Source organism: Serratia sp. Sp408 (assembly GCF_057180665.1).
This window is the reverse complement of sequence record NZ_JBXUFT010000005.1, coordinates 114,817-172,487: the sequence shown is the minus strand read 5'-3', so window position 1 is coordinate 172,487 and position 57,671 is coordinate 114,817. Positions and strand designations below refer to the sequence as shown.

The window sequence follows — 57,671 nt, the reverse complement described above, 5'->3', positions numbered from 1 at the left end:
GTCTGGCGATGTGGGTACGGCAGATGTTGACCGCTCGGCAGATGAACCCGCTGATCAACTTCTGCCTGACGGCGTTTGTCGCCACGTCGGCATCCGGCTTGCTGCTGCGTCTGCCGTGGTTTAATCAGACGGCCAGCGTGGCGATGGCCGCCAGCGTATTGCTGCTGGTGCCGGGCTTTCCGCTGATCAATGCGGTGGCGGATATGTTCAAGGGGCATGTCAATACCGGCCTGGCGCGCTGGGCAATGGCCAGCCTGTTAACCCTCGCCACCTGCATTGGCGTAATAATGGCGATGTCGCTGTGGGGTTTGCGGGGGTGGTCATGATGCTGTTATGGGCGCTGGGGCGCGATATGCTGCTGGCGGCGGTGCCGGCGCTGGGGTTTGCCATGGTGTTCAACGTGCCGCTGCGCGCGCTGCGCTATTGCGCCTTGCTTGGTGCGTTGGGGCACGGCTCGCGCATGCTGCTGATGGCGGGGGGCATCAATATCGAATGGGCGTCGTTTCTGGCGGCGGTGCTGATTGGCATTATCGGTATATATTGGTCGCGCTGGTTGCTGGCGCATCCGAAAGTATTCACCGTGGCGGCGGTTATCCCGATGTTCCCTGGCATCCCAGCCTATACCGCCATGATTACGCTGGTGGAGATCTCACACCTTGGCTATAGCGAGGCGCTGATGGCGGTGATGGTGACGCATTTTCTCAAAGCCTGTTTTATCGTCGGCGCGTTGTCGATCGGCCTGTCGTTACCGGGATTATGGTTGTATCGCAAACGCCCGGGGGTATAGCTTAGTGCCGGTAATTATTAGCTATTCTGATAAGAGCTATCTTATATATTCACATTGCTTGTTTGCCCTATCGACGGCCGATGGGGCTTTACGTATAGTGTGAGCAATTTTGCTGCCTATACAGGGTTTAACAATGATTATCAGCCTGATCGCTGCCTTGGCGGCGGATCGCGTAATTGGTATGGAAAACGCCATGCCATGGCATCTGCCAGCCGATTTGGCGTGGTTTAAACGTAACACGTTAAATAAGCCGGTCATTATGGGCCGCAAGACGTTTGAGTCGATTGGCCGCCCATTGCCGGGGCGCCATAATATCGTGTTGAGCAGCCGAGCGGGCGTTGAAACCGGCGTGACCTGGGCAACCTCGCTGGATGAAGCACTGGCTGCCGCGGGCGACGTGGAAGAAGTGATGGTGATGGGCGGCGGGCGTATCTATAGCCAGTTCCTGGCGCGTGCCAACCGCATGTATCTGACACACATCGACGCCGAAGTCGGTGGCGATACGCATTTCCCGGATTACGAACCAGACGAATGGGAAACCTCGTTTAGCGAATTCCATGACGCAGACGAGCAGAACTCGCACAGCTATTGTTTTGAAATTCTCGAACGTCGTTAATCGACGAGTCACGCAGCGTAAGCCGTAAAACACCCGCAGGGAACAAAGTGATTGCGTCCCTGCGGAGGCCTTCCTCAGCCCCACAGGTTGAACGCTATACGCTACCGAGCGACTTAGCGCGCGGCACATCAACGCGCCAGACGGTTGACTGAGCATTATCAGGCGCGCCAGGGAATTTTGAGCGCTTTGTTTTAGCGAGCTATTTTGCTTTTGCCGGCAAATTGTGTCCCTGCCTGACCTCTGTAACATTTTCGTCACACTTCCTGATTAGTATGAAGCCCAACCTTGAGCGCCTCGGCAACTCTGGTGACCTTTGATCGTGGCGCCGTCTACCAGGAAGCTAAAATCATGACCAATAAAATTGAGCAATTAAATGCCGATCGCCTGATCGATCCCACCCGTCGTAAATTGCTGCTGGGCAGCGCCGGCGCCGTTGGCCTGGCCGGTTTCCTCGGCGGCGGTATTTTGAGCGTATCGGCCGAAGCGTTGGCCGAGGATCTGCCGGCCAACAAGCTGCTGGGCTTTAAAGGGATTGCTGCTTCTAGCGCCGATGAGGTGGCGATCGCACCGGGATACCAGGCTGAAGTGCTGATCTCCTGGGGGGAGCCGTTGGTTGACGGCGCAGCGGCGTTTGATGCCAATGGCGGTAATAGCGCGGCCGATCAGGAAAAACAATTCGGCGATAACAACGATGGCATGAGCTTCTTCCCGATCGACGATCGTCACGGGGTGATGGCGATCAATAACGAATACGTTAACGAGCAGTACCTGTTCGCCCATGGCGGCAGCAAGGCCACCAGTCTGGAAGAGGTGCGCAAGTCTCAGGCCGGGCACGGCGTCTCGATTGTGGCGGTGAAACGCATTGGCGACACGCAGCGCTGGGAAGTCGAGCGCCCTTCGCGCTACAACCGCCGCATTACCGCCAATAGCGAAATGCAATTCAGTGGCCCGGCAGCCGGCCACCCGTTGCTGCAAACCGCAGCCGATCCGTCCGGCCGTAAGGTGCTGGGCACCTTTGGCAACTGCGCCAACGGCAAAACGCCGTGGGGCACCTATCTGACCTGCGAAGAGAACTTCGATACCTATTTCGGCACCAAACAGGCCGATTATAAAACCACGCCGGAACAGCAGCGCTACACGCTCAACGTCAGCGAGCCAGAACGTAACTGGCCGGATTTTGACGACCGTTTCGACGTGGCGAAGAACCCGAACGAATTTAACCGCCACGGTTGGATTGTGGAAATCGACCCGATGAATCCGACCTCGACGCCGATAAAACACACCGCGCTGGGGCGTTTTAAACATGAAAATGCCGCGGTAACCGTGGCCAGGGATGGGCGTCTGGTGGTGTATATGGGCGACGATGAACGCGGCGAGCATATCTATAAATACGTTTCCAAAGGTAAGGTTGACGTCGCCAACCCGGCGAATAACCGCGGCCTGCTGGATGACGGCACGCTGTACGTGGCGCAGTTTGACGGTGACGCCAACGGCACGCCGCTCAAAGGCAAAGGGCGCTGGATAGCGCTGGAGTTTGGCAAAAACGGCCTGACGCCGGAAAACGGCTTCCGTGATGCGGCAGAAGTGCTGATCTTTGCCCGCAAGGCTGCCGCGCAGGTTGGCGCCACTCAAATGGATCGCCCGGAATGGATCGCCGTCAACCCGCATGACGGGCGCGCCTACTGCACCTTGACCAACAACAGCAAGCGCGGTGAAGAAGGCATGCCGTTGAATGCCGCCAACCCGCGTCCAAAGAACGTTTACGGCCAGATTATCCGCTGGGACGAAGGCGGTGACGCGACGGCAGCAACGTTCTCATGGGACATTTATGTGCTGTGTGGCAACCCGATCGCCTATCCGGAAGGGGTCAACCGTGGCACGCCAAACATCACGGCTGAAAATACGTTTAACAGCCCGGATGGCCTGGGGTTCGATAAGGCAGGGCGTCTGTGGATCCTGACCGATGGCAAGTACAGTAATAAAGGCGATTTTCAGGGGCAGGGTAACAACCAGATGCTGGTGGGCGATCCGCAAAGCGGCGAGATCCGCCGCTTTATGGTCGGACCGAAGTCATGCGAACTGACCGGTATTACCTTCACGCCAGATTACAAAACGATGTTTGTTAACGTCCAGCACCCTGGAGAGGAAGGGGATTCTCACTTCCCGAATAACAGTCCGCGTCCACGCTCTTCGGTATTGATGATCACCCGCAAAGATGGCGGGGTGATTGGCGCCTGATCCGCCTGACCAGGCTTAATCAACAAGGGCGCCAATGGCGCCCTTGTTGATTTTACGCTGAGTCGGTTATGACGCCGCCAGCGTATCACTGCCGTCCAACATCTCCCGCCGGTTGGATGGCTGGGTAAAGTAGCGTTTATCCTCCCAGCGCAACATCGTCAGCTCTCCACCCCAGCAGCAGCCGGTATCGAGCGCGATAATCCCGTCAGGGGTGCCCTTGCCCTCCAGCGACGCCCAATGGCCGAAGATGATGGTGTACTGCGGATCCACCAGACGCGGTAGGGCAAACCAGGGTTTTAGCGGCGCGGGCGCGGTGCCCGGCGCGTCTTTGCTGATCATGTCCAGTTGACCATTCGGGAAGCAGTAGCGCATGCGCGTCAGGGCATTGGTGCTAAAACGCAAACGTGCCAGACCGCTGAGCTCGGGACTCCAGTTGTTCGGCATGTCGCCGTACATCGCATCGAGGAACAGCGGGTAGCTGTCGCTGCTGAGCACCGCTTCCACTTCGCGCGCGCAGATTTTGGCGGTTTCGATGTCCCACTGCGGCGTGATGCCGGCATGCGCCATGATCAGCTGTTGTTGCTCATCCACCTGCAATACCGGTTGGCGACGCAGCCAGTTGATCAGTTCGTCGGCGTCAGGTGCTTCCAGCAACGGAGTAATGCGATCCTTGGGCTTATTGCGGCTAATGCCGGCGTACACCGCCAGCAAATGCAGATCGTGATTGCCCAACACCATGCGCACTGCCGGGCCGAGCGAGCGCACAAAACGCAACACTTCCAGCGATCCCGGCCCTCGGGCCACCAGATCGCCGGTCAACCACAGCGTATCCTGCTGCGGATCAAAAGAAACCTGAGCTAATAGCGACTTGAGTTCATCGAAACAACCATGAACGTCGCCGATAAGATATGTCGACATAGTTAGTGGATCAGCGTTGGGATAGCGAGTCGGAAGACGGGAATAGCGGTGCGGAACGACTGACCCAGATGATCAACCATCTCGTAGTGGCCTTCCATGGTGCCCAGCGGCGTTTCGAGGATCGCGCCGCTGGTATATTGGAATTCACTGCCGGGCTGAATGATTGGCTGTTCGCCAACCACGCCTTCGCCCTGAACTTCAGTTTGCCGACCGTTGCTGTTGGTAATCAACCAGTAACGGCCCAGCAATTGCACGTTGAAACGCCCCAGATTGCGGATAGTGATGGTATAGGCGAAGACATAGCGATCGTCTTCCGGCTGCGACTGTGATTCCACATATACGCTTTGTACCTGAACACACACACGGGGTGAATCAATCATGGTCTCGACTCCTTATTGCTGCGGCGCCGGTTTGGCTGATAGCCAGTTTGCCAGCTGACAGTATTGCGCCACAGAAATATTTTCTGCTCTGAGCGTAGGATCGACGCCGAGCTCGCTCAGTTGTTCCGGCGTGAACAAATCGCCAAGGCTATTACGCACGGTTTTACGACGCTGATTGAAAGCCTGGGTGGTTATGCGGCTCAGCATGCGAACATCGCTGACGGTATGCGGCATGACCACATGCGGAACCAGACGTACCACGGCAGAGTCCACTTTTGGCGGTGGCGCGAAAGCGGTAGGCGGAACTTCCAGCACCGGAATAACGTTGCAATAATATTGCGCCATTACCGATAAACGGCCGTAGGCCTTGCTGTTCGGACCGGCAACCAGGCGATTAACCACTTCTTTCTGCAACATAAAATGCATGTCGCGAATAGCCTGAGTATAGCTGAAAAGGTGGAACATCAGCGGTGTCGAAATATTATACGGCAGGTTACCAAACACGCGCAGCGGTTGGCCAGCCTGTTCGGCCATTTCGGAGAAATTGACCGTCATGGCATCTTGCTGGTGAATGGTCAGTTTGTCTTTCAGCTGTGGGTGACTGGCAAGGCGAGCCGCCAGATCGCGGTCCAGCTCAATCACCGTCATGCGATCCATGCGAGCGCCGACCGGTTCGGTCAATGCGCCAAGCCCTGGGCCGATTTCAACCACGGCTTCGCCCGGCTGCGGGTGAATGGCGGAAACGATGCTATCGATGACAAACTGATCGGTTAAAAAGTTCTGTCCAAAGCGTTTGCGGGCAAAATGCCCTTGGTGGACTCTATTATTCATTACAATTACTTATCATTTTAATGGCGAGATTTAACGCCGTTTTGAAACTGCCCACGTCGGCGGTGCCGGTGCCGGCCAGTTCCAGCGCGGTACCGTGATCCACCGAGGTACGGATAAAAGGTAAGCCGAGCGTGATATTCACCGCGCGGCCGAACCCTTGGTATTTTAGCACTGGCAGACCCTGATCGTGATACATCGCCAGCACCGCGTCTGCATGTTGCAGATACTTTGGCTGGAACAGCGTATCGGCCGGCAGCGGGCCGGTCAGCGCGATGCCACGAGCACGCAGCGCGGTCAGCGCCGGAATGATCACGTCCAGCTCTTCACGGCCCATATGGCCGCCTTCGCCAGCATGCGGGTTAAGCCCGCAAACATAAATCTGCGGCTGCGCGATGCCAAACTTGGTTTTCAAATCATGGTCAAGAATGGTGATCACTTCGTGCAGGCTTTGCTCGGTAATGGCGCCCGGCACTGCCAGCAACGGCAGGTGCGTGGTGGCCAGTGCGACGCGCAACTCTTCGGTAGCCAGCATCATGACCACCCGATCGCGCTGGCTGCGCTCGGCGAAAAACTCGGTGTGACCGCTGAACGGCACGCCGGCCTCGTTGATAATGCTCTTGTTGACCGGACCGGTGATCAGCGCGGCGAATTCACCGTTCAGGCAGCCGTCGCAGGCGCGCGCCAGAGTATCCACCACGTAGCTGCTGTTGCTGACGTCCAACTGACCGGCATTCGCCGGTGCCGCCAGCGCGATCGGCAACACCGTCAGGCTGCCGGCTTGCTGGGGCTGGGCCGCGCTGCCCGGTTGATACTCGCGCAGCTGCAGCGGCAGGTTCAACTGCTGGGCACGTGCAAGCAACAGGGCCGGATCGGCGCATACCACCAACTCAATAGGCCATGCCTGCTGTGCCAGCGCTATCACCAGATCCGGCCCCACCCCGGCGGGTTCACCGGGGGTAATTACCAGACGATTATTGTTGCGCATTGCTGCCATCAAGAATTTTTACGTAGGCCGCAGCGCGCTGTTCTTGCATCCAGGTTTGCGCTTCTTCGGCAAACTTGCGGTTGAACAGCATGCGGTATGCGCGTTCTTTTTGCGCCGCATCGGTTTTATCCACCTGGCGGGTATCAAGCAACTGGATCAGGTGCCAGCCAAATGCCGAATGCACCGGTTGGCTGACTTCGCCTTTTTGCAGTTTCAACAACGCATCGCGGAAGGCCGGGTCATAGATGTCCGGTGACGCCCAACCCAGGTCGCCGCCCTGCAGGGCAGAACCCGGATCCTGAGACAGCTGTTTGGCTTCGTCGGCGAATTTGGCTTTGCCGCTTTTGACCGCTGCCGCCACTTCTTCCAGTTTCGCCCGCGCCTGATCGTCAGTCATCACCACCGACGGCTTCAGCAGGATGTGACGTGCGTGAACTTCGGTAACCGAAATGGACTGGCTGGCGCCACGCAGATCGTTGACCTTCAGGATATGGAAGCCGACGCCTGAACGGATAGGACCGACGACATCGCCTTTTTTAGCGCTGACCAGACGTTCGGCAAACAGGGTAGGGATCTCTTGCAGTTTACCCCAGCCCATATTACCGCCTTTCAGCGCCTGTGAGTCGGCAGAATAGGTGATAGCCAGCTTGCCGAAGTCGGCACCGCTGTTGATTTCGCCGATCAGACGTTTGGCCAGCGTTTCCGCTTCATCAACCTGTTGCTGCGACGGGTTTTCCGGCAGCGGGATCAGGATGTGGCTGATGTTCATTTCGGTGTCGCTGCCGTTTTGCGCGCCGACCTGTTTCGCCAGCGCATCGACTTCCTGCGGCAGGATGGTGACGCGACGACGTACTTCGTTGTTGCGTACTTCGGTGATCAGCATCTCTTTGCGGATCTGCGAACGGTAAGTGTTGTAGTTCAACCCTTCGTAAGCCAGACGGCTGCGCAGCTGATCGATGGACATGCGGTTTTGCGCGGCAATGTTGCCGATGGCTTTATCCAGATCGGCATCGGTGACGTTGATGCCCATTTTCTTGGCCATCTGCAGCTGGATGTTATCCATGATCAAACGCTCGAGGATCTGGTGACGCAGCGTTTTATCGTCCGGCAATTGCTGGCCGGCCTGCTGCGCATTGAGCTTCACCGACTGCAGTAAACCATTGACGTCGCTCTCGAGTACCACGCCGTTATCCACGACGGCGGCGACTTTATCCACTTCTTGGGGTGCTGCGAACGCGGCATTGGCACAAACCACCAATCCGAGAATAAGCGTTCTCCAGTTCTTCATACATTTCCCATTATGTAATCCGCAAATGCGGGTGAAAGTTCTAGTTTTTCAAAGTATTACAGAACATCAAAACGCACGTTGGTATGGCAGAATGCCTGAACGCAGCATTTCACCGGTGCCGAGACTATGATCGCTGCTCAGGCCACGCAGTTCGATGTTGAATGAAACTTTGTTGTCATATTTGCTGGACTGATTACCCGTATCCCATTCGGTAATCTTGCGTTCGTAACCGAGGTTAACCGCCCAGCAGCAGGTGTTGTAACGCAGGCCAACCAGTTGATCTGCGGACTGTTGCGCGCGAGTATCGTAGTAGTAAGCCCCGACGATCGCCCAACGATCGGCAATTGGCCAACTGGCGGTAACGCCAACCTGCGAAATGCCGTCCTGATAGCCCGGGCTGGTGACCTGCGGCAACGTCGCCTGGATATATTCCGGGCTGGCGTAGCGGTAGTTCAACTGCACCATACGGTTTTCGTCCTGACGGTACTCCAGTACTGCATCACCGAGCGCCACGCTGTCGAGGCGGGTGTCGTATTGCACCCCGCCGCGCAGACCCCAACGATCGTCGATCTTCCAATAGGTGTCGCCGGCCCATACCAGGCTGCCGGTGTCATCATTGTTGTCGTAACCGGAGTTCTGATCGCCGGTGCGCGAACGACTGAAGTAATAGATTTGACCCACAGAAACGTTGAAACGTTCAACCAGCGCATCATCATAAACGCGCGACGTTACCCCGGCGGCCAGACGGTTCTGCGAAGCAATACGATCCAGACCGCTGTAGGTACGGTCGCGGAACAGGCCGGAATAATCGGTCTGCAGCAGCGTGGAGTCGTAGGAATAGATGTTGCTCTGATCGCGATACGGCACATACAGGTATTGCAGGCGCGGTTCCAGCGTCTGGGTAAAGTCCTTCGCCCAGTCCATATTGCGGTCGAAGACCATCTTGCCGTCAACCTTGAACTGCGGCAGTACCCGGTTGACCGAGTCGTCCAGCTCCGGCGCGTCACGACCGGTTCGGCTCTTGTAGTTGCCGGCGAAACCGTCCGGAATATCCTGCTGGTAGTGCGTCGCCATCAGCTTCACTTCGCTGTTGAGCGAGCCCCAACCGTTGGTCAACGGCAGGTTCAGCGTCGGCTCAAGGTGCAGACGTGTGGCATCCGGGCTGTAAGGGTTAATGTTGACGAACTTGGCCGCCTGACCATAAACGCGGAAGTCGAACGGACCAAGGTCGTTCTTGTAATAGTTGATGTCAATCTGCGGCAATACCTTGTAGGTATCCGCACTGGTGCGGCTGGTATTGTCGTAGATCTGGAACTGCTTGGACGAGATGGTGGCGTCGAAGTTTTCATCGGCATAGCCGGCGCTGAATTTTTGCGTCGCGTAGCCATCGGTAGTGGAACCGTACAGCGAGTCCAGATCGTTAAAGTATTGCGAGTCGCTGACTTTGGTGTAGTCAACGTTGAAGCGCCACACCTGATCCATGACGCCGCTGTGGTTCCAGTAGAACAGCCAGCGGGTATCGTTGCTGTCCTGCGGGTTGTCCTTGTTGTATTCGCTGTCGTTTGGCAGCCAGTCAAATTCGATGGTGCCGGCGCCCGGTTGCGTCAGGTAACGGAATTCGTTCTGGAGTTGCAAACCGCGTTTGGTCATGTAGTGCGGCGTAATGGTGGCGTCGAAGTTGGGCGCAATGTTCCAGTAATACGGCAGCATGAATTCAAAGCCGTTATTGCTGCCATATTTCGCATTGGGGATCAGGAAGCCTGAACGCCGCTTGTCGCCCACCGGCAATTGCAGATACGGGCTGTAGAACACCGGAACACCGCCGATTTTAAAGCGCGCATTCCATATTTCCGCTACCTGCTCTTCGCGGTCGTGGATCACTTCGGAACCGACTACGCTCCAGCTGTTGTCGCCCGGCAGGCAAGAGGTAAAGGTGCCGTTTTCCAGAATGGTGTAGCGATTCTGGCCGCGCATTTTCATCTTGTCCGCGTCACCACGCCCCTGACGGCCGACCATCTGGTAATCACCCTGGTAGACATCGGTGTCCTTGGTGTTCAGGTTCGACCAGGCCTTCGGCCCTTTCAGCTTGATTTGGTTATCGTCGTAGTGCACATCGCCAGTGGCGGTGACGGTGCGGATTGGATCGCTTTGACCCGGCTCCTGCTTCTGGTTCAGCTCGACCTGTTTCGCCGTCAGCGTACTGTTGCCCTGTTCGATTTTTACATCACCGCTGAACAACGCGCTACCCGGATAGTCGGCGCGGGAATCATCGGAATTGATGGTTACCGGCAGGCTGTTGGGATCGCCGCTGACCAGCGGTTTGTCATAGGTAGGAACGCCGAGCATGCACTGCTCGGCCAGATCAGCCAGCGCATGCTGACTGTAGAGTGCCGTCCAAATCATCGTGGCCAGCAGTGTTGGGAAACTTTTTTTCATACGCGGTTTTGGTGTTCCGTCATCAGAGGCGTCATGTCCGGCAAACGGTCAGAGACTATATCACTCATCTGCGTTGCGCTAGTTAAATCCTGCCGTTTAACTGCGTCGTTGTTAGGCGCAGCGATAAATGACAGGTATGATAATCGAAATCTTGGGAAAAATCGCCTAACCCTTAGCTATTGCGGCGGGGCATTGCGCTGAAAGTAATATAATTGAGGAGTATATGCAGTATTGGGGAAAACTGCTCGGAGTCATTGTCGCCATTTGGTCTGGCGCGGGCTTCTGGGGCGTAGTTTTGGGGCTGATTGTCGGCCATATGATCGATACTGCGCGCAACAATAAGCGCAGCCGAGGCTTTTTCGCTGACCAGCAAACGCGGCAAACGTTGTTTTTCCGCACCACATTTCAGGTAATGGGGCACCTCACCAAATCAAAAGGGCGCGTTACCGAGGCTGACATACAAATCGCCAGCCTGTTTATGGATCGCATGCAGCTACACGGCGCAGCGCGTACCGCTGCCCAGCAGGCGTTTCGCGAAGGCAAGCAGGGTAATTTCCCGCTGCGTGAAACCCTGCAGCAGTTTCGCAGCATCTGTTTTGGTCGTTTCGATCTGATTAGGATGTTTCTGGAAATTCAGATCCAGGCGGCGTTTGCCGATGGTTCGCTGCACCCGAACGAACGTCAGGTGCTGTACGTGATTGCCGAAGAACTGGGTATTTCACGAGCCCAGTTCGATCAGTTCCTGCGCATGATGGAAGGCGGCCAGCAGTTCGGCGGCGGCTATCAGCAGCAGGGCGGTTATTCGCACGGCGGGCATCAGCAGGCGCAACGTGGGCCGACGCTGGAAGACGCCTGCAAGGTGCTGGGGGTCGACAGCAGTGATGACGCCACCACCATCAAGCGCGCCTACCGCAAGCTGATGAGCGAACACCACCCGGATAAACTGGTAGCAAAAGGCCTGCCGCCAGAAATGATGGAAATGGCCAAGCAGAAAGCGCAGGAGATTCAGGCGGCGTATGACCTGATCAAGCGTGAGAAAGGCTTCAAATAACGATACCCGTCATATTTGACGCCGCCTCTTTGTTGGCTGCCCGCGTTTACCCCGGTCACGTACTTGATGTACGCTCCCGGGGTGCGCTTGGTTGCCGCCGCGATGCAACGCCAACTATTTAGGGTATCTCGAGGTCATATTTGACGCCGCCTCTTTGTTGGCTGCCCGCGTTTACCCCGGTCAGGTACTTGATGTACGCTCCCGGGGTGCGCTTGGTTGCCGCCGCGACGCAACGCCAACTATTTAGGGTATCTCGAGGTCATATTTGACGCCGCCTCTTTGTTGGCTGCCCGCGTTTACCCCGGTCAGGTACTTGATGTACGCTCCCGGGGTGCGCTTGGTTGCCGCCGCGAGGCAACGCCAACTATTTAGGGTATCTCGAGGTCATATTTGACGCCGCCTCTTTGTTGGCTGCCCACGTTTACCCCGGTCAGGTACTTGATGTACGCTCCCGGGGTGCGCTTGGTTGCCGCCGCGACGCAACGCCAACGAGTTAGGGTATAGCCGGGCGAGATACGGTTAGAAATCCGCCTCAACGCGGAAATGCATCGGCGTTTGGTATGCCGGGTGGGTGATGCGCAGTTCCTGTGCGTGCAGTTGCAGCCGCGCTGCCATGGCTTTGGCCTGTGGGTGTGCGTAGAAGCCGTCGCCAAGGATCGGGTGGCCCAACGCCAGCATATGCACGCGCAACTGATGCGAACGCCCGGTTATCGGCGTCAGCTTGACCCGCGTGCTGCCATCGGCGTCGCGCGATAACACCTGGTATTCCGTCTGCGCCGATTTACCGGTTTCAAAGCACACTTTCTGCAACGGTCGATTTGGCCAGTCGCAAATCAGCGGCAAATCCACCATCCCCTCGTCATGTTCCAGATGGCCCCAGACCCGGGCAATGTAGGATTTTTTGGGTTCACGTTCGCGAAACTGACGCTTTAGTTCACGCTCGGCGGCCTTGTTCAAGGCCACCACAATCACCCCGCTGGTGGCCATATCCAGCCGATGCACCGATTCGGCCGCTGGAAAGTCAACCTGAATGCGTGTCATCAGGCTGTCCTTGTTCTCCGGTGCGCGGCCGGGTACCGACAGCAAACCACTGGGTTTATTCACCACAATGATATGTTCATCCTGATACAGAATGTGCATCGCACCGGTAGGGGGATTGTAGGGTTGCATGACAGCTCCGCTAGAGGGCCTGACGGGGAGCCTCAGCCCCCCGTTGCGGCGAGTTACTGGTGAGTGACCACCACCAGGCGAATAGCGTCCAGACGCCATCCTGCTTCGTTCAGGTTTGCCAGTACCTGCCTGCGGTTGAACTCCAGCGCTTCGACTTCGTCGTCGCGGATGTTCGGGTTGACCGCTTTCAAGGCTTCCAGACGCGCCAGCTCGGTGCTTAGCCGATCGTCGGCTTCCTGTTTCGCCTGTTCAATCAGCGTGCGCGCTTCGGCTTCCACCAGCCCTTCAGCCTGTTGCAGCATGGCGTGCACGTCCTGCTGTACCGCGTTCACCAACTTGCTCGAGGTGTGGCGGTTAACCGCGTTCAATTGGCGGTTGAAGCTTTCAAACTCCACCTGCGCCGCCAGATTAGTGCCTTTGCGATCCATCAACATACGAATCGGCGTCGGTGGCAGGAAGCGGGTCAGCTGTAGGTGTTTCGGCGCCTGCGCCTCAACCACGTACACCAGTTCAACCAGCAGCGTGCCGACCGGCAGCGCTTTGTTCTTCAGCAGTGAAACCGCGCAGCTGCCGGTGTCGCCGGACAAAATCAGGTCGAGCCCGTTACGGATGATCGGGTGTTCCCAACTGACGAACTGGGCGTCCTCACGCGACAGTGCGCGATCGCGATCGAACGTCACGGTGCAGCCATCCTGCGGCAAGCCAGGGAAGTCCGGCACCAGCATGTGATCGGACGGGGTCAGCACGATCAGGTTATCGCTACGATCTTCCTGATTGATACCGACGATGTCGAACAGGTTAAGCGCGAAGCCCACCAGATTAACGTCGTTGTCCTGCTCGGCAATCGCATCGGCCAGCGCCTGCGCCTTGTCGCCGCCGTTGGAATGCATCTCCAGCAGGCGGTCGCGACCCTGCTCCAGCTGAATTTTCAACTGGTCATGCTGCTGACGGCAGGCGTGGATAAACTCATCCAGCCCCTCCTGTTCGGTCGGCGCTGCCAGATAACCGATCAGGCGTTCGTAGCTACTGTCATAAATGGTACGACCGGTTGGGCAGGTGTGTTCAAAGGCGTCCAGACCTTCGTGGAACCAGCGACCCAGCACCGCCTGCGCGGTGTTTTCCAGGTATGGCACCATGATCTGAATGTCGTGCAACTGACCGATGCGATCGAGACGGCCGATGCGCTGTTCCAGCAGATCGGGGTTGAACGGCAGGTCGAACATCACCAGGTGGCTGGCAAACTGGAAGTTGCGGCCTTCGGAGCCGATTTCGGAGCACAGCAGCACCTGCGCACCGTCCTCTTCCGAGGCGAAGTAGGCAGCGGCGCGGTCACGTTCGATAATTGACAGTCCTTCATGGAATACCGCAGCGCGGATCGCTTCACGTTCGCGCAAGACCTGTTCCAGTTGCAGCGCGGTGGCAGCCTTGGCGCAGATCACCAGCACTTTTTCGTGGCGATTGGCCAGCAGATAGTTCAGCAGCCATTCGACGCGTGGGTCAAAGTTCCACCAGGTGGCGTTCTCGCCTTCAAACTCCTGATAGATCTGCTCCGGGTACAGCATATCGCGTGCCCGTGCCTCAACGCTCTTTTTGGCGCCCATAATGCCAGACACCTTGATGGCGGTCTGATATTGGGTCGGCAGCGGCAGCTTGATCTGATGCAGGTGACGATGCGGGAAGCCTTTCACGCCGTTACGGGTATTACGGAACAGCACCCGGCTGGTACCGTGGCGATCCATCAGCATGGTGACCAGTTCCTGACGCGCCGACTCGGCTTGCTCACCATTGCCGTTGGCCGCTTTCAGCAGCGGTTCGATGTCTTGTTCGTCGATAAGCTCTCCCAGCAGGTTAAGCTTGTCGTCGGCCAGCCGTTCGCCGCTCAGCAGCAGAGTGACCGCATCGGCGACCGGGCGGTATTTCTGCTGTTCGGTGACAAATTCCTGATAGTCGTGGAAGCGGCTCGGATCGAGCAGGCGCAAACGGGCAAAGTGACTCTGCTGACCCAACTGCTCCGGCGTCGCGGTCAGCAGCAGCACGCCGGGAATATGCTCGGCCAGTTGTTCGATAACCTGATACTCACGGCTTGGTGCTTCTTCGCTCCAGGCCAGGTGGTGTGCTTCATCGACCACCAGCAAGTCCCACTGTGCGTCTGCCAGCTCTTCCAGGCGCTGCTTGTTGCGGCGCACAAAGTCCAGCGAGCAGATCACCAGCTGTTCGGTTTCGAACGGGTTGCTGCTGTCGAGCTTGGCTTCGGCATAGCGGCTGTCGTCGAACAGCGAGAAGTACAGGTTGAAGCGGCGCATCATTTCGACCAGCCACTGGTGCTGCAAGGTTTCCGGTACCACGATCAGCACGCGTTCGGCGCGCCCGGCCAGCAGTTGCTGGTGAATAATCATGCCGGCCTCGATGGTTTTGCCCAGCCCGACTTCATCGGCCAGCAACACGCGCGGCGCATGACGCTGGCCGACTTCGTAGGCGATGTGCAGCTGGTGTGGGATCAGGCTGGCACGCATACCGCGCAGGCCGGCAAACGGCAGGCGATATTGCTCGCTCTGATATTTGCGGGCGCGAAAACGCAGCGCAAAACGGTCCATGCGATCGATCTGGCCGGCGAACAGACGGTCTTGTGGCTTGCTGAAGGTCAGTTTGCTGTCCAGCAGCACTTCGCGCATTGCCACGCCGCTTTCCTGGCTGTCCAGGCGCGTCCCGATGTAGGTCAGCAGTCCATTGTCTTCTTTTACTTCCTCAACCAGCAGTTGCCAACCTTCGTGGTTGCTGATGGTGTCTCCCGGGTTGAACATCACGCGGGTGATCGGCGAGTCATTTCTGGCATAGAGGCGGTTTTCGCCGGTGGCGGGGAAAAGCAGAGTAATCATGCGCGCGTCCAGCGCTACGACGGTTCCCAGACCTAACTCGCTTTCCGTATCGCTGATCCAGCGTTGACCAAGTGTAAAAGGCATATATTGTCGGCTCGATTCTTTAAGTAAGTCCTGTCGCTACGGTGCAGCGACCTGTATTAAACCCGATTTATTGTGATTTGGCGGGCAATAGCTATAGCTCCCATGTATACGTTCTACAACGCCACGGGTAATGATTCAGAATTTGGGAAGGGCGCTATGGTAATGGAAGGCAGCGCGTTCGTCACCTGCAAAACTTGAGGATTTTTTACTTCCCGCATTCGATGGCAATTCGGCAAAAAAAGTACGAATTTACTTGACCCACTGCCGTTTAGAACAAACCCATCTGCCCGGTGACCAGCGTGGCGAAGTCATCGTGCAGGAAAGGAAGTATAGCGTCTGCCACCGGTTGCAGCTGGCGCTCAAGGTAATGATCGTAGTCGATGGCGGACCGTTGTGTTTCCAGCGGTTCCGGGCCGGCGACCGTCATGACATAGCTGATCCAGCCGCCGCTCTGGTATTGCAGCGGTCGTCCCTGCTGACGGTTATAGTCATCGGCGATGCGCGCGGCGCGTACGTGCGGCGGTACGTTGCGCTGGTACTCGTCCAGTCGTCGCCGCAGGCGCTTGCGGTATATCAAGCGATCGTCGAAGGTGCCATCAAGGGTTTTGGCCACGTAATCGAGCACGAACGTCCGATAGGGCTGACGCTTGAAAATCAGCTGGTACAGCTGTTGTTGAAACTGCTGCGCCAGCGGCGTCCAGTCGGTACGTACCGTTTCCAGCCCCTTGTAGATCATTTGTTCGCTGCCGTCGGGGTGGGCGATTAGCCCGGCATAGCGTTTTTTGCTGCCCTGTTCCGCGCCGCGAATGGTCGGCATCAGAAAACGGCAGTAATGGGTTTCAAACTCCAGTTCCAGCGCGCTGTCCAGGCGGTACTGCTGCTGTAAATGTTGTTGCCACCAGTTGTTGATGTATTCCACCAGTTGGCGACCGATCTGCGCCGCCTGCGCTTCACTGTGAGGCGTCTTCAGCCACACGAAGGTAGAATCGGTATCACCGTAGATGACCTGATAGCCGCGAGCTTCGATAAGCTCTCGGGTTTGTCGCATGATCTCATGGCCGCGCAACGTAATCGAGGAAGCCAGGCGCGGATCGAAGAACCGACAACCGCTGGCACCCAGTACGCCGTAGAAGGCATTCATGATGATTTTCAGCGCCTGTGACAACGGTTTGTTGTGCTGTTTTTTGGCGGTTTCGCGCCCTTGCCAGATCTGACTGACGATCGCCGGCAGGCAATGTTTGCTGCGTGAGAAGCGCGCATTGCGAAAGCCGGCAACCGAGTCGGCATCGCTTGGATGCTGCCCGCCTTCCACCAGCCCGACCGGATCGATCAGGAAAGTGCGGATGATCGACGGGTACAGGCTTTTGTAATCCAGCACCAGTACCGAGTCGTACAGGCCGGGCTGCGAGTCCATGACAAACCCGCCGGGGCTGTGCTCTTCCGGTAGCTCCCCCAGATTGGGCGCAACGTAACCCTGGCGATGCATGCGCGGCAGGTACAGATGGCTGAAAGCGGCCACGGAACCCCCGCTGCGGTCGGCCGCCAGTCCGGTGACGGTGGCGCGTTCCAGTAAAAAGGTCAGCAGCTCGGTTTTGGCGAAGATGCGCGTCACCAGCTCACAGTCCTTTAGGTTATAGCGGGCCAGCGCGGGTTTGTCTTCGGCAAAGCGACGGTCGATCTCGGCCATGCGCTGATACGGGTTATCGATCGACTTGCCTTCGCCCAACAGCGTTTGTGACACCGACTCCAGACTGAACGACGGGAAATTCCAGGTGGCGGATTTCAACGCCTCAATGCCATCGATAATCAGCCGACCGGCGGCGGAGCAGAAGAAGTGATTTTGCTTGAAACCGTGTTCGCGCCACTCCAGCAGGTTGCCGCCACGGCCAAAACGCAGCGGGATCTGATAGCGGTCGGCGTGTTTTTGCAGTACCCGCAGATCAAACTGGATCAGATTCCAGCCGATGATAGCGTCGGGATCGTGCTGTTCCAGCCACTGATTCAGCCGTTCCAGCAACAGAGGGCGGCTGGCGCAGTAGTGCAGATCGAAATCCAGTGGCTGATTGCCGCCGTTGGGCGGACCCAGCATGTACACCTGCCGTTGGCCACAGCCTTCCAGCGCGATGGAATACAGCTCGCCATGGGCGGTGGTTTCAATGTCCAGCGACACCATTTTCAGCCGTGGGCGATATTGCGGCGCGGGTTTCAACTGCGCGTTCAGCAGCGGGCCGTTGCCATTAGGCTGGCCGCTGAACCAGACCGGCGCGGTGATGAAGCGTTCCATCAGATAGCGTTCCGGCGGGCGGATATCGGCCTCGTAGACGTTGACGCCGCCTTCTTTCAACAGTTTTTCCAACTTGATCAGCTGACGATGCTGACGGCAGTACAGGCCCAGCACCGGCCGGGCGTGAAAGTCCTTCAACGGCAGCGTTTTCAGCTCGATCTGCCGTTCGCCGCGCAGCAGCAGTTCGGCGCGCTGACGCTGTTCGACGGGGATGAACGCCACCGAGGTTTGCGGCGGCAAGCGCAGCTGCTGCGGGCCGCTGTCGGTGGCCAGCCAGAACTCGATTTCGCTGCCGGCGGGGGTGTCGCGCCAGTGGCGGGTAAGCAGGAATCCCTGCATGGGGGAGGTGACGGTATTGTTCAACGGCTAGGCTTATCCGATGGAGACAGAGTTAATAGTATGGTTTTTTATACAGTGATTGTCCATCTTCTGGTGCGACTGCCAAAAACGCATACAATTCAGCGGTTGACTCATTGATACACTGACCGGACAATCCCCGACCCGGCGATGTTCAATTCACTAGAGGTTCAATGGAAGCCTATTTGCAGCATCTGATTACTCAGTCACTGGCCTTCACCCTGATGGTGATTGCGCTGGTGGCGTTCCTGGAGTCGTTGGCGCTGGTCGGGCTACTGCTGCCAGGCACGGTGATGATGGCCAGCATCGGTGCGCTGATTGGCAGCGGACAGATTGATTTTTATCTGGCGTGGGCGGCGGGTATGGTTGGCTGCCTGCTGGGAGACTGGATTTCCTATTTCATTGGCCGGGCGTTCAAGGGGCCGCTACACCGCTGGTCCTTCCTGAAAAAGCACAAGGCGATGCTCGACCGCACTGAACATGCGCTACACCAGCACAGCATTTTTACCGTGTTGCTGGGCCGGTTTGTCGGGCCGACGCGCCCGCTGGTGCCGATGGTGGCCGGCATGCTCGATCTGCCGCCGTACAAGTTTGCTCTGCCGAACATTATCGGCTGCCTGACCTGGCCGCCGGTCTACTTCTTCCCCGGTATCCTGGCCGGGGTGGCGCTGGATATTCCCGCTGGCAGCCACAGCGCACTGTTCAAATGGCTGCTGTTTGGCGTAGTGGTGCTGGTGTGGCTGGCGGCCTGGCTGAGCTGGCGCTGGTGGCGCGAAGGCAAGCGCGGCAATGACCGGTTAAGCGCCTGGCTGACGCCGCTACGCTTGCGCCTGGCCTGCGTGCTGGCCTGGTTGGCCGCCGTCGCCTGTTTTTACCTGATGCACCAACAGCCGCTGATGCCGGTTTACCGCCACCTGCTGTGGCAGGTGCTGGCGGGGTGAAGGGCGGGGCCGGATGACGGCCCCGCTGCGGCAGTTTACTGAAAGAAAGTGGCCAATTGCTCAAACACCCGTACGTCTTCGTTGTGGCGTTTTACCTGTAGTACATCCTCGAGTTTTTCTACCTGACTGATCATCTGCACCAGGCGCTGATCGTCGGCCACCAACAGCCAGATGCGGCTCTGCTGGCCATCTTTTAGCGGCATACACAAAATGCCTTCGACGTTGAACGCGCGGCGGGCAAACAGGCCGCAGACGTGCGACATCACGCCTGGATGGTTACGCACCGCCAATTCCAGAATCACCTGCGGGTTTTTTTGTACTGGTTGCATGTTCATTCTCCAATCATGTCGATGTTGGCGGCACCCGGCGGCACCATCGGGAATACTTTTTCATTGGTGTCGATCAGTGCGTGGATCAGGCACGGGCCAGGGCGTTGGATGGCATCCGCCAGCGCTGCCTGCGGATCGGCGGCGGCGTTTAAATCACAGGTGTCCAGGCCGAAACCGGCGGCGATTTTCAGGAAATCGGTACGCTTAGGATAGGCGGCGGCAAAAATGCGCTGCTGGTAAAACAGGGTTTGCTGCTGATGCACCAGCCCCAGCGCCTGATTGTTCATCAGGATAATTTTCACGTCCAGATCGTGTTCTACCGCGGTCGCCATTTCCTGAATGTTCATCATCAGGCTGCCGTCACCGGAAAAACATAAAACCTTGCGCCGTGGTTCGGCCAGCGCTGCACCGATCGCCGCCGGCAGGCCGAACCCCATGGTGCCGAGCCCGCCGGAGGTCAGCCACTGGCGCGGACGACGCAACGGGTAGGCCTGCGCCACCCACATCTGATGCTGGCCGACGTCGGTGGTAATAATTGCATCGTCGTCGACGCAGCGTGCCGCCGCCAGTACCAGCCCATAGTGACTCAGTGGATCGTCGGCGTTCGGCATGCTGAACGGGAATTCGCGCTTCAGGTCGTTGACGGTGTTCAGCCATGCGCTGCGTGGCTGTGCGTCGATCTGTGGCAACAGCTGTTGCAGCACCTGGCCGACGTCGCCGTGAATCGCCACCTGCGGCTGTTTTACCTTGCCCAGCTCGGCGCGGTCGATATCTACGTGAATGATTTGGGCATTGGGGCAGAACTGCTCGGTTTTACCGATGGCGCGATCGTCAAAGCGCGCGCCCAGCACGATCAGCAAGTCGGCTTCCTGCAAAATAAAGTTGGTGCTGCGCGCGGCGTGCATGCCCAGCATGCCCAACGACAGCGGATGGTCGACCGGCATGGCGCCCAGCGCCATCAGCGTCATGGTGGTTGGCAGGTTGGCGCGCTCTGCCAGGTCCAGTGCCGCCCGGTGCGCCTCGGCGCAAATGATGCCGCCGCCGAGATAGAGGATCGGCCGTTTGGCCTGGTTGATCATCACTGCCGCCTGGCTGACCTCGGCGGCGGCAAATGCCGGTGCGGCATCGGGTTCGGCGATCGGCGGCAACCGATCCAGGTCGATTTCGGCGGTTTGCACGTCTTTCGGGATATCGATCCACACCGGACCGGGGCGGCCGGATTCGGCAATGCGGAACGCATCGTAAATTACCTGCGGCAGTTCGCGGATGTCGCGTACCAGATGGTTATGCTTGGTGATCGGGATGGAAATACCGTAGGTATCGACCTCCTGAAATGCGTCGGTACCAATCATTGACGACGGCACCTGGCCGGTGATGCACACCAGTGGGATAGAGTCGAGTTTGGCATCGGCAATGGCGGTCACCAGGTTGGTGGCGCCGGGGCCACTGGAGGCGATGCACACCGCCGCTTTACCGTTGGTGCGCGCCATGCCCTGCGCCATAAAGCCCGCGCCCTGCTCATGGCGGGCCAGCACGTGCTGGATGGTGCGGCTCTGGCTCAGCGCGTCGTACAGCGGCAAGGCGGCTCCGCCGGGGATGCCGGCGACGGTAGTGATGCCCTGGCGTTCCAGCAGATGCACGATCAACTGCGCGCCGGTAAAGCGTTGCTTGGGATGAGGCGTGCCCGAAATTGCCATGTTTCTATCCTTTTCTCAGAGCCGGTGTGCTTCGCTGAGCAGGGTGTAGAAACAAGAAACCCCGCCCGGTTTGCGCCGGCGGGGTTTGGGAATCGATGCGTTGATTCGGACCCTACGGCGCACTGCCGACGACCACCACCACACGCACGACGACCACCGCGGCTGGTAGCGCGGTAACTAGTAGGGTCGAAGTCAGCGAGGATGCGATCATGGGGACCTTATCATCAATAATGAAAAACAGAATTTTATAAAACCACAGGCGTAAAATTCGCACAACAGGTTTATTGGCGCAGCATAAAAAACGCGCGTCAGATCACGATTTTGCCGAAATTCCCACCACCTGCGCTTCCGGCGCGCTGCCGTCGAGCAGCGCCTGCGTTGAACCGTCGTAATAAATCCGTCCGTCCACCACCAGCAGCGTTCGTGCGGCGATACGTGCGGCGTCATCCAGATTGTGCGACACCATCAGCAGCGTCAGATTGCGCTGGTGGCACACCGTGTCCAGCAGTTGCAGCATGTCGCTACGCAGTGCCGGATCGAGCGCTGAAAACGGTTCGTCGAGCAGTAAAATCGGCTGCTGGCGTATCAGGCAGCGGGCCAGTGCCGCGCGTTGCCGCTGGCCGCCAGACAGTTGCGCCGGCAAGCGGGACAGATGCTCCGCCAATCCGACCTGCTCGGCGATCTGCGTCAGACGCTGCTGGCGATCGGCGTTGAGACGCAGGCCGGGATCCAGCCCCAGACCGATGTTCTGCCGTACCGTCAGATGGGCAAACAGGTTGTTTTCCTGAAACAGCATCGACACCGGCCGCTGCGCCGGCGGCGTGTGGGTATGATCGTGGCCGTCAAGCCGCAGCCTGCCGCTGGCGGCCGGCAGAAAACCGGCAACCAGGCTGAGCAGGGTGCTTTTGCCGGCACCGCTCGGGCCAAGCACCGCCACGCGTTCACCCGCCTGAAGATGCAGATCAAAGCGCATCGGCAGGTGTTCGTACAGATAGGTCAGGTTATCAAGCTCTAGCATAGATCCTTCATCTTTCACATTGCCGCGCCGTTGGCTGGCGTCAGGTATTCCCGTCTCTTCAGCAAGCGGCTGCCGGGAGCGCACTTGGTTGCCGCCGTTGACGGCGTGACATCTAGCGGGTCGTACGGCCCGGTAAGCGTTCAATCAGGGTAAACAGCAGGAAGCACAGCAGCAGCAGTAACAGCGCGCTAACCGCGCCGTCGTTGCTGCGATAAGCGCCAATCTGCTGGTAAAGGTAGAAGGGCAGAGTACGGAACTGCTCATTGCCGAACAACGCCACCACGCCGAAATCGCCGATCGACAGTACGCAGGCGAAGGCCAGCGCCTGCGCCAGCGGTCGCCGCAGCGCGTGCAGTTCAACCCAGCGCAACCGTTGCCAGCCCTGCATGCCCAGCGACAGGCACAGGGGATTATAACGCTCCGCCAGATCGCGCATCGGCGTTTCCAGCACCTTCAGGGCGTACGGCACCGCCATCAGCGCATTGGTCAGGATCACCAGTGCATACGGTGACTGCGGCAGCCCGACGGTATCGCTCAGCAGCAGGAAGAAACCGGTAGCCAGCACGATACCCGGCATCGCCAGGATCACCATGCCGCTCAGTTCCAGCGTTTCCCCCCAGCGCATACGCTGTTGCAGTTTCAGCTCGCGGCTGCTCCACACCAGCATCATGGTCAGCAACACGCACAGTAGACCGGCGCCGACGGCGATGCGCAGTGAGGTCAGCAGTGCCTGCCACAGCACCGGTTGGCGTAGTACGCTGACCATTGCCTGATTGGCGCCATCAACGATCACCGCCAGCAGCGGCGGCAACAGCAACAGCAGGGCGGCGGCGATCAGCATAAAATCGGTTATGCGTTGCCGGTGGCTGTCCTGCGGATTACGCCAGTGCGCACCCTGGGTATGGCCGACCGGCAGCGCCTGGCCCAGCCGTTGGCTGAGCACCACCAGCCCCAGACAGCAGGCCAGCTGGATCAGCGCCAGCAGCGCCGCGCGACCAAGATCGTAGTCATAGCTCAGCGCCTGGTAGATGGCCAATTCGATGGTGGTCGCCTGCGGGCCGCCGCCTAGTGACAGCACGGTGGCAAAGCTGGCGAAGCACAGCATGAATATCAGCGCGCCGCTCGGCAATATTTGACGACGTAATGCCGGCCATTCGACAAAGCGAAACTGCTGCCAGCCGTTCATGCCCAACTGGGCAGCCAGTTGGCGTTGTTCCACCGGGACGTTTTCCAATGCCTGCAACAATAATCGCGTCGCCAACGGCAAGTTGAAGAACATGTGTGCCAGCAGAATGCCCTGCAGCCCATATGGCGAAAACTGGTAGTCGATCCCCAGCCAGCCGCACAGTGTCGCCAGCCATCCCTGCCGTCCGTAGACGCTGAGCAGCCCGAATACCGCCACCAGCACTGGCAGCACCAGCGTCATGGCGCACAGCCGCAGCAACAGCGCGCGGCCGGGAAAGCGCCGGCGATATAACGCCCGCGCCAGCGCAATGGCCGGCAGCACGGAAATCAGCGCGGACAATAGCGCTTGCCAGAAGGTGAAGCGCACCACGTGCCATAAATAGGCGTCATGCCAGACGCCCGTCCAGTCACTTTGCGGCGCGTGTCGCCATAGCGAACCAAACGCCAGCGCGGCGACCAGCAGGATCAGACCTGCGGCGATCAGTCCCGGCCACAGCCAGGCGGGGATCAGCGGCTGACGGCGGTTTGCCATGTACGGATCCAGTTGCTGCGCTGTTTGGCTACCTCTTGCGCGCTGTATTGTAACGCGGTCTGCGGTACCGGCATCGAATCAAAGCCCGCCGGCAGCGTGGTCTTGATTACCGGATACATCCAGTTGCCGGTAGGAATGGTGTTCTGGAATGCCGGCGTCAGCATAAATTGCATAAACCGCTCGGCCAGTTGCGGGTGCTTGCCGGCTTTCAGTCTGGCGGCCACTTCGATCTGTAAGTAGTGTCCTTCGCTGAAGTTGGCGGCGGCATACATGTCTTGCTTTTCTTCGATCAGATGATAGGCCGGCGAGGTGGTGTAGCTCAGCACCAGATCGCCTTCACCCTTAAGGAACAGGCCGTAGGCTTCACTCCAGCCCTTGGTCACGGTGACGGTTTTCTTTGCCAGCTGTTGCCACGCCTGCGGCGCGCGATCGCCATACACCTTCTGCATCCACAGCAGCAGGCCCAGACCAGGAGTGCTGGTACGCGGATCCTGATAAATGACTTTCCACGGCCGATCGCTGCTGACCAGTTCCTGTAGGCTCTTCGGCGGGTTTTTCAACTTCTGCTTGTTGTAGACGAAAGCAAAGTAGCCGTAATCGTAGGGTACGAAAGTACGGTCTTGCCAACCGCCCGGAACCGTCAGGCTGGCGGTGTCGACGCCGCTTGGCGCGAACAGCCCGGTTTGCTCGGCGGCCTGCAGCAGGTTGTTGTCCAGTCCCAGTACGACGTCGGCCGGGCTGTTTTTGCCCTCCATCCGCAGTCGGTTAAGCAGGGAAACACCATCCTCCAGCGCGACGAACTTCAGTTCGCAGTCGCAGTCGGCCTCGAAGGTTTTTTTGATCGCCGGGCCGGGGCCCCAATCGGCGGCAAAGGAGTCGTAGGTGTAAACCGTCAGCGTTTCTTTGGCCAGCGCCGGTGCGGCCAGCAGCATTAACAGACAGGGCAGGTATTTTTTGATCACGTTGCACTCCTGGAATAAGGGGGCAAGGTCTCTGAGAAGGCAAGCGGGTTATCCGTTGGCGATGCTCAAATCCCTCCGCCGGTATTAGCCGGTTCAGGTTCGACGGGTTTGCTCTCAGCGGAAACTGTCTTCCGCACCCCGTTGAGACGGCGCTATTGTAAAGAGTCTGCGTCTTCGGCGAAAGACGATTATGCCTCCGGCGGTGCGAACCAGGCGGATTTGAAATCGAACCAGCCGAGGGTATTCATGCGCACCCCGCGCATGCTGCGCTGGCCATGCAATTGCAGCCAGTGGTGAAACAACGGGTGCAGGTGATGACGGCTGACCAGGCGTTGGCAAAACTCTGCCAGCGGCAGGGTATTGTCGCGCCATTGCGTCGCGTCCTGATTCAGGTCTTCGCTCATGCAGTGCTGCATCAGCGGTAATTCATACAGCGTAGCAAACAGCGAAAACTCCAGCGGCAAGTAGAAATTGGCGCTGCCGAGCCAGATATCGCTGTGCGCTGCGCCCTGATGCCAGCGATCGTAATCGACGATTTGTACCTTCAGCCTGATGCCGTGCTGTGCCAGCAGCGGCTCAATGGCTTCGCTGATGGCATAAAATTCGGAGTGCTCGCTGTAGTAGGTGAGCGTCAGTTCGGTCAGACCTGGCGGCTTGCTTTGTTGTGCCAATTGGCGGTTGTGGTGCCAGCGCGGCAAAATGCCGTAGGCGGGGGACCAGTAGCGCTGATATACCGGCCCGGCATTACTTAGCAACGCAATCGGGTTGATCAGCTCACACAGCCAGCTGCGGATTGTCGGGTCGGCGGCCAACGCCGAACGCTGGTCGAACAGCAGAAAATAACAGCCTTCTTCCAGCCGGCTCTCCAGTTCGTTTTTGCCGGTGTCATCGGCTTGCAGCTGTACGCCGGAGTGTACCAGCTCTTCGGTGACCTCCGGCAGCACCCAGATATTGACCTCGTCAATCAGTGCGCGAAAACCGAAATAATCGTCAAAGGCATGAATTTTCAATTGATTCTGATGATTGCGCACCACGCTGTAGGGGCCGGTGCCAACCGGATGGCGGGCGAAGTCTGGCAAGCTACGCCATTCGCGCGGCACAATCATCGCATGGACGCTGCCCAGCAGCCATGGCAGCCAGTAGTCCGGGCTGTGCAGATGAAGGTCGATAACATACGGCGTTGGCGAGGTGACGCGATCGAGGTGGGAAAACAGCGGCAGCGGCATCAGGCGCGTCAGCGACTGGATCACGTCCTCCATATCCAGTTCGCGGCCATGGTGAAAGTGAATCGCCGGTCGCAGATAAAAACGCCAGTGCAACGGAGTTAACGCCTGCCAATGGTGGGCAAGATCGGATTCCAGTTCCCCGTTTTCCTCATTTATGCGCGTCAACCCGCTGAAAATTTGCCGTGCCAGATGGGTTTCCGAGCGGCGTAGCGCCGATCCGGGCAACAGGTTGGACAATTGGCGGTAATACAGCACGCGCAGTATGTGCTTGCCCTGGCGGAAGCTGCGCCCCAGTTGGGAAAGCAGCATCTGGCGTACCACGTTTTTGTCGCCGACCAGCTGCACCAACTGGTCGATGCGATCCTGCTCCAGCAACTCCTCCGCCCGTTGCTGCTGTAGCGCCAGGCCGGTGTAGTGGAAGGTCAGCTGCGAACGTTTGCCGCGCCCAGCCTCCGCATGCCAGGTCAGCCAACCGGCCTGCTGCATCGCGCCCAGCAATGAGCGCACGTGGCGACGAGAGCAGCTGAGCACCTCCGCCAGTTCCTGCAAGGTGGTTTCGGTGGTTTCGCCATGGCAGCGTTGCCAGAGGCGGATGAATTGTTGCTGCAGGCGTGAGGTGGACATAAAAGAGGAACGCTCCGCGGTTAACTCGTCAATTTATCTTTCCTTATATTACGCCGATAATTTTGTCAGATGAAAGCGCGGAGGTGCGGCTTATGAACCTTTTATTGACCAGACAGTTTTATCAGCGCTATTTCGCCGCCGTTGGCCGCCAAAAAGCCGATTGGCTGACGCTGGTACCGCCGCAGGCGCGTATGGAGATGCTGGCTCATCTCACCCAGTGGGATCTGCCGACACTGTCGGACAAGGAATACCGTCAGCGCCTCTAGGGCTGGAATAACCGAATTTCTGAGTAATGGTGCACTTCACCAGCCAGTGGGGCGACCCACTGGTTTTTTTATCTTTCGCTGCCGCTTTCTTCTGCGAATTTCCTTCTGTAGCATAATGTTTTTACCTCTGGTCAGGGATGCAGGTATGAATTCCAAACGCTGGTTGCCACGCCGTTTTAACCCGATTTTCACCGCTTTCCTGATTGTTGCCTTTCTTGCCGGCATCGCCGGCGCGTTGCAGGCGCCGACGCTGAGTCTGTTTTTAACCACCGAAGTCAAAGTGCGGCCGTTGTGGGTCGGGCTGTTTTATACCGTTAATGCCGTGGCCGGCATTATTGTCAGTTTTTTGCTGGCCAAGCGTTCGGACACTCGCGGCGATCGGCGTAAGCTGATTTTACTGTGCTGTCTGATGGCGGTGGGGAACTGCGTACTGTTTGCCTTCAATCGTGACTATATGACACTGATTACCGCCGGGGTGTTGCTGGCGGCGATTGCCAATACCGCCATGCCGCAAATCTTTGCCCTGGCGCGTGAATATGCCGACAGTTCGGCACGCGAAGTGGTGATGTTCAGTTCGGTGATGCGCGCCCAACTGTCTCTGGCGTGGGTTATTGGCCCTCCGCTGTCGTTTACGCTGGCGCTGAATTACGGTTTTACCGTGATGTTTCTGATTGCCGCCGGTATTTTCGTGCTCTGCGCAATACTGGTGTGGTTTTGCCTGCCGTCGGTACCGCGCGCAGCGCAGACCGGTAGCCTCGACGCCTCGCCGATTGCGCCGCCGAGCGCCTGGCGCGACCGCGATGTGCGGCGGCTGTTTGTTGCATCGATGCTGATGTGGACCTGCAATACCATGTATATCATTGACATGCCACTGTATATTACCAGCGATCTCGGACTGCCGGAACGGCTGGCGGGGCTGTTGATGGGCACCGCCGCCGCGCTGGAGATCCCGGCGATGTTGTTGGCAGGTTATGTGGTCAAACACTTCGGCAAGCGCAGCATGATGCTGTTTGCCATCGTGGCCGGCATCGTATTCTACGCCGGTCTGGTGCTGTTCCAGTTCAAACTGGCGCTGATGGTGCTGCAACTGTTCAATGCGATTTTTATCGGTATCATCGCTGGCATTGGCATGCTGTACTTCCAGGATTTGATGCCGGGTCGGCCCGGTGCGGCCACCACCATGTTTACCAACAGCATATCGACCGGCGTCATCCTGGCGGGTATCCTGCAGGGCGCGCTGGTGGAGAACCTTGGCCATTACGCGGTGTACTGGCTGGCGACGGCGTTGGCCGCCCTGTCGCTATGGCTATGCAGCCGGGTACGCGAAGCATAACCGTTATCCTCCTTATCATTGACGTATGTCATTGAGAAACTTACGTCATACCCCCAAGCTGAACGGACTTCCCGCGCGTTGATTGCAGCGCGCCCAGCCATCTTGTTTGAGATGCCGATCCGTTGAAAAAGTGGGTATGTTATGGACAAACTGACACCGCTCAAGCCCGTTCCTACGTTGATTGCCGTCGCCGCTGCGCTGCTTATCTGGTTCGTTATTCCGGCCCCCGAGGGCGTTGAACCCAATGCCTGGCAGCTGCTGGCGCTGTTCATCGGTACTATTATTGCCATCATCGGCAAAGCGATGCCAATAGGCGCGGTATCGGTTATTGCCATTGCGCTGGTGGCGCTCACCGAAGTTACCCATCCTGGCCAGCCCGGGGCGGCGTTGAGTGATGCGCTGAGCGGATTTTCCAACCCCCTGATCTGGCTGATCGGCTTTTCGATCATGATCTCCCTCAGCCTGAACAAAACCGGCCTCGGTGGGCGCATCGGTTATTACTTTATCTCGCTGTTTGGCAAAAGAACGCTGGGTATCGCCTATGCGCTGACGATGGCGGAAACCACGTTGGCGCCGGTAACGCCAAGCAACACCGCACGCGGTGGCGGGATCATCCACCCGATCATGAAGTCGATTGCCGACAGCTTTGGCTCTAAAGCTGAACTGAACACAGCGGGAAAAATTGGCCGCTATCTGGCATTGGTAAATTACAACATCAATCCGGTGACCTCGGCGATGTTTATCACCGCCACCGCCCCTAACCCGCTGGTGGTCAGCCTGATAGCCAAAGGCACCCACGACAGCGTGGAACTGACCTGGGGCATGTGGGCGCTGGCGGCGCTGGTACCGGGAGTCTGTTCACTGTTGGTGATGCCGTTGGTTATTTATCTTCTCTATCCGCCGGAAATCAAAAGCACGCCGAATGCACCGCATTTTGCTCAGGAAAAGCTACGCGAGCTGGGGCCGGTAACGCTGCCGGAGAAAATCACTCTGGCGGTGTTCGCGCTGTTGCTGGTGTTGTGGGCCGGCATCCCGGCGATGATATTCGGTCCGGCGCTGGCGGTGAACCCAACCACCGCGGCCCTGGTTGGTCTGGCGGTGCTATTGGCCAGCGGGGTGCTGAGCTGGGATGACATACTGAAACACAAGGGCGCCTGGGATACCGTGGTGTGGTTCTCGGCGCTGGTGATGATGGCGACCTATCTGGGCAAGCTCGGGTTGATTACCTGGCTGTCGCAGAGTGTAGGAGCCGCCATCGCCCATATGGGGATGAGCTGGGTGGGAGGCACGCTGTTACTGACGCTGGTTTATCTCTATTCCCATTACTTCTTTGCCAGCACCACCGCGCACGTCACCGCGATGTTTGCCGCCTTCTTCGCCGCCGGTATTGCTCTTGGTGCGCCGCCGGTACTGCTTGGCCTGATCCTGGCGTTTTCCTCTTCGCTGATGATGTCGCTAACCCACTATGCAACCGGCACCGCGCCGATCATCTTCGGTTCGGGTTATGTCACGCTGGGTGAATGGTGGAAAACCGGTCTGGTGATGAGTGTCGTCAACCTGGCGATCTGGCTGATAATTGGCAGTTTATGGTGGAAGTGGCTGGGATTCTGGTAATCCTCGCGATGGTTGACGCCGCCGGGCGGCGGCGTCAATGATTGCAGCTATTGACTGACGATCAGTTCAAAAATGCCGGCTGCTGCGCTTCGTAATGCGTGATATCCGTTTCGTGCTGTAGCGTCAGACCGATGCTGTCCAGGCCATTGATCATGCAGTGGCGGCGGAAGCTGTCGATGTCAAACGGGTAGCTGCGCCCGCCGGCGTTGACCGTCTGGTTTTCCAGATCGACGGTAAACTCGATGCCTTCGTTGTCAGCAACCAGCCGGAACAGGGTATCGACATCCTGCTCGCTAAGCGTCACCGGCAACAGCTGGTTGTTGAACGAGTTACCGTAGAAAATGTCGGCAAAGCTCGGCGCAATCACCACCTTGAAACCGTAATCGGTCAGTGCCCAGGGCGCGTGTTCGCGCGAAGAGCCACAGCCGAAGTTTTCACGCGCCAGCAGTATGCTGGCCCCCTGGTAGCGCGGCTTGTTCAGCACGAATTCGGGGTTCGGCTGCTGGCCGGCGTCGTCGAGGAAACGCCAGTCATTGAACAGGTGCTGGCCGAAGCCGGTACGCGTCACCTTTTGCAAAAACTGTTTTGGAATAATGGCGTCGGTATCGACGTTGGCGGCATCCAAAGGCACGACGATGCCCGTATGTTGAGTAAATTTAGCCACGGTCGTGCTCCTTAGTGCAATTCACGGATATCGGCGAAATGGCCGCTGACGGCGGCTGCGGCTGCCATCGCCGGGCTGACCAGATGGGTGCGTCCGCCACGCCCCTGACGCCCTTCGAAGTTACGGTTGCTGGTGGATGCGCAGCGTTCGCCCGGATTCAGACGGTCGTTGTTCATCGCCAGACACATTGAACAGCCTGGCAGGCGCCATTCAAAACCGGCGTCGATAAAGATCTTGTCCAGGCCTTCCGCCTCCGCCTGAGCTTTGACCGGCCCGGAACCGGGCACCACGATCGCCTGTACGCCGTTGGCCACTTTACGCCCTTTGGCAATGGCTGCCGCTGCACGCAGGTCTTCGATGCGCGAATTGGTGCAAGAGCCGATAAATACTTTGTCGATCGGCACTTCGGTCAGTTTGATACCCGGCTTCAAATCCATATAGGCCAGGGCTTTTTCCGCTGAGGCGCGTTCAACCGGATCGCTGAACGACTCCGGCGCCGGGATCGCCTGATTGACCGCGATCACCTGGCCGGGGTTGGTACCCCAGGTTACCTGTGGCGCGATATCTTCCGCACGCAGCGTTACCACGCTGTCAAAGCGGGCGTCATCGTCGGACTTCAGCGTACGCCAGTAGGCGACTGCCTGCTGCCAGTTGTCGCCGGTTGGGGCGAACTGGCGGCCCTTCAGGTAATCGAAGGTAACGTCATCCGGTGCCACCAGGCCGGCTTTGGCGCCCATTTCGATCGCCATATTGCACAGCGTCATGCGGCCTTCCATGCTCAGTGCTTCAATGGCCTTGCCGCAGAATTCCACGACGTGGCCAGTACCGCCGGCGCTACCGGTCTTGCCAATCACCGCCAGCACGATGTCCTTGGCGGTGATGCCGTCGGCAGCGTCGCCGGTCACTTCGATTTTCATGGTCTTGGCGCGGCCCTGCTTCAGGGTCTGGGTGGCCAGCACGTGTTCCACTTCGGAGGTGCCGATACCGAACGCCAGCGAACCAAAGGCGCCATGGGTAGCGGTGTGCGAGTCGCCGCAGACGATGGTCATGCCCGGCAGTGTCATACCCTGTTCCGGACCGATCACGTGTACGATGCCCTGGAACGGGTGGTTCAGGTCATACAGCGATACGCCGAACTCAGCGCAGTTCTTGATCAGTTCCTGCATCTGGATGCGTGCCATTTCGCCGCTGGCATTGATGTCTTTGGTCTGGGTGGAGACGTTGTGATCCATGGTGGCAAAGGTTTTTCCCGGTTGGCGAACCTTGCGACCCATGGCACGCAGGCCGTCAAACGCCTGCGGAGAAGTGACTTCGTGCACCAGATGGCGATCGATGTACAGCAACGGTGTTTCATTCGGCGCTTCGTACACCACGTGGGCATCATACAATTTTTGATATAACGTTTTGGCCATGTTAAGCCCCCTGTGCCACAAAGCGAGCGATGATGTCGCCCATTTCATCGGTGCTGATTGCCTTGCCGTCACCGGCCAGATCGGCAGTGCGGTACCCCTGTTCCAACGCCTGGTTGATGGCACGTTCGATCGCGTCGGCGGCCTCGTCGGCTCCCAGGCTGTAACGCAGCATCAGGGTGGCGGACAGGATCTGGGCGATCGGGTTGGCAATGCCCTTACCGGCGATGTCCGGCGCAGAACCGCCTGCCGGCTCATACAGGCCGAAACCGTCCTCGTTCAGGCTGGCAGAAGGCAGCATGCCCATCGAGCCGGTAATCATCGCGCACTCGTCAGACAGAATGTCGCCGAACAGGTTGGAGCACAGCAGTACGTCGAACTGCGACGGATCCTTGATCAACTGCATGGTGGCGTTGTCGATGTACATGTGCGACAGCGACACGTCCGGGTAATCCTTGGCAACGCCGTTCACCACTTCGCGCCACAGGATCGAGCTCTGCAACACGTTGGCCTTATCGATAGAGGTCACCTTGCCGCGACGCTTGCGGGCGGATTCAAAGGCGATGCGTGCGATACGTTCGATCTCGAAGCGATGATAAACCTCGGTGTCGAATGCACGTTCCTGCATGCCCTGGCCTTCGCGGCCTTTCGGCTGGCCGAAATAGATACCGCCGGTCAGCTCGCGTACGCACAGGATGTCAAAGCCGTTGGCGGCGATATCCGCGCGCAGCGGGCAGAAATCCTCCAGTCCCTGATACAGACGGGCAGGGCGCAGGTTGCTGAACAACTTGAAATGCTTGCGCAGCGGCAGCAACGCGCCGCGCTCGGGTTGTTCCGCCGCAGGCAGATGCTCCCATTTGGGCCCGCCTACTGAACCGAACAGGATCGCATCCGCCTGTTCGCAGCCGGCAACGGTTGCCGCCGGCAGCGGACTGCCGTGGCGATCGATGGCGATGCCGCCAACGTCATATTCCGCTGCGCTAATGCGAATATCAAAGCGTTGGCGCACCGCGTCCAACACTTTGCGTGCCTGGGCCATTACTTCCGGGCCGATGCCATCTCCGGGCAAGATGGCAATGTGGTAGCTCTTCGTCATGTTCACACCGTTTCCTGATTATTTTGATGTTTATTTTGTTGCAGACGCTGTTTTTCTTTTTCTACCTGCTGGGAGCGCCAAATATTGTTCAATACGTGAATCATCGCCTTGGCGGAGGATTCGACAATGTCTGTTGCCAGTCCGACGCCATGGAAGCGGCGGCCGTTATAGGAAACCACGATATCGACCTGGCCCAGCGCATCTCGGCCCTGGCCCTTGGCGGTCAGTTGATACTTCACCAGTTCGATCGGGTAATCGGTAATACGGTTGATGGCCTGATAAACGGCATCAACCGGGCCATTGCCGGTCGCGGCTTCGGCTTTTTCTTCGCCGCCGCAGATCAGTTTGACCGATGCGGTTGCCATAATGCTGCTGCCTGACTGGACGCTGAAGTAGCCCAGGCTGTAATGCTCCGGCTCTTCCTGCTGCTTGTTAATGAACGCCAGCGCTTCCAGATCGTAGTCGAACACCTGACCCTTTTTGTCTGCCAGCTTCAGGAAGGCGCTGTACAGGTCATCCAGGTTGTAGTCCTGCTCCTTGTAACCCATCTCTTCCATGCGGTGCTTCACTGCCGCGCGACCGGAACGTGAGGTCAGGTTCAACTGCACGTCCTTCAGGCCGATGGTCTGCGGCGACATGATTTCGTAGTTTTCGCGGTTTTTCAGCACGCCGTCCTGATGGATGCCGGAGGAGTGGGCGAAGGCGTTGGAGCCGACGATGGCCTTGTTGGCCGGGATGGGCATATTGCACAACTGGCTGACCAACTGGCTGGTACGATAGATTTCCTGGTGATTGATATTGGTGTGCACATTCATGATGTCCTGGCGCACCTTGATCGCCATAATCACCTCTTCCAGCGAGGTGTTGCCGGCGCGTTCGCCAATGCCGTTCAGGGTGCCTTCGACCTGACGTGCCCCAGCCTGAACTGCGGCAATCGAGTTGCCGACCGCCATGCCCAGATCGTCGTGGCAGTGTACCGAGATAATGGCCTTATCGATGTTCGGCACGCGGTCGTACAGGGTGGTGATGATGCCGCCAAACTGGTTCGGCGTGGTGTAGCCGACGGTATCTGGAATATTAATGGTGGTGGCGCCGGCGTTGATCGCGGCTTCCACCACGCGACACAGGTTGTCGATCGGCGTGCGGCCGGCATCCTCGCAGGAAAACTCGACATCATCGGTATAGTTGCGCGCGCGCTTCACCGAGCGTACCGCCATTTCCAGCACTTCGTCGAAGGAACGTTTTAATTTTGATTCGATGTGCAGCGTCGAGGTGGCCAGAAACACGTGGATACGGAACGCGTCGGCGACGCGCAGCGCTTCGGCGGCGACGTCGATATCGTTGTCGACGCAGCGAGCCAGACCGCATACCCGGCTGTTTTTGATCTGACGAGCGATGGTTTGCACCGATTCAAAATCACCCGGCGAAGAGACCGGGAAGCCGACTTCCATTACGTCAACGCCCATGCGTTCCAGCGCCATGGCGATCTGGATCTTTTCTTTTACGCTCAGACTGGCTTGCAGCGCCTGTTCGCCATCACGCAGCGTGGTATCGAAAATAATGACTTGTTGGCTCATCTGATTGTTCCTTATCGTGTCTGTTTCACGCTAAGCGGGCAAAAAAAAACCCGCGCAGTAGCGCGGGTTTCTTATGGGTGAGTGGCTGAATCAGCCCCGAACTCTGCCCACTGGCATACCGCGCAAAGAAGATGCGTTAAGTAGTAGGCCTAGTAGTTGAGTAATTCGGATCATGTGATTCAACGTCTCTAAATGTGTGCGTTGTTTAATTTGATACGTTATTGGCCAGCCGATGTCAACTGCTGATTGAAAATGGTGCGAATCGGTCTCGCGATTATCGACAGAGAACATCGAACAGAAGATAGTTCTGTAAAAAACGGCAGTTTCAGTTAAACGAAAAATTCGGAATTGCGAGCCGCTTGGCATAAATCAGCTGAATAAAGTGATAACGCGTTGCTTATCCATCTCGCTGGGTTAAAATTGCGACCTGACATGACAAGCAAATTGGTTGCAGCCAAGGATGATTGGCACTGCTCTAATTATTCTTTGCAATTAATGGTTTTTGATAGGTGCATATAAATTAATTCTACTTTTATATTCTGTTAACAATAATGCAATGCTTTGCTTTATTGGCGGCGCATCTGTATGTATTGTTGGCTGTCTATATCATGATTTTATTCACCGTGCAGCGATGCGGGCTGAAGATTGCCTGCGGATGATGTTTATCACTTTGCTGTTAACCGTCCAATAAATGCGCGATTTTCAGTCGGTGTAAACGCGTCTGGAGGCGATATCCCATCGGATCGCGCTCGATTGTCATGCCAGCCAGGTAGTAGTCGCGATAACGCATTTCGCTTAATGAACATACAACAGTGTGACGGCGATAATTCGCACTGTTCCGTGCATAGGTGATATTAATGACATAGGACGGAGTGGGGTTAGATATGTCTGAATATAATTCAGGAAATGTCTTAGAAAAGGACCATGCAGATATTCACTTACGTGGTGTTGATCTTAATTTACTCACCGTATTTGATGCGGTAATGCAAATGCAGAATATTACGCGTGCGGCAAACGTATTGGGCATGTCGCAGCCGGCAGTGAGCAATGCGGTGGCCCGGTTGAAAATCATGTTCAATGACGAACTGTTCGTGCGTTTTGGGCGTGGTATTCAACCAACCCTACGGGCTCGGCAGCTGTTCGGGCCGGTACGGCAGGCACTGCAATTGGTCAGAAACGAGCTGCCTGGCACCGGGTTCGACAGCCAGACCAGCGATCGGCTATTTTCTATTGCCATTTGCAGTCCGCTGGATTTGCGTTTGACGGCCAAAGTGCTGAACAATGTAAAATGCATGGCACCGCATATCCGCTTGCGGGTCAGTGGCTGCTTTAATGATTATATCGAGCACCAGTTACGTTTCCAGGAAGTGGGATTCGTCATCGGCTATAGCCCATTTACCCATCACGAGTTTCAAAACCAACCGCTATTTTCCGATCCATTAGTGCTGGTGGTGTCGCAGACGCACCCGCGCATCCACGACAGCATCACTCATGAGCAGCTATTGGCGGAACAACATGCCGTGGTGGCATTGGATAATTATTGTTCTTTCAGCAAGCCTTACTATCTGCAGGAAATCATGTTGCGCACGGTGATGCAGCAATGCACCGATCTTTATAGCGCGCTGCATATTGTGTCGCATACGGATAGGGTAGCAATGGTGCCGCGCTGGTTCGCCGAGCAATATGCCGACGCGCTGAATCTCAGGGTGCTGGCGTTACCCTCGGAGCAAAACCAGGCCACCTGTTACCTAACCTGGCATGAATCTGCCGAGCGGGACAAAGGGCATCAATGGATAAAATCTGTATTGAGTCAGGTAGATCTGTTGCGTTAAGTCAGCGTTTATTCTTCCGGGAGCCGGTAGCGGCTCCGGGTTAATAGGTTTTTGTGTTTTATAAATAAGAAAATACTTATTTATCTGGCAGTATTTTCTTATTTAATAATCTAATGTGTAGTTAGTAATTTATATTTTTATGTTGGTTGAGAAACGAATTTTTTATTAATATTAAACACCACTAATTTTTTGTATCACAGAGTTTTATTCTGCTACGTTGGCTGGCTTTTGCTTTGGCACCGTGCCGGTAAATTCCCTGTCCGTTAAGCGGCTGTGCTGAGTCCGTCACTCGATGCTGGCGGTGTTTGGCGCACAGTCCTACGCTGAAAATCCTTTCCCCGTGGCGAGAGTGTAGGTAGACTGCGCGAAAAAAATAAACACCTGTAAGCTGAGATGCCGGGCTGTGGCCCTGGTAAAGGCTGACTTTTTGATTTATTTCAGGCTCGAGCTTTTATGATCAAAGACTTGCAACAATACCACCAGGTTAACCGGATACAGCACCAGATTTCCCAACGTGCCGATTGCGTGGCTTTCCGCCAATGGACGCCTGCGGGAGAGAGCCAACTGAGCTGGCAACAGGTTGGCACGCATATCAATCATATTGCCAGCGCGCTGCTGTCTATGAACGTCGAGGTTCAGGAGCGCGTGGCAATTTTCGCCAATAACAGCATGGCATGGTCGCTGGCCGACCTGGCGATTTTGCATCTCCGGGCGATCAGCGTGCCGCTGTATGCTACCCACACGCCAGCGCAGGCGGCATTTATCGTCAATGATGCCGATGTGCGCATTTTATTCGTTGGCGAGCAGGCGCAAATGGATGCGGCGCTTGCGCTGCGCGGCGTTTGTCCACGGTTGGCGCATATTGTGGTATTTGACGATGCCGTCGATTTGCGTGGTTGCGATATTGCCCGCTATCTGAGTCATATTGAGCGCGAAGCCGACGTTGAGCAGCACCACGCCTGCCTGACGGAGCGCATTGCTGGTCGGGATTTGCAGGATTTATTTACCCTGATCTACACCTCCGGCACCACCGGTGAGCCCAAGGGCGTGATGCTCGACTACCGCAATATGGCGGCGCAGCTGTATCTGCATGACCAGCGCCTGACCGTCGATGCCGACGACGTTTCACTCAGCTTCCTGCCGTTGTCGCACGTTTTCGAGCGCGCTTGGAGTTTCTTTATCATGCATTCCGGCGCGCAGAACGTCTTTTTGCCGAATACCGATTGGGTGCGTGACGCGATGGCGGCGGTGCGGCCGAGTGTGATGTGTGCGGTACCGCGCTTTTATGAAAAGATCTACAGTGCGGTTCACGAAAAGGTCGCGCGTGCGCCGTGGTGGCGCAGAAAGCTGTTCCATTGGGCGATCGGCTGTGGCGAACGAAAGTTCTTGCAGGAACGTGCCGCCAGACCGATAGGTAAAACGCTGGCGCTGGCGCACCGTTGGGCAGACAAACTGGTACTGAGCAAGCTGCGCGGCATTTTAGGCGGCCGGGTGCGCTTTTTGCCGGCGGCAGGCGCCAAACTGGATGACAACGTGATTTTGTTTTTCCAGGCGATGGGCGTGAACATTAAATACGGTTATGGCATGACGGAAACCTGCGCCACCGTATCGTGCTGGGAAGAGCAGGACTTCCGTTTCGGCTCGATCGGCAAACCGTTGCCGACGCTCGAGGTGCGTATCGCGGAAGAAAACGAAATCCAGGTTCGTGGGCCAATCGTCATGCGTGGCTATTTCAACAAGCCACTGGAAACCGCCGATGCCTTTACCGCCGACGGCTGGTTGAAAACCGGCGACGCCGGTACGGTGGACCCCCAGGGTAACCTGTTCATTACCGAGCGTCTGAAAGACCTGATGAAAACTTCTGGCGGCAAGTATATCGCTCCGCAAATGCTGGAGGGCAGGTTGGCACAGGATCGTTTCATTGAGCAGGTGGCGATCGTCGCCGATACGCGCAAGTTTGTCTCCGCGCTGATTGTGCCGTGTTTTGAGTCGCTGGAACTGTACGCCAAATCGATCAACCTGAAGTATCACGATCGCCTGGAACTGCTGCGCAACGGCCACATTATCGAGATGTTCGAGGCGCGTCTGCGTGAGATGCAAAACGAACTGGCGCGCTTTGAACAGGTGAAAAAGTTCACCCTGCTGCCGGCGGCATTCTCGATGGAACTGGGCGAGCTGACGCCGACGCTCAAGCTGCGCCGCAAAGTCATTCTTCAGCGTTATCAGCATGAAATTGAGGCCATGTACCAGTAACGGCTATTTTGGGCTTTTTTTGAACGGATGTTGCCGAAAAAATCGACGCACCATTCACCCGATATAGTTCCGTAATTACCGTCCTTGCCAAAACAATGCCTAGCCGAACGGCCTACTGGCTAGTGCATTGTTTTAAGTCGTCGTCTGACGCCAGCCTGTTGCCCTTTCTGTGCGATTATTGCGCCATTTTGCCGTTTGCCTGCCTCATACTCTGACGTTATGTTAAGAGGTTATAAACAGACCATAAAAAACGTTGGGGCATTCCCCACTGTAGGCGCCACGTTCCGGTGCCAGACAAGAATAAGCAAGCCTGGAGGCAAACCCATGGAGATGTTATCAGGAGCCGAGATGGTCGTCCGATCGTTGATCGATCAGGGCGTAAAACATGTATTCGGCTACCCGGGCGGGGCGGTGCTCGATATTTATGATGCCCTGCACACGGTTGGCGGCATTGATCACGTGCTGGTTCGTCACGAGCAGGGCGCGGTGCACATGGCCGACGGCTACGCGCGCGCCACTGGCGAAGTCGGGGTGGTGCTGGTGACATCCGGCCCCGGTGCGACCAATGCCATTACCGGCATTGCTACCGCCTATATGGATTCGATTCCGATGGTGGTACTGTCGGGCCAGGTCCCTAGCTCGCTGATTGGCTACGATGCCTTCCAGGAATGCGATATGGTGGGTATTTCCCGTCCGGTGGTAAAGCACAGTTTTCTGGTGAAACGCACCGAAGACATCCCTTCCATTCTGAAAAAAGCCTTCTATCTGGCGGCCAGCGGTCGCCCTGGCCCGGTGGTCATCGACTTGCCGAAGGACATTGTCGGGCCGGCGGTAAGAATGCCTTATGCTTACCCGCAGGACGTCAGCATGCGCTCTTACAATCCGACGGTGCAGGGGCATCGTGGGCAAATAAAGCGGGCGTTGCAAACCGTATTGGCAGCCAAAAAGCCGGTGATGTATGTCGGCGGCGGCGCCATCAATGCCGCCTGCCATCAGGAACTGCGAGAACTGGCAGAAAAACTCAACCTGCCGGTAACCTGCACGCTGATGGGGTTGGGCGCATTCCCTGGTACGCATCGTCAGAGCGTAGGCATGCTGGGCATGCACGGGACCTATGAAGCCAACAAAACCATGCATCATTCCGATGTCATTTTTGCTGTTGGCGTGCGATTTGACGATCGCACCACCAACAATCTGGCCAAGTACTGCCCGGATGCCACGGTGCTGCACATCGATATCGATCCCACCTCGATTTCGAAAACGGTGGATGCCGATATCCCGATTGTCGGCGACGCCAAACAGGTGCTGACGCAGATGCTCGAACTGCTGGGACAAGGGGAAAAGCAGCAGGATCATGATGCGTTGCGCGACTGGTGGCAAGCGATCGAACAATGGCGCGCGCGCGATTGCCTGGGCTATGACAAAACCGGTCCGACCATCAAACCGCAGGCGGTAATCGAAACCCTGCACCGCCTGACCAAAGGCGATGCCTACGTCACCTCGGACGTCGGGCAGCACCAAATGTTCGCCGCGCTGTATTATCCGTTTGACCAGCCACGCCGCTGGATCAACTCCGGCGGGCTCGGCACCATGGGCTTTGGGCTGCCGGCGGCGCTGGGCGTGAAGCTGGCGCTACCCGATGAAACCGTGGTGTGCGTCACCGGCGACGGCAGCATTCAAATGAACATCCAGGAGTTGTCCACCGCGCTGCAATACAATCTGCCGGTGGTGGTGGTCAATCTCAATAACCGTTATCTGGGGATGGTGAAGCAGTGGCAGGACATGATCTACTCTGGCCGCCATTCTCAGTCCTATATGGAGTCTCTGCCCGACTTCGTCAAGCTGGCTGAAGCCTATGGCCATGTCGGTATTGCCATTCGCACGCCGGACGAGCTGGAAAGCAAGCTGGCGCAGGCGTTGGCAGAAAAGAACCGGCTGGTGTTTGTCGATGTGACCGTCGATGAAACCGAACATGTGTATCCAATGCAGATCCGCGGTGGAAGCATGGACGAAATGTGGTTAAGCAAAACGGAGAGGACCTGATCATGCGCCGTATCTTATCTGTACTGCTGGAAAACGAATCCGGCGCCCTGTCGCGGGTGGTTGGGCTGTTTTCGCAGCGTGGCTACAATATTGAAAGTCTGACGGTGGCGCCAACCGACGATCCGACCCTTTCGCGCATGACCATTCAGACCGTCGGTGACGAAAAGGTGCTCGAGCAGATCGAAAAGCAGCTGCACAAGCTGGTGGACGTGCTGCGCGTCAGCGAGCTGGCGCAGGGTGCACATGTTGAACGTGAAATCATGCTGGTGAAACTGCAAGCCAGCGGCTACGGACGTGAAGAGGTCAAACGCTGCGCGGATATCTTCCGTGGCCAGATCGTTGACGTCACGGCGACGCTGTATACCGTGCAACTGGCCGGCACCAGCGACAAGCTTGATGCGTTTATCAACGCGGTACGTGAAGTGGCGGAAATCGTTGAGGTGGCGCGTTCTGGCGTGGTTGGCGTGTCGCGCGGCGACAAAATCATGCGCTGAAAGGTAAAACATGCTGATTATGTGGAGGGCGGCACGGCGCGCCCTTTGTTTTTGGTCAATATTTCCAGCAGAAATTGTCTGATTACCAACCGCTTTCGGCAAAAGCGGTTGCCCGATGGCGTTTTCTGCTGTTAGATCGCTGGGCCGGACGAGGGGAAGCCAGATCCGCCGACAGCCGTCACACTCTACATATCAGCTTCAGTAAGGGGTTAACGTGAAACTGGATGAAATCGCGCGTCTCGCAGGCGTTTCGCGCACCACGGCCAGTTATGTCATCAATGGAAAGGCGAAGCAGTATCGCGTTAGCGATAAAACCGTCGAGAAAGTGATGGCCGTGGTCAGGGAGCATAATTATCATCCGAACGCCGTCGCGGCCGGGCTGCGTGCCGGTCGGACCCGTTCTATCGGCCTGGTGATTCCCGATCTGGAAAACACCAGTTATACCCGCATTGCCAACTATCTCGAACGTCAGGCGCGTCAGCGTGGTTACCAACTGTTGATCGCCTGTTCGGAAGACCAGCCAGATAACGAAATGCGCTGCATCGAACATCTGTTGCAGCGTCAGGTGGACGCCATTATCGTCTCCACCGCCTTGCCGCCGGAGCACCCGTTCTATCAGCGTTGGGCCAACGATCCGCTGCCGATTATCGCGCTGGATCGCGCCTTGGATCGCGAACATTTCATTAGCGTGGTCGGCGCCGATCAGGAAGACGCCTTCGCCCTGGCGCAGGAATTGCGCACCTTCCCGGCAAAATCGGTGCTGTATCTTGGCGCATTGCCCGAACTGTCGGTCAGTTTCCTGCGTGAACAGGGATTCAGACAGGCCTGGCAGGACGACGAGCGGCACGTCGATTATCTCTATGCCAACAGCTATGAGCGTGAAGCCGCCGGTACGCTGTTTGCCAACTGGCTGAAAACCAACCCGATGCCGCAGGCATTATTCACCACCTCGTTTTCGTTGTTGCAGGGCGTGATGGATGTGACGCTCAAGCAACAGGGCCGTTTGCCGACCGATCTGGCCATTGCCACCTTTGGTGACAACGAGCTGTTGGACTTCCTTGAATGCCCGGTACTGGCGGTGGCGCAGCGGCACCGCGACGTCGCCGAGCGTGTGCTGGAGCTGGTGCTGGCCAGCCTGGACGAACCGCGCAAACCGAAACCGGGTTTGACGCGTATCCGTCGCAATCTGTTTCGGCGTGGCAGTCTGAGCCGCAAATAGCATTGGCTGACAGGGATTCGAGCGTTGAATCCCTGTTTAATGCTAACGGGGGCGGCAGCGCGTCGCGACCAAGGCGCAAAATCGGATTTTTTAATAAATTTATATAAAACAATGAGTTGAATTTTTTGGCTGTTTTTTCCGAATTAAAATGCAAAAATCGATAGGAATAAACATGTAAGAAAATGAAACTCCCTTCGTCATCGGTTATTTTGGGAATAATCTTAGCCGAATGATTTAAATCGAAATTTACCCACCTCGTAATATCCGAGCTATTTATTTTTTTCTCCCGCTCTGTATTGCTCGAATAATTGAAGTAATATAGCGCCCTCGTTGTGGCGTTGCCGCGGCTGCGCGTTATTAACGCCGGCATCAGCGGTTGGCACCGCAGCGGGCAAACTCCCGGCGAGGCCTTATCGGCTGCGGCGGTGAGCGGGCTACAGGGCTGTGATTACCGAAGTGAAAAATGAGACCTCGATTGCAGAAGAAAGTATTGAGCCAATTAATAACCAAATTGTCAGGTTTTTAACCGCACGCTTTCCGTTATGAAAATTCTCCTCGTTTATCATGATGTTAATTTTTAATCGTCGAATAAAAACAGTTCCTTTCGCGAGCCAGCTCCCAAAATACCCAGAGAAATATTGCCAAAGCACTGCCGCTCTGGCTTGACAAGGTTTTCATACCCTCCGTAAACTCCTTTATGTGGGAATTTGTGGGGTAAAGTGGTGAAAAAGGTCATGAAGGGGTAGCTCGGGGATGTTCCGTGGCGCGACGATGGTCAATCTCGACAGCAAGGGCCGGCTGGCCGTACCTACCCGATATCGGGAAACGCTGATCGAAGAATCGCAAGGCCAAATGGTTTGCACCATTGACCTCCATCAGCCCTGCCTGCTGCTTTATCCATTGCCTGAATGGGAAATCATTGAACAAAAATTATCCCGTCTGTCGAGCATGAATCCCGCCGAGCGCCGCGTTCAGCGCTTGCTGTTGGGACATGCCAGTGAATGTCAGATGGATAACGCCGGTCGGTTGCTGATAGCCAGTACGCTACGTCAACACGCCGCGCTCACTAAAGAAGTGATGCTGGTCGGGCAGTTCAACAAGTTTGAGCTGTGGGATGAACAGACCTGGTATCAACAAGTCAAGGATGATATTGACGCTGAACAGTCGTCTCAGGAACCGTTGTCTGAGCGGCTACAGGACTTGTCGCTATAAGCATGTTGGAAAACTATAAACACACCACCGTGCTGTTGGATGAGGCGGTTAATGGCCTCAACATCCGCAGCAACGGCATATATATCGACGGTACTTTTGGTCGCGGTGGCCATTCTCGTCTGATTCTGTCCCAACTGGGGCCGGAAGGACGCTTGCTGGCAATTGACCGCGATCCGCAGGCGATTGCAGCCGCCAAATCTATTGAAGATCCACGTTTTACTATCGTACACGGCCCATTTTCCGATTTGTCACATTATGTGCGCGAACGCGAACTGGTCGGTAAAATCGACGGCGTACTGCTCGATCTGGGCGTTTCCTCCCCGCAGCTCGATGACGCAGAACGCGGTTTCTCGTTTATGCGCGACGGGCCACTGGATATGCGCATGGATCCCACGCGCGGACAGTCAGCGGCCGAATGGTTGCTGAAAGCTGAAGCAGACGATATCGCCTGGGTACTGAAAACCTTCGGCGAAGAACGTTTTGCCAAGCGTATCGCGCGTGCCATCGTCGAACGTAACAAGACCGAGCCAATGACGCGCACCAAAGAGCTGGCCGATCTGATCGCCGACGCCAGTCCTTTCCGTGAAAAGCACAAGCACCCGGCAACCCGCAGCTTCCAGGCGATCCGCATCTACATTAACAGCGAACTGGAAGAAATCGAACGTGCGCTGGACGGCGCACTGGAAGTGCTGGCACCGCAGGGGCGGCTGTCGATCATCAGCTTCCACTCGCTGGAAGATCGCATCGTCAAACGCTTTATGCGCCACCACAGCCGCGGCGCGCAGGTGCCGGCCGGCCTGCCATTGACCGAGGCGCAACTGCGTGAGTTGGGCGGTCGCAATCTGAAATCGCTGGGCAAAATGATGCCGTCGGAAGCGGAAGTGGCGGAAAACCCACGTGCGCGCAGTTCGGTACTGCGCATCGCCGAGAGGATGCCGGCGTGATTGGCAACGAGCGTCATGGATTGGTCGGGGTGATTGGCGGCGATTTGCTGCGCAACGCCAAGATCCCGCTGATTTTGCTGATCGCCGTACTGGTCTCCGCCATTTTGGTGGTGACCACGGCGCACCGCACCCGACTGCTGACCGCCGAGCGCGAGCAACTGGTGCTAGAGAAAGATGCGCTGGATATCGAATGGCGCAACCTGATTCTGGAAGAAAACGCCCTGGGCGATCATAGCCGGGTGGAACGTATCGCAACGGAAAAACTGCAACTGCAGCATGTGGATCCGGCGCAAGAAAATATCATCGTTAAACAATGAATGGTTTAACCGACCGCCTAACATGGAGCAAAAAGGGAACGCATGAAAGCAGCACGCCCCGGTAAGTTGAAACGCCAGGAAGATCAAGCCAGCTTTGTCAGCTGGCGTTTTGCGTTGCTGTGCGGCTGTATTTTGCTGGCGCTGGTCGGGTTGATGCTGCGTGTCGCCTATCTGCAGGTGATTAACCCCGATCGGCTGGTCAAAGAGGGCGATATGCGCTCTTTGCGCGTTCAGCAGGTGCCGACCGCCCGTGGGATGATCAGTGACCGGGCTGGACGTCCGCTGGCGGTCAGCGTACCGGTCAATGCCATCTGGGCCGACCCCAAGGAACTGAACGAACGCGGCGGCATCACGCTCGACAGCCGTTGGAAGGCGCTGTCTGATGCGTTGGAAATCCCGCTGGACAAACTGTCCAGCCGCATCAACGCCAACCCGAAAGGGCGCTTTGTGTATCTGGCGCGTCAGGTCAACCCGGCCATCGGCGATTACATCCACAAACTGAAGCTGCCGGGCATCTATCTGCGTCAGGAATCGCGCCGCTACTATCCGGCCGGTCAGGTAACGTCGCACATTATCGGCGTCACCAACATTGACGGTCAGGGCATTGAAGGGGTTGAAAAAAGCTTCGATCGCTGGCTGACCGGTCAGCCGGGCGAGCGTACGGTGCGCAAAGACCGTTATGGGCGGGTGATCGAGGATATCTCTTCGGTTGACAGCCAGGCGGCGCACAACCTGGTGTTGAGCGTTGACGAGCGCCTGCAGGCGCTGGTGTATCGCGAACTCAACAACGCGGTGGCGTTCAACAAGGCCGAGTCCGGTACGGCGGTGCTGATCGACGTCAACACCGGCGAAGTGCTGGCGATGGCCAACAGCCCGTCCTACAACCCGAACAATATGGCCGGTACGCCGAAGGACACCATGCGTAACCGTGCCATTACCGATATTTTTGAACCTGGTTCGACCGTAAAACCGATGGTGGTCATGACGGCCTTGCAGCACGGCGTAGTAAGAGAAAACAGCGTGCTCAATACCGTGCCTTACCGCATTAACGGCCATGAAATCAAAGATGTGGCGCGTTATCCGGAACTGTCGGTCACCGGGATCTTGCAGAAGTCGAGTAACGTCGGTGTTTCAAAGCTGGCGTTAGCGATGCCGTCCTCGGCGTTAGTAGATACTTACTCGCGTTTTGGACTGGGAAAAGCGACCAATTTGGGGCTGGTCGGAGAAAGCAGTGGCATATACCCAAAAAAACAACGGTGGTCTGACATAGAGAGGGCCACCTTCTCTTTCGGCTACGGGCTAATGGTAACACCGTTACAGTTGGCGCGAGTCTATGCAACGATCGGCAGTATGGGCGTCTATCGTCCGCTGTCGATTACCAAGGTTGACCCGCCGGTCGCCGGTGAGCGCGTTTTCCCTGAACCGTTGGTTCGCACCGTGGTGCACATGATGGAAAGCGTGGCCCTGCCGGGCGGCGGTGGGGTGAAGGCGGCCATCAAGGGCTACCGGATCGCCATTAAAACCGGTACCGCCAAGAAGGTTGGCCCGGACGGCAAATACGTCAACCGATACATCGCTTATACCGCCGGCGTTGCGCCGGCAAGTAACCCGCGTTTTGCCCTGGTGGTGGTCATCAACGACCCGCAGGGTGGCAAGTACTACGGTGGCGCAATCTCTGCGCCGGTGTTTGGCGCCATTATGGGCGGCGTACTGCGTACCATGAACGTCGAGCCGGACGCGTTGCCCACCGCGGATAAAAGCGAATTGGTAATCAATAAAAAAGAGGGTTCAGGTGGCAGATCGTAATTTGCGCGAATTACTCGCTCCATGGGTGCCGACGGCACCCGAGCGCGCGCTGCGGGAAATGACATTAGACAGCCGAATTGCGGCTGCCGGGGATCTGTTTGTCGCCGTCGTCGGCCATCAGACAGATGGACGCCGCTATATTCCGCAAGCCATCGCCCAGGGCGTTGCCGCCGTGATCGCCGAGGCCGAAGGTGAGGCCACCGACGGTGAAATCCGCGAAATGCACGGCGTACCGGTAATTTACCTGAGCCAGCTCAATCAGCGTCTGTCTGCGTTGGCCGGGCGTTTTTATCATCAGCCGGCCGAACGTTTGCGCCTGGTCGGCGTGACCGGCACCAACGGAAAAACCACCACAACCCAGCTGTTGGCGCAATGGAGCCAGCTGTTGGGGGAAACCGCTGCGGTGATGGGGACCGTCGGTAACGGCCTGCTGGGCCAGGTTTGTCCGAGCGAAAACACCACCGGTTCGGCGGTTGATGTGCAGCATGTTCTCAACGATTTGGCCGAGCACGGTGCGACCTTTGCCGCGATGGAAGTCTCTTCCCACGGCCTGGTGCAGAACCGCGTGGCGGCGTTGCCGTTTGCCGCGGCGGTGTTCACTAACCTGAGCCGCGATCACCTCGATTATCACGGTGACATGGCCAGCTACGAAGCCGCCAAGTGGTCGCTGTTCGCCGGACACGAAGTGGGGCAGGCAATCATCAATGCCGATGATGACGTAGGGCAGCGCTGGCTGGCGCAGTTGCCGGATGCGGTGGCAGTGACCATGCAGGGCAACCTGCAACCGGGCTGCCGTGGTCGTTGGCTGAAAGCCACCGACGTCAATTATCACGATAACGGCGCGACCGTGCGTTTCAGCTCAAGCTGGGGCGACGGGGAAATCGAAAGCCGCTTGATGGGCGCCTTTAACGTCAGCAATCTGTTGCTGGCGCTGGCGACCTTGCTGTCGCTGGGTTACCCGCTGGCGGCATTGCTGAAGTCCGGCAGCCAGTTGCAGCCGGTCTGCGGCCGTATGGAAGTGTTCACTGCGCCGGGCAAGCCGACGGTAGTGGTGGATTATGCCCACACGCCGGATGCGCTGGAAAAAGCGCTGGCCGCGGCGCGCCTGCATTGCCAGGGGCAACTGTGGTGCGTGTTTGGCTGTGGCGGCGATCGCGACAAGGGCAAACGCCCGCTGATGGGCGGCATCGCCGAGCAGTTCGCCGATCGTGTGGTCGTGACGGACGACAATCCACGTACCGAAGAACCGCAGGCGATTATCGCCGACATCCTGACCGGCCTGCTGGATCCGGGGCGTGCTCTGGTCATTCATGGCCGTGCCGAAGCGGTCACCAGCGCGGTGATGCAGGCGAAACAACAGGACGTGGTGCTGGTAGCAGGCAAGGGCCATGAAGATTACCAACTGGTGGGGAATCGTCGTCTGGATTACTCCGATCGCACCACCGTGGCACGTTTGCTGGGGGTAATCGCATGATTTCTGTCTCCCTTCAGGCCTTGGCCGATGTATTGAGCGCTGAATTGATCGGTGCCGATTGCCAAATCAATGAGGTGACGACGGATACCCGCCAGATTACCCCTGGCTGCCTGTTTGTGGCGCTGAAAGGCGAACGTTTTGACGCGCATGATTTTGCCGCCGATGCGCTGGCCGCCGGTGCCGGTGCATTACTGGTCAGCAAGCGCTTACCGCTGGGGGCTCCGCAGCTGGTGGTCAAGGACACCCGCCTGGCGCTGGGGCAACTGGCTGCCTGGGTACGACAGCAGGTGCCGGCTCGGGTGGTTGCCTTGACCGGTTCATCGGGCAAAACCTCGGTGAAGGAAATGACCGCTGCCATTTTGCGCCAATGCGGCGAGGTGCTGTATACCGCCGGCAATTTCAACAATGACATCGGCGTGCCGCTGACGCTGCTGCGTTTACAGCCACAGCATGATTTTGCGGTGATTGAACTGGGCGCCAACCATATCGGTGAAATCGCCTATACCACCGCGTTGACGCGTCCGCAGACTGCGCTGGTGAATAACCTGGCGGCGGCGCATCTGGAAGGCTTCGGTTCGTTGGCCGGTGTGGCGCAGGCGAAGGGCGAAATTTTCGCCGGTTTGCCGGCGGATGGCGTGGCGATCATTAACGCCGATAACAATGACTGGCCGCATTGGCAGACGCAGCTGGTGGGCAAAACCGTGTGGCGCTTCTCGCCGCAGGCCACCGACGGCGTGGATTTCTTCGCCAGCGAGATTAGCGTGAACGGCAAGGGGACGCAGTTTACGTTGCACAGCCCGTTTGGCGCGGTGGCAATCGAACTGCCGTTGCCGGGCCGCCACAACGTGGCGAACGCGCTGGCGGCTGCGGCACTGGCAACCTCGGTCGGCGCCTCGCTTGAGGCGGTACGCGTCGGATTGGGCCAATTGCAGGCAGTACCGGGGCGTTTATTCCCGATTCAGCTCAAACCCGGCCAGCTGTTGCTGGACGATAGCTATAACGCCAACGTCGGTTCAATGACCGCCGCCGCGCAGGTGCTGGCAGAGATGCCGGGTTACCGCGTGCTGGTAGCCGGTGATATGGCCGAACTGGGCGACGAAGCGGAAGAATGCCATCGTCAGGTGGGCGAAGCCGCCCGTCTGGCGGGTATCGACAAAGTATTGACCGTTGGCTCGCTGAGCCAGCTGTTAAGCGCTGCATCGGGCCAGGGCGAACATTTTCAAGACAAGGCAGCAGTGATCGCGCGCGTGGCGGAATTACTGACGGAACATACGGTAATTACCGTATTAATCAAAGGGTCACGTAGTGCCGCAATGGAGCAGGTAGTACGCGCGTTACAGGAGAAAGCACCATGTTAGTTTGGCTGGCCGAACATTTGGTCAAATATTATTCCGGCTTTAACGTCTTCTCGTATCTGACGTTCCGAGCCATTGTCAGCCTGCTGACCGCGCTGTTTATTTCCTTGTGGATGGGGCCACGACTGATTGCACATCTGCAGAAGATGTCCTTTGGCCAGGTGGTGCGTAACGACGGCCCTGAGTCGCACTTCAGCAAACGCGGAACGCCGACTATGGGCGGCATCATGATCCTGACCTCCATCACCGTTTCGGTGCTGATGTGGGCATACCCGTCCAACCCGTACGTCTGGTGCGTACTGTTTGTGCTGGTCGGTTATGGCATCGTCGGTTTCGTCGACGATTACCGCAAGGTGGTGCGCAAGGACACCAAAGGGCTGATTGCCCGCTGGAAATACTTCTGGCAGTCGGTGATTGCACTGATTGTCGCATTTGCCATGTATGCCGTAGGAAAAGACACGCCAGCCACCGAGCTGGTTGTGCCGTTCTTTAAGGACGTGATGCCGCAACTGGGGCTGCTGTATGTGCTGCTGGCCTATTTCGTGATTGTCGGCACCAGCAACGCGGTCAACCTGACCGACGGGCTGGACGGTCTGGCGATTATGCCGACGGTATTCGTCGCCGCCGGTTTTGCGCTGGTGGCCTGGGCGACCGGTAACATGAACTTCGCCAACTACCTGCATATTCCATATCTGCGACATGCCGGTGAGTTGGTGGTGGTGTGCACGGCCATCGTCGGTGCCGGGCTGGGGTTCCTGTGGTTCAACACCTACCCGGCACAGGTCTTTATGGGCGACGTCGGCTCGCTGGCGCTGGGCGGCGCGCTGGGTACCATCGCAGTACTGCTGCGTCAGGAATTTTTGCTGGTGATTATGGGCGGCGTGTTCGTGGTTGAAACGCTATCGGTGATCTTGCAGGTGGGGTCGTTCAAGCTGCGTGGACAACGCATTTTCCGCATGGCGCCGATTCACCACCACTATGAATTGAAAGGCTGGCCAGAACCACGGGTGATCGTGCGCTTCTGGATTATTTCGCTGATGCTGGTGCTGATTGGCCTGGCAACGCTGAAGGTACGTTAATCATGGCGGAATATCAGGGTAAAAAAGTCGTCATTATCGGGTTGGGCCTGACCGGTCTGTCCTGTGTTGATTTCTTTATGGCTCGTGGCGTGACGCCGCGCGTCATGGATACCCGCATGTCTCCGCCAGGGTTGGACCAGTTGCCGGAAAGCGTAGAACGCCACCTCGGCGATCTGCAGGAAGACTGGCTGCTGGCAGCGGATCTGATCGTCGCCAGCCCAGGCGTGGCGTTGGCGTCACCGGCGTTGAGTGCCGCAGCGGATGCCGGGGTGGACATCGTCGGTGATGTGGAGCTGTTCTGTCGCGAAGCGCAGGCGCCGATCGTTGCCATTACCGGATCCAACGGCAAAAGCACCGTTACCACGCTGGTCGGTGAAATGGCGAAGGCCGCCGGCTGGGCGGTGGGCGTGGGTGGCAATATTGGTCTGCCGGTACTGGAATTGCTGCGGCAGGAATATCAGCTGTACGTGCTGGAGTTGTCGAGTTTCCAACTGGAAACCACCTACAGCCTGCATGCCGCTGCGGCGACGATTCTCAATGTGACCGAAGATCATATGGATCGCTATCCCTTCGGTTTACAGCAATACCGGGCGGCCAAGCTGCGCATTTACGAGAACGCCAAGGTGTGTGTGGTGAATGCCGATGACGCGCTGACCATGCCGGTTCGCGGCGCCGACCCGCGTTGCATCAGCTTTGGTGCGGACGTGGGCGATTACCACCTGAATCGCCAACTGGGTGAAACCTGGCTGCGTGTGCACGGTGAAAAAGTGCTGAACACCCGAGAAATGAAACTGAGCGGCCGCCACAACTACACCAACGCGTTGGCGGCGCTGGCATTGGCCGACGCGGTGAATATCCCGCGAGCCTCCAGCCTGACGGCATTGACTACCTATGCCGGCTTGGCGCACCGCTTCCAACGGGTGTTAGACCACAACGGCGTCTGCTGGATTAACGACTCCAAGGCGACCAACGTCGGCAGTACCGAAGCGGCGCTGAACGGCCTGCAAGTGGACGGCACGCTGCACCTGCTGCTGGGCGGTGACGGCAAATCCGCCGATTTCTCGCCGCTGACGCGTTATCTGCAGGGCGACCATATTCGTTTGTACTGTTTCGGTCGCGACGGTGCTCAACTGGCGCAGCTGCGCCCGGATGTGGCAACGCAAACCGACACCATGGAACAGGCGATGCGGGCGATTGCTGCCGTTGTGCAGCCGGGCGATATGGTGCTGTTGTCACCGGCCTGCGCCAGCCTCGATCAGTTCCGTAATTTTGAAGTACGTGGCAATGAGTTTGCCCGTCTGGCACAGGAGCTTGGCGGATGAAACTACGGGTGCCGAACTTCGGTTTGACCGACAGACTGAAAGACTGGGTGATGGGATCGCGTGAAAGCGATGCCGCTACCATGGTGCTGTATGACCGCACCTTGCTGTGGCTGACCTTCGGCCTGGCGATTATCGGCTTTGTCATGGTGACCTCGGCCTCGATGCCGATCGGTCAGCGTCTGGCGGAAGATCCGTTCCTGTTCGCCAAACGTGATGCGCTGTATCTGGGGCTGGCGTTCGGTCTGTCGCTGGTCACGCTGCGTATCCCGATGGCGGTATGGCAGCGTTACAGCAACGTGATGCTGTTGGCGTCAATCGTACTGTTACTGATCGTGTTGGTGGTCGGCAGCTCGGTCAACGGGGCATCGCGCTGGATTTCGCTTGGGCCGTTGCGTATTCAGCCGGCAGAGCTGTCGAAACTGTCGCTGTTCTGCTACCTGGCCAGCTATCTGGTGCGCAAGGTAGAAGAAGTGCGCAGCAACTTCTGGGGTTTTTGCAAACCGATGGGCGTGATGGTGGTGTTGGCGGTACTGCTGCTGGCACAGCCGGACCTCGGTACTGTGGTGGTGCTGTTCATTACTACGCTGGCGATGCTGTTCCTGGCCGGCGCCAAAATGTGGCAGTTCCTGGCGATCATCGGCTCCGGCGTATTTGCCGTGGTGCTGCTGATCATTGCCGAACCGTATCGTATGCGCCGTGTGACGTCGTTCTGGAACCCGTGGGCGGATCCATTCGGCAGCGGTTACCAGCTGACCCAATCGCTGATGGCGTTTGGTCGCGGTGAATTCTGGGGGCAAGGCCTGGGGAACTCGGTGCAGAAGCTGGAGTATTTACCAGAAGCGCATACCGATTTCATCTTCTCGATCCTTGGGGAAGAGCTGGGCTATATCGGTGTGGTTTTTGCCCTGTTAATGGTATTCTTCGTCGCTTTTCGCGCGATGTCGATTGGCCGCCGGGCATTAGAGCTCGACCAGCGTTTCTCCGGCTTTCTGGCCTGTTCGATCGGCGTGTGGTTCAGCTTCCAGGCGCTGGTTAACGTGGGTGCCGCGGCGGGTATGTTGCCGACCAAAGGTCTGACGCTGCCGCTGATCAGTTACGGTGGTTCCAGCCTGCTGATCATGTCGACGGCCATCGTGCTGTTGTTGCGTATTGATTTTGAAACGCGTCTGGCGAAAGCCCAGGCGTTTGTGAAGAGGTAAGGGATGAGCGGGAAAGCTAAGCGTTTAATGGTGATGGCAGGCGGTACCGGTGGACACGTGTTCCCGGGGCTGGCGGTCGCGCATCATCTGATGGCGCAGGGCTGGCAGGTACGCTGGCTTGGAACCGCAGACCGAATGGAAGCCGATCTGGTGCCAAAGCACGGGATCGAGATTGATTTTATCCGCATCTCCGGCCTGCGTGGCAAAGGATTAATGGCTCAGTTGAGCGCGCCGCTGCGCATCTGGCGCGCGGTGCGCCAGGCGAAGGCGATTATGCGCAGCTACCAGCCGGATGTGGTGCTGGGCATGGGCGGTTACGTGTCCGGCCCTGGCGGCCTGGCCGCCTGGCAGTGCGGCGTGCCGGTGGTGCTGCATGAACAGAACGGCATTGCCGGGTTAACCAACCGCTGGCTGGCGCGCATCGCCAAAACGGTATTGCAGGCGTTTCCCGGCGCGTTCCCGAATGCCGCCGTGGTGGGCAATCCGGTGCGTACCGACGTATTGGCGCTGCCGTTGCCGGCAGAACGTCTGGCCGGGCGAGAAGGGCCGATCCGCGTGCTGGTTATTGGCGGAAGTCAGGGGGCCCGCGTGCTGAATCAGACAGTTCCTGAAGTCGCGGCGCGTTTGGACGATAGAATTACGCTCTGGCATCAGGTTGGCAAAGGTGCGTTGGCATCGGTTCAGCGTGAATATGAAAGGGTAGGGCAGACCGGGCACAAGGTGACCGAGTTTATCGATGATATGGCTGCCGCCTACGCCTGGGCCGATGTGGTGGTGTGCCGTTCCGGCGCCTTGACCGTCAGCGAAATTGCGGCGGCGGGCCTGCCGGCGATATTTGTACCGTTCCAGCACAAGGATCGTCAGCAGTATTGGAACGCGCGTCCGCTGGAAGAAGCCGGCGCCGCGAAAATCATTGAACAGCCGCAGTTCAACGCCGATGCGGTGGCCGAACTGCTGGCCGGCTGGGATCGTCCAACGTTACTGGCGATGGCCGACAAGGCGCGCGCGGTGGCGATCCCCGATGCGACCGAACGCGTCGCGGCGGAACTGATTCGCGTCGCCAAATAAAACATGCAGGGTCTGGTTCGCCGGGCCTGTAAATACAGCAACGTCATGTAAGGGCTCGGTGCGCCGAACCTGGATTAGAGAGAGTGATGAATACACAGCAACTGGCGAAACTACGTACTTTCGTGCCCGAGATGCGACGCGTCCGGCACATTCACTTTGTCGGCATCGGTGGTGCCGGCATGGGTGGTATCGCCGAAGTGTTGGCTAATGAAGGGTATCAGATCAGCGGTTCGGATCTGGCACCGAACCCGGTGACCCAGCAGTTGAGCGCACTGGGCGCGACAATTTACTTCCATCACCGGCCGGAAAACGTGCTGGATGCCAGCGTGGTGGTGGTGTCGACGGCGATCCCGTCCGACAATCCGGAAATAGTCGCCGCGCGCGAGGCGCGTATCCCGGTGATCCGTCGCGCAGAAATGCTGGCCGAATTGATGCGCTTTCGTCACGGTATCGCCGTGGCGGGAACGCACGGCAAAACTACCACCACGGCGATGGTTTCCAGCATTTATGCGGAAGCCGGCCTGGATCCGACGTTCGTCAACGGCGGGCTGGTAAAGGCGGCAGGCACCCATGCGCGTCTGGGGTCGAGCCGTTACCTGATTGCGGAAGCCGATGAGAGCGATGCGTCGTTCCTGCATCTGCAACCGATGGTGGCGATTGTCACCAACATCGAAGCCGACCACATGGACACTTACCATGGCGACTTCGAGAACCTGAAACAGACGTTTATCAATTTCTTGCACAACCTGCCGTTCTACGGCCGTGCGGTGATGTGTATTGACGACCCGGTGGTGCGTGAACTGCTGCCACGCGTTGGTCGCCACGTCACTACCTACGGCTTTAGCGACGATGCCGACGTGCGTATTGAGAGCTATAGCCAGCGTGGTCCGCAAGGGCACTTTACCCTGAGCCGTCAGGACAAGCCGCTGATGACGGTGACCCTGAACGCACCGGGCCGCCATAATGCGCTGAACGCGGCGGCGGCGGTGGCGGTAGCCACCGAAGAAGGCATTGACGACGACGATATTCTGCGCGCGCTGGCAGGTTTCCAGGGCACCGGCCGTCGCTTCGACTTTCTTGGCGAGTATCCGTTGACGCCGGTTAACGGCAAGGCGGGCAGTGCGATGCTGGTGGATGACTATGGCCATCACCCGACGGAAGTGGACGCCACCATCAAAGCGGCGCGCGCCGGCTGGCCGGACAAGCGTCTGGTGATGATTTTCCAGCCGCACCGTTACACGCGTACGCGCGATCTGTACGACGATTTTGCCAACGTGCTGTCTCAGGTTGACGTATTGCTGATGCTGGACGTGTACCCGGCGGGGGAAGCGCCGATCCCGGGTGCCGACAGCCGTTCGCTGTGCCGTACTATTCGCAACCGCGGCAAGTTGGATCCGATCCTGGTGTCCGACGCGGATACGGTGTCGGAAACCTTGGCGCAGCTGTTGCAAAATGACGATCTGGTGTTGGTGCAGGGCGCCGGCAACGTCGGCAAAATCGCCCGTAAACTGGCTGAATTGAAACTGCAGTCGCCGAACAACGAGGAGGAACAGCATGGCTGACAAAGTCGCCGTCCTGATGGGTGGCACCTCCGCTGAACGTGAGGTTTCTCTGCAATCCGGCGCAGCGGTGCTGGCCGGGTTGCGCGAAGCCGGTATCGACGCCCACGGCATTGATACACGTGACTTCCCGCTGGCCCAGTTGAAGGCGCAGGGTTTCAGCAAAGTATTTATCGCGCTGCACGGCCGCGGCGGTGAAGACGGTACGCTGCAGGGGATGCTGGAATTCCTCGACCTGCCGTATACCGGCAGCGGCGTGATGGCATCGGCGCTGACCATGGACAAATGGCGCACCAAAATGGTGTGGCAGTCGATGGGGCTGCCGATAGCACCCTACGTGGCATTGCACCGTGCGGAGTTTGTCGGTGAGGCGAAAAGCCAGTTGCTGGCAAGCGTGGAGGCACTGGGCCTGCCGCTGATCGTCAAGCCGAGCCGTGAAGGTTCCAGCGTCGGTATGAGCAAGGTCAGCGAATTCGGCGAACTCGTCGCGGCGCTGGACGAGGCGTTCCGTCATGACGACGACGTGCTGGTCGAAAAGTGGCTGAGTGGCCCGGAATATACCGTGGCATTTTTGGGTGACCAATTGATGCCGTCAATCCGCATTCAGCCGGCCGGCGTGTTTTACGACTATCAGGCCAAATACATCTCGGACGATACCCAGTACTTCTGTCCGAGCGGCTTGAGCGCCGAGCAGGAAAGCGAGCTGGCTGCGCTGGCGGCTCGGGCCTATCGTGGCCTTGATTGCAGCGGCTGGGGTCGGGTTGACGTAATGCAGGATAACGATGGCAGCTTCTATCTGCTTGAGGTGAACACCTCGCCAGGCATGACCAGTCATAGCCTGGTGCCGATGGCAGCGCGCCAGTTTGGATTGGATTTCTCGCAGCTGGTGGCGAGAATTTTGGAGTTGGCCGACTGATATGTCGCAAGCTGCCCTGAATGCGCGCGAACGCGAGGTTGAAAATAACCCGCGTCGCAGCAACGGAAGCCAATTGGCAGGGATCGTTTTCCTGCTGATGGTGTTGGGAACGGTCCTGTGGAGCGGCTGGGCGGTGATTGGCTGGATGAAAGACGCCAGTCGCCTGCCGCTCTCAAGGCTGGTGGTAACCGGCGAACGCCATTACACCACCAACGATGATATTCGCCAGGCTATTCTGGCACTGGGATCGCCAGGCACGTTCATGACGCAGGATGTCGATGTCATCCAGCAGCAGATTGAGCGGTTGCCGTGGATTAAGCAGGCCAGCGTGCGCAAGCAATGGCCGGATGAGCTGAAAATCCATTTGGTGGAATATGTCCCGGTGGCGCGTTGGAATGATTTGCACATGGTGGATGCCGAGGGCAAATCGTTCAGCGTGCCGGCAGCACGTGTCGGCAAGCAAAAATTGCCGTTGCTCTATGGTCCGGAAGGGAGCGAACAAGACGTCCTGGAAGGGTATCGGACCATGAGCAATGCGTTGGCGACCGGCAAGTTTACGCTGAAGATGGCGTCGATGACGGCGCGTCACTCTTGGCAACTGGCGTTGGATAACGATGTCCGGCTGGAACTGGGGCGTGACGACCGCGCGGGGCGCCTGCAACGCTTTATCGAGCTGTATCCGGTACTGGAGCAACAGGGCCAGGCGGAAGGCAAGCGTGTCAGTTATGTCGACCTGCGTTATGACGCAGGTGCATCGGTGGGTTGGTCCCCGTTGCCGATAGACTCGCAGGCAGGCGATGCGGCG

General features: G+C 57.7%; 47 protein-coding genes and 1 riboswitch (2 of these 48 only partly in view). Of the genes, 27 read left to right on the top strand and 20 right to left on the bottom strand.

The features are described from left to right. From AC2AXP_RS16200 to AC2AXP_RS16185, 4 genes are all read left to right on the top strand, one after another. Positions 1-326, top strand: partial view of a threonine/serine exporter family protein gene (locus AC2AXP_RS16200; RefSeq protein WP_004955446.1) — the final stretch only. The gene continues 475 nt to the left of window position 1, outside the view; the window shows 326 of its 801 coding nt (coding positions 476-801); its start codon lies beyond the left edge, outside the window; it ends in the stop codon at positions 324-326. Next, positions 323-787: a threonine/serine exporter gene (locus AC2AXP_RS16195; protein WP_004955444.1), complete on the top strand. Its 465-nt coding sequence runs from the start codon at positions 323-325 to the stop codon at positions 785-787. Before AC2AXP_RS16200 ends, AC2AXP_RS16195 begins: the two co-directional genes overlap by 4 nt. Before the next feature lie 133 nt (positions 788-920). Continuing rightward, entirely contained in the window at positions 921-1,403 is a 483-nt protein-coding gene (gene folA, locus AC2AXP_RS16190) for a type 3 dihydrofolate reductase (RefSeq protein WP_004955442.1), read from the top strand. A gap of 348 nt (positions 1,404-1,751) precedes the next feature. Further along, entirely contained in the window at positions 1,752-3,641 is a 1,890-nt protein-coding gene (locus AC2AXP_RS16185; protein WP_484381805.1) for a PhoX family protein, read from the top strand. Positions 3,642-3,707: 66 nt separating this feature from the next. On the opposite strand, the gene apaH is transcribed toward AC2AXP_RS16185, so the two are convergent. The 6 genes from apaH to lptD form a co-directional block, all read right to left on the bottom strand. Then, positions 3,708-4,559 carry a bis(5'-nucleosyl)-tetraphosphatase (symmetrical) ApaH gene (gene apaH / locus AC2AXP_RS16180; RefSeq protein ID WP_004955439.1) on the bottom strand — a complete coding sequence of 284 codons (852 nt, stop codon included), beginning with the start codon at positions 4,557-4,559 and terminating at the stop codon, positions 3,708-3,710. A 2-nt stretch (positions 4,560-4,561) separates the two neighbouring features. Then, complete coding sequence (gene apaG / locus AC2AXP_RS16175) at positions 4,562-4,939, bottom strand: Co2+/Mg2+ efflux protein ApaG (protein ID WP_004955436.1); 378 nt, start codon at positions 4,937-4,939, stop codon at positions 4,562-4,564. A 12-nt stretch (positions 4,940-4,951) separates the two neighbouring features. Then, the gene (rsmA, locus tag AC2AXP_RS16170) at positions 4,952-5,770 is read right to left on the bottom strand and encodes a 16S rRNA (adenine(1518)-N(6)/adenine(1519)-N(6))-dimethyltransferase RsmA (protein ID WP_198773268.1); all 819 of its coding nucleotides are present in this window, start codon (positions 5,768-5,770) and stop codon (positions 4,952-4,954) included. Beyond that, positions 5,763-6,755 carry a 4-hydroxythreonine-4-phosphate dehydrogenase PdxA gene (gene pdxA / locus AC2AXP_RS16165; RefSeq protein ID WP_484381804.1) on the bottom strand — a complete coding sequence of 331 codons (993 nt, stop codon included), beginning with the start codon at positions 6,753-6,755 and terminating at the stop codon, positions 5,763-5,765. The genes rsmA and pdxA overlap by 8 nt, the downstream gene beginning before the upstream one ends. Beyond that, on the bottom strand, positions 6,742-8,043 hold the full coding sequence (gene surA / locus AC2AXP_RS16160; RefSeq protein WP_004955430.1) for a peptidylprolyl isomerase SurA: 1,302 nt from the start codon (positions 8,041-8,043) through the stop codon (positions 6,742-6,744). Before surA ends, pdxA begins: the two co-directional genes overlap by 14 nt. 66 nt (positions 8,044-8,109) lie before the next feature. Further along, positions 8,110-10,479 (bottom strand): LPS assembly protein LptD, encoded by a 2,370-nt coding sequence (gene lptD / locus AC2AXP_RS16155; RefSeq protein WP_004955429.1) that lies wholly within the window; start codon positions 10,477-10,479, stop codon positions 8,110-8,112. Between the two features lie 223 nt (positions 10,480-10,702). Between lptD and djlA the strand changes: the two genes are divergently transcribed. After that, positions 10,703-11,530, top strand: a complete 828-nt coding sequence (gene djlA, locus AC2AXP_RS16150) for a co-chaperone DjlA (protein ID WP_004955428.1) — start codon at positions 10,703-10,705, stop codon at positions 11,528-11,530. A gap of 519 nt (positions 11,531-12,049) precedes the next feature. Here the strand turns inward: djlA and rluA are convergent. From rluA to AC2AXP_RS16135, 3 genes are all read right to left on the bottom strand, one after another. Next, complete coding sequence (gene rluA, locus AC2AXP_RS16145) at positions 12,050-12,700, bottom strand: bifunctional tRNA pseudouridine(32) synthase/23S rRNA pseudouridine(746) synthase RluA (RefSeq protein ID WP_004955427.1); 651 nt, start codon at positions 12,698-12,700, stop codon at positions 12,050-12,052. A 53-nt stretch (positions 12,701-12,753) separates the two neighbouring features. Continuing rightward, positions 12,754-15,660 (bottom strand): RNA polymerase-associated protein RapA, encoded by a 2,907-nt coding sequence (gene rapA / locus AC2AXP_RS16140; RefSeq protein WP_273871144.1) that lies wholly within the window; start codon positions 15,658-15,660, stop codon positions 12,754-12,756. Positions 15,661-15,928: 268 nt separating this feature from the next. Beyond that, positions 15,929-18,283 (bottom strand): DNA polymerase II, encoded by a 2,355-nt coding sequence (locus AC2AXP_RS16135; protein WP_004955425.1) that lies wholly within the window; start codon positions 18,281-18,283, stop codon positions 15,929-15,931. 191 nt (positions 18,284-18,474) lie between these two features. Here AC2AXP_RS16135 and AC2AXP_RS16130 point away from each other — a divergent pair, with 191 nt between their 5' ends. Further along, positions 18,475-19,242: a DedA family protein gene (locus AC2AXP_RS16130; RefSeq protein WP_004955423.1), complete on the top strand. Its 768-nt coding sequence runs from the start codon at positions 18,475-18,477 to the stop codon at positions 19,240-19,242. A gap of 35 nt (positions 19,243-19,277) precedes the next feature. On the opposite strand, the gene ilvN (AC2AXP_RS16125) is transcribed toward AC2AXP_RS16130, so the two are convergent. From ilvN (AC2AXP_RS16125) to sgrR, 7 genes are all read right to left on the bottom strand, one after another. Continuing rightward, positions 19,278-19,571 carry an acetolactate synthase small subunit gene (ilvN, locus tag AC2AXP_RS16125; protein ID WP_102991057.1) on the bottom strand — a complete coding sequence of 98 codons (294 nt, stop codon included), beginning with the start codon at positions 19,569-19,571 and terminating at the stop codon, positions 19,278-19,280. A 2-nt stretch (positions 19,572-19,573) separates the two neighbouring features. Then, positions 19,574-21,268 carry an acetolactate synthase large subunit gene (gene ilvB, locus AC2AXP_RS16120; RefSeq protein WP_004955421.1) on the bottom strand — a complete coding sequence of 565 codons (1,695 nt, stop codon included), beginning with the start codon at positions 21,266-21,268 and terminating at the stop codon, positions 19,574-19,576. Between the two features lie 112 nt (positions 21,269-21,380). Continuing rightward, on the bottom strand, positions 21,381-21,479 hold the full coding sequence (gene ivbL, locus AC2AXP_RS16115) for an ilvB operon leader peptide IvbL (RefSeq protein WP_071586693.1): 99 nt from the start codon (positions 21,477-21,479) through the stop codon (positions 21,381-21,383). 102 nt (positions 21,480-21,581) lie between these two features. Next, positions 21,582-22,286, bottom strand: a complete 705-nt coding sequence (gene thiQ, locus AC2AXP_RS16110) for a thiamine ABC transporter ATP-binding protein ThiQ (RefSeq protein WP_198773271.1) — start codon at positions 22,284-22,286, stop codon at positions 21,582-21,584. A 112-nt stretch (positions 22,287-22,398) separates the two neighbouring features. Further along, positions 22,399-24,003 carry a thiamine/thiamine pyrophosphate ABC transporter permease ThiP gene (thiP, locus tag AC2AXP_RS16105; RefSeq protein ID WP_004955417.1) on the bottom strand — a complete coding sequence of 535 codons (1,605 nt, stop codon included), beginning with the start codon at positions 24,001-24,003 and terminating at the stop codon, positions 22,399-22,401. Next, positions 23,979-24,935: a thiamine ABC transporter substrate binding subunit gene (gene thiB, locus AC2AXP_RS16100; RefSeq protein ID WP_233092318.1), complete on the bottom strand. Its 957-nt coding sequence runs from the start codon at positions 24,933-24,935 to the stop codon at positions 23,979-23,981. The genes thiP and thiB overlap by 25 nt, the downstream gene beginning before the upstream one ends. Before the next feature lie 82 nt (positions 24,936-25,017). Further along, positions 25,018-25,116: riboswitch (TPP riboswitch) on the bottom strand. A gap of 37 nt (positions 25,117-25,153) precedes the next feature. Then, entirely contained in the window at positions 25,154-26,815 is a 1,662-nt protein-coding gene (sgrR, locus tag AC2AXP_RS16095) for an HTH-type transcriptional regulator SgrR (RefSeq protein WP_430299967.1), read from the bottom strand. 92 nt (positions 26,816-26,907) lie between these two features. On the opposite strand from sgrR, the gene sgrT reads away from it, so the two are divergent. The 3 genes from sgrT to AC2AXP_RS16080 all read left to right on the top strand — a co-directional run bounded on the left by sgrT (position 26,908) and on the right by AC2AXP_RS16080 (position 30,028). Continuing rightward, positions 26,908-27,081, top strand: a complete 174-nt coding sequence (sgrT, locus tag AC2AXP_RS16090) for a glucose uptake inhibitor SgrT (protein ID WP_004955412.1) — start codon at positions 26,908-26,910, stop codon at positions 27,079-27,081. Positions 27,082-27,226: 145 nt separating this feature from the next. Beyond that, the gene (locus AC2AXP_RS16085; RefSeq protein ID WP_088499868.1) at positions 27,227-28,414 is read left to right on the top strand and encodes a sugar efflux transporter; all 1,188 of its coding nucleotides are present in this window, start codon (positions 27,227-27,229) and stop codon (positions 28,412-28,414) included. A gap of 141 nt (positions 28,415-28,555) precedes the next feature. Then, positions 28,556-30,028 carry a DASS family sodium-coupled anion symporter gene (locus AC2AXP_RS16080; RefSeq protein WP_198773274.1) on the top strand — a complete coding sequence of 491 codons (1,473 nt, stop codon included), beginning with the start codon at positions 28,556-28,558 and terminating at the stop codon, positions 30,026-30,028. A gap of 61 nt (positions 30,029-30,089) precedes the next feature. Here AC2AXP_RS16080 and leuD read toward each other — a convergent pair whose 3' ends face one another. The 4 genes from leuD to leuA are packed head-to-tail and all read right to left on the bottom strand — an operon-like array spanning position 30,090 to position 34,774. Then, positions 30,090-30,692, bottom strand: a complete 603-nt coding sequence (gene leuD / locus AC2AXP_RS16075; RefSeq protein ID WP_484381803.1) for a 3-isopropylmalate dehydratase small subunit — start codon at positions 30,690-30,692, stop codon at positions 30,090-30,092. An 11-nt stretch (positions 30,693-30,703) separates the two neighbouring features. Continuing rightward, positions 30,704-32,104, bottom strand: coding sequence for a 3-isopropylmalate dehydratase large subunit (gene leuC, locus AC2AXP_RS16070; protein ID WP_198773275.1), 1,401 nt, complete (start codon positions 32,102-32,104; stop codon positions 30,704-30,706). 1 nt (position 32,105) lies between these two features. Continuing rightward, positions 32,106-33,197: a 3-isopropylmalate dehydrogenase gene (leuB, locus tag AC2AXP_RS16065; RefSeq protein WP_004955403.1), complete on the bottom strand. Its 1,092-nt coding sequence runs from the start codon at positions 33,195-33,197 to the stop codon at positions 32,106-32,108. Positions 33,198-33,199: 2 nt separating this feature from the next. Continuing rightward, the gene (gene leuA / locus AC2AXP_RS16060; RefSeq protein WP_004955402.1) at positions 33,200-34,774 is read right to left on the bottom strand and encodes a 2-isopropylmalate synthase; all 1,575 of its coding nucleotides are present in this window, start codon (positions 34,772-34,774) and stop codon (positions 33,200-33,202) included. Positions 34,775-35,658: 884 nt separating this feature from the next. On the opposite strand from leuA, the gene leuO reads away from it, so the two are divergent. The 18 genes from leuO to ftsQ form a co-directional block, all read left to right on the top strand. Next, on the top strand, positions 35,659-36,606 hold the full coding sequence (gene leuO / locus AC2AXP_RS16055) for a transcriptional regulator LeuO (protein WP_004955401.1): 948 nt from the start codon (positions 35,659-35,661) through the stop codon (positions 36,604-36,606). 453 nt (positions 36,607-37,059) lie between these two features. Next, positions 37,060-38,859, top strand: a complete 1,800-nt coding sequence (locus AC2AXP_RS16050; RefSeq protein WP_273871118.1) for an AMP-dependent synthetase/ligase — start codon at positions 37,060-37,062, stop codon at positions 38,857-38,859. Between the two features lie 324 nt (positions 38,860-39,183). Continuing rightward, the gene (gene ilvI, locus AC2AXP_RS16045; RefSeq protein WP_039991164.1) at positions 39,184-40,902 is read left to right on the top strand and encodes an acetolactate synthase 3 large subunit; all 1,719 of its coding nucleotides are present in this window, start codon (positions 39,184-39,186) and stop codon (positions 40,900-40,902) included. 2 nt (positions 40,903-40,904) lie between these two features. After that, positions 40,905-41,396, top strand: a complete 492-nt coding sequence (gene ilvN, locus AC2AXP_RS16040; protein WP_039991162.1) for an acetolactate synthase small subunit — start codon at positions 40,905-40,907, stop codon at positions 41,394-41,396. 214 nt (positions 41,397-41,610) lie between these two features. Further along, the gene (gene cra, locus AC2AXP_RS16035) at positions 41,611-42,615 is read left to right on the top strand and encodes a catabolite repressor/activator (RefSeq protein WP_198773277.1); all 1,005 of its coding nucleotides are present in this window, start codon (positions 41,611-41,613) and stop codon (positions 42,613-42,615) included. 753 nt (positions 42,616-43,368) lie between these two features. Beyond that, positions 43,369-43,827 carry a division/cell wall cluster transcriptional repressor MraZ gene (mraZ, locus tag AC2AXP_RS16030; protein WP_004955387.1) on the top strand — a complete coding sequence of 153 codons (459 nt, stop codon included), beginning with the start codon at positions 43,369-43,371 and terminating at the stop codon, positions 43,825-43,827. 2 nt (positions 43,828-43,829) lie between these two features. Continuing rightward, positions 43,830-44,771, top strand: a complete 942-nt coding sequence (rsmH, locus tag AC2AXP_RS16025; protein WP_004955385.1) for a 16S rRNA (cytosine(1402)-N(4))-methyltransferase RsmH — start codon at positions 43,830-43,832, stop codon at positions 44,769-44,771. Further along, entirely contained in the window at positions 44,768-45,088 is a 321-nt protein-coding gene (gene ftsL, locus AC2AXP_RS16020) for a cell division protein FtsL (RefSeq protein WP_004955384.1), read from the top strand. The genes rsmH and ftsL overlap by 4 nt, the downstream gene beginning before the upstream one ends. 42 nt (positions 45,089-45,130) lie before the next feature. Continuing rightward, complete coding sequence (locus tag AC2AXP_RS16015; protein WP_088499869.1) at positions 45,131-46,894, top strand: peptidoglycan glycosyltransferase FtsI; 1,764 nt, start codon at positions 45,131-45,133, stop codon at positions 46,892-46,894. Continuing rightward, positions 46,881-48,368, top strand: a complete 1,488-nt coding sequence (murE, locus tag AC2AXP_RS16010; RefSeq protein WP_430299965.1) for a UDP-N-acetylmuramoyl-L-alanyl-D-glutamate--2,6-diaminopimelate ligase — start codon at positions 46,881-46,883, stop codon at positions 48,366-48,368. Before AC2AXP_RS16015 ends, murE begins: the two co-directional genes overlap by 14 nt. Next, positions 48,365-49,726 (top strand): UDP-N-acetylmuramoyl-tripeptide--D-alanyl-D-alanine ligase, encoded by a 1,362-nt coding sequence (gene murF / locus AC2AXP_RS16005; RefSeq protein ID WP_004955380.1) that lies wholly within the window; start codon positions 48,365-48,367, stop codon positions 49,724-49,726. The genes murE and murF overlap by 4 nt, the downstream gene beginning before the upstream one ends. Then, positions 49,720-50,802 carry a phospho-N-acetylmuramoyl-pentapeptide-transferase gene (gene mraY / locus AC2AXP_RS16000; protein WP_004955379.1) on the top strand — a complete coding sequence of 361 codons (1,083 nt, stop codon included), beginning with the start codon at positions 49,720-49,722 and terminating at the stop codon, positions 50,800-50,802. The genes murF and mraY overlap by 7 nt, the downstream gene beginning before the upstream one ends. A 2-nt stretch (positions 50,803-50,804) precedes the next feature. Next, a complete protein-coding gene (gene murD / locus AC2AXP_RS15995; protein WP_484381802.1) occupies positions 50,805-52,124 on the top strand; it encodes a UDP-N-acetylmuramoyl-L-alanine--D-glutamate ligase in 1,320 nt (439 codons plus the stop codon). After that, positions 52,121-53,323 carry a cell division protein FtsW gene (gene ftsW, locus AC2AXP_RS15990; RefSeq protein WP_004955376.1) on the top strand — a complete coding sequence of 401 codons (1,203 nt, stop codon included), beginning with the start codon at positions 52,121-52,123 and terminating at the stop codon, positions 53,321-53,323. Before murD ends, ftsW begins: the two co-directional genes overlap by 4 nt. A 3-nt stretch (positions 53,324-53,326) precedes the next feature. Continuing rightward, positions 53,327-54,391, top strand: a complete 1,065-nt coding sequence (gene murG / locus AC2AXP_RS15985; protein ID WP_004955375.1) for an undecaprenyldiphospho-muramoylpentapeptide beta-N-acetylglucosaminyltransferase — start codon at positions 53,327-53,329, stop codon at positions 54,389-54,391. 86 nt (positions 54,392-54,477) lie between these two features. After that, positions 54,478-55,953, top strand: a complete 1,476-nt coding sequence (gene murC / locus AC2AXP_RS15980; RefSeq protein WP_198773280.1) for a UDP-N-acetylmuramate--L-alanine ligase — start codon at positions 54,478-54,480, stop codon at positions 55,951-55,953. Continuing rightward, on the top strand, positions 55,946-56,866 hold the full coding sequence (locus AC2AXP_RS15975; protein ID WP_004955372.1) for a D-alanine--D-alanine ligase: 921 nt from the start codon (positions 55,946-55,948) through the stop codon (positions 56,864-56,866). The genes murC and AC2AXP_RS15975 overlap by 8 nt, the downstream gene beginning before the upstream one ends. Position 56,867: 1 nt before the next feature. Next, positions 56,868-57,671, top strand: the 5' portion of a protein-coding gene (gene ftsQ / locus AC2AXP_RS15970) for a cell division protein FtsQ (protein WP_004955370.1). The gene runs 60 nt beyond the window's last position; 804 of the gene's 864 nt are visible here — the first part of the coding sequence; it begins with the start codon at positions 56,868-56,870; the stop codon falls past the right edge of the window.

Coding starts and splice junctions, on each gene's coding strand:
- AC2AXP_RS16195 (WP_004955444.1), top strand. CDS start 323: ATGATGCTGTTATGGGCGCTGGGGCGCGATATGCTGCTGGCGGCGGTG.
- folA (WP_004955442.1), top strand. CDS start 921: ATGATTATCAGCCTGATCGCTGCCTTGGCGGCGGATCGCGTAATTGGT.
- AC2AXP_RS16185 (WP_484381805.1), top strand. CDS start 1,752: ATGACCAATAAAATTGAGCAATTAAATGCCGATCGCCTGATCGATCCC.
- apaH (WP_004955439.1), bottom strand. CDS start 4,559: ATGTCGACATATCTTATCGGCGACGTTCATGGTTGTTTCGATGAACTC.
- apaG (WP_004955436.1), bottom strand. CDS start 4,939: ATGATTGATTCACCCCGTGTGTGTGTTCAGGTACAAAGCGTATATGTG.
- rsmA (WP_198773268.1), bottom strand. CDS start 5,770: ATGAATAATAGAGTCCACCAAGGGCATTTTGCCCGCAAACGCTTTGGA.
- pdxA (WP_484381804.1), bottom strand. CDS start 6,755: ATGCGCAACAATAATCGTCTGGTAATTACCCCCGGTGAACCCGCCGGG.
- surA (WP_004955430.1), bottom strand. CDS start 8,043: ATGAAGAACTGGAGAACGCTTATTCTCGGATTGGTGGTTTGTGCCAAT.
- lptD (WP_004955429.1), bottom strand. CDS start 10,479: ATGAAAAAAAGTTTCCCAACACTGCTGGCCACGATGATTTGGACGGCA.
- djlA (WP_004955428.1), top strand. CDS start 10,703: ATGCAGTATTGGGGAAAACTGCTCGGAGTCATTGTCGCCATTTGGTCT.
- rluA (WP_004955427.1), bottom strand. CDS start 12,700: ATGCAACCCTACAATCCCCCTACCGGTGCGATGCACATTCTGTATCAG.
- rapA (WP_273871144.1), bottom strand. CDS start 15,660: ATGCCTTTTACACTTGGTCAACGCTGGATCAGCGATACGGAAAGCGAG.
- AC2AXP_RS16135 (WP_004955425.1), bottom strand. CDS start 18,283: ATGCAGGGATTCCTGCTTACCCGCCACTGGCGCGACACCCCCGCCGGC.
- AC2AXP_RS16130 (WP_004955423.1), top strand. CDS start 18,475: ATGGAAGCCTATTTGCAGCATCTGATTACTCAGTCACTGGCCTTCACC.
- ilvN (WP_102991057.1), bottom strand. CDS start 19,571: ATGCAACCAGTACAAAAAAACCCGCAGGTGATTCTGGAATTGGCGGTG.
- ilvB (WP_004955421.1), bottom strand. CDS start 21,268: ATGGCAATTTCGGGCACGCCTCATCCCAAGCAACGCTTTACCGGCGCG.
- ivbL (WP_071586693.1), bottom strand. CDS start 21,479: ATGATCGCATCCTCGCTGACTTCGACCCTACTAGTTACCGCGCTACCA.
- thiQ (WP_198773271.1), bottom strand. CDS start 22,286: ATGCTAGAGCTTGATAACCTGACCTATCTGTACGAACACCTGCCGATG.
- thiP (WP_004955417.1), bottom strand. CDS start 24,003: ATGGCAAACCGCCGTCAGCCGCTGATCCCCGCCTGGCTGTGGCCGGGA.
- thiB (WP_233092318.1), bottom strand. CDS start 24,935: ATGCTGCTGGCCGCACCGGCGCTGGCCAAAGAAACGCTGACGGTTTAC.
- sgrR (WP_430299967.1), bottom strand. CDS start 26,815: ATGTCCACCTCACGCCTGCAGCAACAATTCATCCGCCTCTGGCAACGC.
- sgrT (WP_004955412.1), top strand. CDS start 26,908: ATGAACCTTTTATTGACCAGACAGTTTTATCAGCGCTATTTCGCCGCC.
- AC2AXP_RS16085 (WP_088499868.1), top strand. CDS start 27,227: ATGAATTCCAAACGCTGGTTGCCACGCCGTTTTAACCCGATTTTCACC.
- AC2AXP_RS16080 (WP_198773274.1), top strand. CDS start 28,556: ATGGACAAACTGACACCGCTCAAGCCCGTTCCTACGTTGATTGCCGTC.
- leuC (WP_198773275.1), bottom strand. CDS start 32,104: ATGGCCAAAACGTTATATCAAAAATTGTATGATGCCCACGTGGTGTAC.
- leuB (WP_004955403.1), bottom strand. CDS start 33,197: ATGACGAAGAGCTACCACATTGCCATCTTGCCCGGAGATGGCATCGGC.
- leuA (WP_004955402.1), bottom strand. CDS start 34,774: ATGAGCCAACAAGTCATTATTTTCGATACCACGCTGCGTGATGGCGAA.
- leuO (WP_004955401.1), top strand. CDS start 35,659: ATGTCTGAATATAATTCAGGAAATGTCTTAGAAAAGGACCATGCAGAT.
- AC2AXP_RS16050 (WP_273871118.1), top strand. CDS start 37,060: ATGATCAAAGACTTGCAACAATACCACCAGGTTAACCGGATACAGCAC.
- ilvI (WP_039991164.1), top strand. CDS start 39,184: ATGGAGATGTTATCAGGAGCCGAGATGGTCGTCCGATCGTTGATCGAT.
- ilvN (WP_039991162.1), top strand. CDS start 40,905: ATGCGCCGTATCTTATCTGTACTGCTGGAAAACGAATCCGGCGCCCTG.
- mraZ (WP_004955387.1), top strand. CDS start 43,369: ATGTTCCGTGGCGCGACGATGGTCAATCTCGACAGCAAGGGCCGGCTG.
- rsmH (WP_004955385.1), top strand. CDS start 43,830: ATGTTGGAAAACTATAAACACACCACCGTGCTGTTGGATGAGGCGGTT.
- AC2AXP_RS16015 (WP_088499869.1), top strand. CDS start 45,131: ATGAAAGCAGCACGCCCCGGTAAGTTGAAACGCCAGGAAGATCAAGCC.
- murF (WP_004955380.1), top strand. CDS start 48,365: ATGATTTCTGTCTCCCTTCAGGCCTTGGCCGATGTATTGAGCGCTGAA.
- mraY (WP_004955379.1), top strand. CDS start 49,720: ATGTTAGTTTGGCTGGCCGAACATTTGGTCAAATATTATTCCGGCTTT.
- murD (WP_484381802.1), top strand. CDS start 50,805: ATGGCGGAATATCAGGGTAAAAAAGTCGTCATTATCGGGTTGGGCCTG.
- ftsW (WP_004955376.1), top strand. CDS start 52,121: ATGAAACTACGGGTGCCGAACTTCGGTTTGACCGACAGACTGAAAGAC.
- murG (WP_004955375.1), top strand. CDS start 53,327: ATGAGCGGGAAAGCTAAGCGTTTAATGGTGATGGCAGGCGGTACCGGT.
- murC (WP_198773280.1), top strand. CDS start 54,478: ATGAATACACAGCAACTGGCGAAACTACGTACTTTCGTGCCCGAGATG.
- AC2AXP_RS15975 (WP_004955372.1), top strand. CDS start 55,946: ATGGCTGACAAAGTCGCCGTCCTGATGGGTGGCACCTCCGCTGAACGT.